46 protein-coding genes and 1 pseudogene (1 of these 47 running past the window's edge) are annotated in these 57,671 nt (G+C 42.5%); 26 read left to right on the top strand and 21 right to left on the bottom strand.

Annotated features, from left to right (window positions below):
- From MHM99_RS13900 to MHM99_RS13885, 4 genes are all read left to right on the top strand, one after another.
- A protein-coding gene (locus MHM99_RS13900; protein ID WP_239219848.1) for a right-handed parallel beta-helix repeat-containing protein crosses the window boundary here: on the top strand, positions 1-2,411 show its 3' portion. It extends 61 nt beyond the left edge of the window; only the last 2,411 of its 2,472 coding nucleotides appear in the window; its start codon lies off the left edge, out of view; its stop codon occupies positions 2,409-2,411.
- 210 nt (positions 2,412-2,621) lie between these two features.
- Complete coding sequence (locus MHM99_RS13895) at positions 2,622-3,323, top strand: hypothetical protein (RefSeq protein WP_239219846.1); 702 nt, start codon at positions 2,622-2,624, stop codon at positions 3,321-3,323.
- A gap of 164 nt (positions 3,324-3,487) precedes the next feature.
- A complete protein-coding gene (locus MHM99_RS13890; protein WP_239219844.1) occupies positions 3,488-4,207 on the top strand; it encodes a sulfotransferase family 2 domain-containing protein in 720 nt (239 codons plus the stop codon).
- Between the two features lie 111 nt (positions 4,208-4,318).
- Complete coding sequence (locus MHM99_RS13885; RefSeq protein WP_239219842.1) at positions 4,319-5,539, top strand: glycosyltransferase; 1,221 nt, start codon at positions 4,319-4,321, stop codon at positions 5,537-5,539.
- Positions 5,540-5,601: 62 nt separating this feature from the next.
- Here MHM99_RS13885 and MHM99_RS13880 read toward each other — a convergent pair whose 3' ends face one another.
- The 6 genes from MHM99_RS13880 to MHM99_RS13855 form a co-directional block, all read right to left on the bottom strand.
- Positions 5,602-7,062 (bottom strand): oligosaccharide flippase family protein, encoded by a 1,461-nt coding sequence (locus MHM99_RS13880; RefSeq protein WP_239219840.1) that lies wholly within the window; start codon positions 7,060-7,062, stop codon positions 5,602-5,604.
- Between the two features lie 61 nt (positions 7,063-7,123).
- Positions 7,124-8,026: a glycosyltransferase family A protein gene (locus tag MHM99_RS13875; RefSeq protein ID WP_239219838.1), complete on the bottom strand. Its 903-nt coding sequence runs from the start codon at positions 8,024-8,026 to the stop codon at positions 7,124-7,126.
- 36 nt (positions 8,027-8,062) lie between these two features.
- Positions 8,063-9,022, bottom strand: coding sequence for an acyltransferase (locus MHM99_RS13870; RefSeq protein WP_239219836.1), 960 nt, complete (start codon positions 9,020-9,022; stop codon positions 8,063-8,065).
- A gap of 9 nt (positions 9,023-9,031) precedes the next feature.
- On the bottom strand, positions 9,032-10,138 hold the full coding sequence (locus MHM99_RS13865; RefSeq protein ID WP_239219834.1) for a glycosyltransferase family 4 protein: 1,107 nt from the start codon (positions 10,136-10,138) through the stop codon (positions 9,032-9,034).
- A complete protein-coding gene (locus MHM99_RS13860) occupies positions 10,138-11,478 on the bottom strand; it encodes an O-antigen ligase family protein (RefSeq protein ID WP_239219832.1) in 1,341 nt (446 codons plus the stop codon). Before MHM99_RS13860 ends, MHM99_RS13865 begins: the two co-directional genes overlap by 1 nt.
- Before the next feature lie 2 nt (positions 11,479-11,480).
- Positions 11,481-12,620 (bottom strand): glycosyltransferase, encoded by a 1,140-nt coding sequence (locus MHM99_RS13855; protein ID WP_239219830.1) that lies wholly within the window; start codon positions 12,618-12,620, stop codon positions 11,481-11,483.
- Between the two features lie 354 nt (positions 12,621-12,974).
- Here MHM99_RS13855 and MHM99_RS13850 point away from each other — a divergent pair, with 354 nt between their 5' ends.
- The 5 genes from MHM99_RS13850 (at position 12,975) to MHM99_RS13830 (ending at position 18,187) form a co-directional block, all read left to right on the top strand.
- Positions 12,975-13,646: a transglutaminase-like cysteine peptidase gene (locus MHM99_RS13850; RefSeq protein WP_239219828.1), complete on the top strand. Its 672-nt coding sequence runs from the start codon at positions 12,975-12,977 to the stop codon at positions 13,644-13,646.
- Entirely contained in the window at positions 13,646-15,583 is a 1,938-nt protein-coding gene (locus MHM99_RS13845; protein WP_239219826.1) for an EAL domain-containing protein, read from the top strand. Before MHM99_RS13850 ends, MHM99_RS13845 begins: the two co-directional genes overlap by 1 nt.
- Positions 15,584-15,715: 132 nt before the next feature.
- Positions 15,716-16,285 carry a hypothetical protein gene (locus MHM99_RS13840; RefSeq protein WP_239219824.1) on the top strand — a complete coding sequence of 190 codons (570 nt, stop codon included), beginning with the start codon at positions 15,716-15,718 and terminating at the stop codon, positions 16,283-16,285.
- Positions 16,286-16,334: 49 nt separating this feature from the next.
- Positions 16,335-17,741: an O-antigen ligase family protein gene (locus tag MHM99_RS13835; protein WP_239219822.1), complete on the top strand. Its 1,407-nt coding sequence runs from the start codon at positions 16,335-16,337 to the stop codon at positions 17,739-17,741.
- Between the two features lie 35 nt (positions 17,742-17,776).
- Positions 17,777-18,187: a 3-phosphoshikimate 1-carboxyvinyltransferase gene (locus MHM99_RS13830; protein WP_239219820.1), complete on the top strand. Its 411-nt coding sequence runs from the start codon at positions 17,777-17,779 to the stop codon at positions 18,185-18,187.
- On the opposite strand, the gene MHM99_RS13825 is transcribed toward MHM99_RS13830, so the two are convergent.
- Genes MHM99_RS13825 through MHM99_RS13805 form a run of 5 tightly spaced genes read right to left on the bottom strand, consistent with a single transcriptional unit; the run spans position 18,188 to position 23,679 of the window.
- Positions 18,188-18,943 (bottom strand): VpsP family polysaccharide biosynthesis protein, encoded by a 756-nt coding sequence (locus tag MHM99_RS13825; RefSeq protein WP_239219818.1) that lies wholly within the window; start codon positions 18,941-18,943, stop codon positions 18,188-18,190.
- Positions 18,936-19,676 (bottom strand): CpsB/CapC family capsule biosynthesis tyrosine phosphatase, encoded by a 741-nt coding sequence (locus tag MHM99_RS13820; protein WP_239219816.1) that lies wholly within the window; start codon positions 19,674-19,676, stop codon positions 18,936-18,938. The genes MHM99_RS13825 and MHM99_RS13820 overlap by 8 nt, the downstream gene beginning before the upstream one ends.
- Positions 19,677-19,685: 9 nt before the next feature.
- Positions 19,686-21,902 carry a polysaccharide biosynthesis tyrosine autokinase gene (locus MHM99_RS13815; RefSeq protein WP_239219814.1) on the bottom strand — a complete coding sequence of 739 codons (2,217 nt, stop codon included), beginning with the start codon at positions 21,900-21,902 and terminating at the stop codon, positions 19,686-19,688.
- A 26-nt stretch (positions 21,903-21,928) separates the two neighbouring features.
- Positions 21,929-22,414, bottom strand: coding sequence for a polysaccharide biosynthesis/export family protein (locus tag MHM99_RS13810; protein WP_239219860.1), 486 nt, complete (start codon positions 22,412-22,414; stop codon positions 21,929-21,931).
- A gap of 59 nt (positions 22,415-22,473) precedes the next feature.
- Positions 22,474-23,679 (bottom strand): outer membrane beta-barrel protein, encoded by a 1,206-nt coding sequence (locus tag MHM99_RS13805; protein WP_239219812.1) that lies wholly within the window; start codon positions 23,677-23,679, stop codon positions 22,474-22,476.
- 678 nt (positions 23,680-24,357) lie between these two features.
- Here MHM99_RS13805 and MHM99_RS13800 point away from each other — a divergent pair.
- On the top strand, positions 24,358-25,812 hold the full coding sequence (locus MHM99_RS13800) for an undecaprenyl-phosphate glucose phosphotransferase (protein ID WP_239219810.1): 1,455 nt from the start codon (positions 24,358-24,360) through the stop codon (positions 25,810-25,812).
- 214 nt (positions 25,813-26,026) lie between these two features.
- On the opposite strand, the gene MHM99_RS13795 is transcribed toward MHM99_RS13800, so the two are convergent.
- The 5 genes from MHM99_RS13795 to thrS all read right to left on the bottom strand — a co-directional run bounded on the left by MHM99_RS13795 (position 26,027) and on the right by thrS (position 32,801).
- Positions 26,027-29,200, bottom strand: coding sequence for a hypothetical protein (locus MHM99_RS13795; protein ID WP_239219808.1), 3,174 nt, complete (start codon positions 29,198-29,200; stop codon positions 26,027-26,029).
- 341 nt (positions 29,201-29,541) lie between these two features.
- Entirely contained in the window at positions 29,542-29,898 is a 357-nt protein-coding gene (gene rplT / locus MHM99_RS13790; RefSeq protein WP_012518092.1) for a 50S ribosomal protein L20, read from the bottom strand.
- A gap of 18 nt (positions 29,899-29,916) precedes the next feature.
- Positions 29,917-30,114 carry a 50S ribosomal protein L35 gene (gene rpmI, locus MHM99_RS13785; RefSeq protein WP_012518091.1) on the bottom strand — a complete coding sequence of 66 codons (198 nt, stop codon included), beginning with the start codon at positions 30,112-30,114 and terminating at the stop codon, positions 29,917-29,919.
- Between the two features lie 118 nt (positions 30,115-30,232).
- Entirely contained in the window at positions 30,233-30,772 is a 540-nt protein-coding gene (gene infC / locus MHM99_RS13780; protein ID WP_171338159.1) for a translation initiation factor IF-3, read from the bottom strand.
- A 112-nt stretch (positions 30,773-30,884) separates the two neighbouring features.
- A complete protein-coding gene (gene thrS / locus MHM99_RS13775) occupies positions 30,885-32,801 on the bottom strand; it encodes a threonine--tRNA ligase (protein WP_239219806.1) in 1,917 nt (638 codons plus the stop codon).
- A gap of 436 nt (positions 32,802-33,237) precedes the next feature.
- On the opposite strand from thrS, the gene MHM99_RS13770 reads away from it, so the two are divergent.
- From MHM99_RS13770 to MHM99_RS13760, 3 genes are all read left to right on the top strand, one after another.
- Positions 33,238-34,122, top strand: a complete 885-nt coding sequence (locus MHM99_RS13770; protein WP_239219804.1) for a fructosamine kinase family protein — start codon at positions 33,238-33,240, stop codon at positions 34,120-34,122.
- Between the two features lie 133 nt (positions 34,123-34,255).
- Entirely contained in the window at positions 34,256-35,005 is a 750-nt protein-coding gene (locus MHM99_RS13765) for a pteridine reductase (protein ID WP_239219802.1), read from the top strand.
- Positions 35,002-36,195: a DUF3080 family protein gene (locus MHM99_RS13760; RefSeq protein WP_343213283.1), complete on the top strand. Its 1,194-nt coding sequence runs from the start codon at positions 35,002-35,004 to the stop codon at positions 36,193-36,195. Before MHM99_RS13765 ends, MHM99_RS13760 begins: the two co-directional genes overlap by 4 nt.
- A gap of 153 nt (positions 36,196-36,348) precedes the next feature.
- Here MHM99_RS13760 and MHM99_RS13755 read toward each other — a convergent pair whose 3' ends face one another.
- Together MHM99_RS13755 and MHM99_RS13750 are read right to left on the bottom strand one after the other, a co-directional pair.
- Positions 36,349-37,602 (bottom strand): mechanosensitive ion channel family protein, encoded by a 1,254-nt coding sequence (locus MHM99_RS13755; protein ID WP_239219798.1) that lies wholly within the window; start codon positions 37,600-37,602, stop codon positions 36,349-36,351.
- 47 nt (positions 37,603-37,649) lie between these two features.
- Entirely contained in the window at positions 37,650-38,276 is a 627-nt protein-coding gene (locus MHM99_RS13750) for a CPBP family intramembrane glutamic endopeptidase (RefSeq protein ID WP_014976215.1), read from the bottom strand.
- Between the two features lie 426 nt (positions 38,277-38,702).
- On the opposite strand from MHM99_RS13750, the gene MHM99_RS13745 reads away from it, so the two are divergent.
- The 12 genes and pseudogenes from MHM99_RS13745 to MHM99_RS13690 all read left to right on the top strand — a co-directional run bounded on the left by MHM99_RS13745 (position 38,703) and on the right by MHM99_RS13690 (position 53,385).
- Positions 38,703-39,536, top strand: coding sequence for a MurR/RpiR family transcriptional regulator (locus MHM99_RS13745; protein ID WP_039227167.1), 834 nt, complete (start codon positions 38,703-38,705; stop codon positions 39,534-39,536).
- A 200-nt stretch (positions 39,537-39,736) separates the two neighbouring features.
- Positions 39,737-40,300: a DUF924 family protein gene (locus MHM99_RS13740; RefSeq protein WP_039230097.1), complete on the top strand. Its 564-nt coding sequence runs from the start codon at positions 39,737-39,739 to the stop codon at positions 40,298-40,300.
- A gap of 181 nt (positions 40,301-40,481) precedes the next feature.
- Positions 40,482-41,756 carry an amidase gene (locus MHM99_RS13735; protein WP_239219796.1) on the top strand — a complete coding sequence of 425 codons (1,275 nt, stop codon included), beginning with the start codon at positions 40,482-40,484 and terminating at the stop codon, positions 41,754-41,756.
- Positions 41,757-41,916: 160 nt separating this feature from the next.
- The gene (locus tag MHM99_RS13730) at positions 41,917-43,494 is read left to right on the top strand and encodes a gamma-glutamyltransferase family protein (RefSeq protein ID WP_239219794.1); all 1,578 of its coding nucleotides are present in this window, start codon (positions 41,917-41,919) and stop codon (positions 43,492-43,494) included.
- Between the two features lie 72 nt (positions 43,495-43,566).
- Entirely contained in the window at positions 43,567-44,385 is an 819-nt protein-coding gene (locus MHM99_RS13725; RefSeq protein ID WP_014949089.1) for a sulfite exporter TauE/SafE family protein, read from the top strand.
- Positions 44,386-44,395: 10 nt separating this feature from the next.
- Positions 44,396-45,664, top strand: a complete 1,269-nt coding sequence (locus tag MHM99_RS13720; protein WP_239219792.1) for an alanine--glyoxylate aminotransferase family protein — start codon at positions 44,396-44,398, stop codon at positions 45,662-45,664.
- Positions 45,657-46,901: an allantoate amidohydrolase gene (locus tag MHM99_RS13715; RefSeq protein ID WP_239219791.1), complete on the top strand. Its 1,245-nt coding sequence runs from the start codon at positions 45,657-45,659 to the stop codon at positions 46,899-46,901. The genes MHM99_RS13720 and MHM99_RS13715 overlap by 8 nt, the downstream gene beginning before the upstream one ends.
- 36 nt (positions 46,902-46,937) lie before the next feature.
- Positions 46,938-47,303, top strand: a complete 366-nt coding sequence (locus MHM99_RS13710) for an AraC family ligand binding domain-containing protein (protein WP_014976207.1) — start codon at positions 46,938-46,940, stop codon at positions 47,301-47,303.
- A 216-nt stretch (positions 47,304-47,519) separates the two neighbouring features.
- Positions 47,520-47,903 (top strand): hypothetical protein, encoded by a 384-nt coding sequence (locus MHM99_RS13705; RefSeq protein ID WP_239219789.1) that lies wholly within the window; start codon positions 47,520-47,522, stop codon positions 47,901-47,903.
- On the top strand, positions 47,863-49,440 hold the full coding sequence (locus MHM99_RS13700) for a nucleobase:cation symporter-2 family protein (RefSeq protein ID WP_239219787.1): 1,578 nt from the start codon (positions 47,863-47,865) through the stop codon (positions 49,438-49,440). Before MHM99_RS13705 ends, MHM99_RS13700 begins: the two co-directional genes overlap by 41 nt.
- Positions 49,441-49,681: 241 nt before the next feature.
- Positions 49,682-52,117, top strand: a complete 2,436-nt coding sequence (locus MHM99_RS13695) for a TonB-dependent receptor (protein ID WP_239219785.1) — start codon at positions 49,682-49,684, stop codon at positions 52,115-52,117.
- Between the two features lie 131 nt (positions 52,118-52,248).
- A pseudogene (locus MHM99_RS13690) lies at positions 52,249-53,385 on the top strand (purine nucleoside permease).
- A gap of 14 nt (positions 53,386-53,399) precedes the next feature.
- On the opposite strand, the gene MHM99_RS13685 reads toward MHM99_RS13690, so the two are convergent.
- The 3 genes from MHM99_RS13685 to MHM99_RS13675 all read right to left on the bottom strand — a co-directional run bounded on the left by MHM99_RS13685 (position 53,400) and on the right by MHM99_RS13675 (position 56,975).
- Positions 53,400-55,403: an ATP-binding protein gene (locus tag MHM99_RS13685; RefSeq protein ID WP_239219783.1), complete on the bottom strand. Its 2,004-nt coding sequence runs from the start codon at positions 55,401-55,403 to the stop codon at positions 53,400-53,402.
- A 161-nt stretch (positions 55,404-55,564) separates the two neighbouring features.
- A complete protein-coding gene (locus MHM99_RS13680; protein WP_239219781.1) occupies positions 55,565-56,485 on the bottom strand; it encodes a diguanylate cyclase in 921 nt (306 codons plus the stop codon).
- A gap of 238 nt (positions 56,486-56,723) precedes the next feature.
- Positions 56,724-56,975 carry a hypothetical protein gene (locus tag MHM99_RS13675; protein ID WP_239219779.1) on the bottom strand — a complete coding sequence of 84 codons (252 nt, stop codon included), beginning with the start codon at positions 56,973-56,975 and terminating at the stop codon, positions 56,724-56,726.
- Positions 56,976-57,145: 170 nt separating this feature from the next.
- Between MHM99_RS13675 and MHM99_RS13670 the strand changes: the two genes are divergently transcribed.
- Positions 57,146-57,508 carry an Hpt domain-containing protein gene (locus MHM99_RS13670; RefSeq protein ID WP_239219777.1) on the top strand — a complete coding sequence of 121 codons (363 nt, stop codon included), beginning with the start codon at positions 57,146-57,148 and terminating at the stop codon, positions 57,506-57,508.
- Positions 57,509-57,671 lie beyond the last annotated feature (163 nt).

Raw genomic sequence — 57,671 nt, 5'->3', positions numbered from 1 at the left:
TTCTAATGCTTTCTTGTGCCACATTGAACAAGAATGATAAGGGTTATACAAAGGGCGGCCAACCCGGTTATATTTTGCATAACTATATTAATGCGAATATTAGCGACAGCAATACCGTATACTCATTACTAGCTGATTACAAAGGCCCGAAAAACCTATCAACCGTTGTTGAAAAGTACGAAGACGAGATAGCCCAGTTGTATAAGCAAAAAGTGTTATCACGTAAGCCATCACTTAGTGAAGATGCAAAGAAAACTCTGTTCGCCAATATAACCTCTTACCAAGCCTCCGCTCTATTTGCTTTGTATCCAATTGATACAGCAAAGTGGATGAAAACAATTTCAACGTACTCTGGCTTAAGTAAGAACGATATTTACGAATCGGCGATTACAGCAGGGTTAGATCCGTCAATAGTTTTTGCAGCTTCGGCTTCTGGGTTTGAAGATACTACTACCCCACTCATTAACTCGATAGGGTTAGTTATTTACGGCCAGGATGAAGAAAGTACTGCCGCCGTTAAATTTAGAGCCGAAGATGATAATTATTGGCGTGAAGGGCTAAATTTATCTTGGGAGCCCATTTACGGGTCGTTTGCTGGAAGTATAGTGTACCTACAAGCAGACACTACATACCATATTGAAGTGACGATTACGGATGCTTATGGCGATATCGTTGAACATTCCTTTCAAACCACCACAAAACCAAATACGCCCCCTATCGACCCAAATAAAATTTATTACCTTTCTGAAATTTACTCTGGCGGCCAATTGGATTTAGAAGCGCTAAATATAGAAGGTAGCGCAGATGGTTATGCAAAAATTATAGGCGACGGCCCCGTTATTGAAGCTGGCAGCGAAGTACTTGCGGCTGTGAATATTGGTAACAACTCGTACGTTATGCTTGAAAACCTGACCGTTAAGGGCGGGCAGCGTTACGGTATCTTTGCAAAAAAAGCACACCATATCTGGATTAAAGGATGCAATGTATCTGAATATGGTAGAGAAGCGGTTGATATAAGGGATGGTATTGCCTATTCAAGCACCACTAATAACTCACCTATTAATTACGACTCCGGTATTTACTTAGAACGAAGTGGCATTGCAGTAATAGAAGAATGTGAAGTACATAGCCCTAATTTGGGTGCAAATAGCTGGGCAGTTGGTCACCCTAAAGGTGCAAATGCGCTACAAGTTTGGGCATACCACGACAGCGACGCCTACCGAGGCGAATTTATTGTTAGAAACAATCGCTTTTACGGCGCACCAGACCATCGATTCAACGATGTAATTGAAGGCAGAAAAAATTTCGAAAGACGAGGTGGCTTCGTTAAAAATTCAGCAATTTACGGTAACTACTTAGCCTATGCGAATGACGACTTAATAGAGATAGATGGCGGCCAACAAAACGTGTTGGTTTACGACAACGAAATGGAGCAAGGCTATGCAGGCATTAGCATAGCGCCGAATACGTTAGGCCCTAGCTATATCTTTCACAACTACATTCACAATTTAGGTGATGAAACAGGTAAAGAGTGGACTGCAATAAAAGCTGGCGGTTTAATTTCTAAACCAGCTGGTAGGACTTTTGTATTCGAAAATGTGATTGATGTTGAGCGTAATGGCATTGCTGCATCCAGAGTTAATAACGACTCCACATTCTGGGTAACCACACAAAACAATATAATATTTACTGAAAAGACTGGTTATTCTGTTGGACACTGTATTTTCGATAAAGAGAAGTATTCAGGCAGTACAAGCACTAACGACCTTTGTTTTAACGAAAGAATAAGTGACGCAAGATATGAATTTAATTTAGATAACGTTGTTGAACACCCCTATTCTAATGATATCTCATACATTGAAACATTAAAAAGTTCGTCTGAACCTACTCTATATATACCCGAAGAATTTAAAATTCCTAACTTTTCTACGGAAGTAGCGTTACAAGCCGTTGTAGTTCAGCCACCAACAGTGTGGGAATTTAAAGCGAGCGAGATTGAGCATACCGGCTTTCCTAAACAGTATCGCTACGGAACTACTACCATTTCCGACGACAATACCGTTACCTTGACCGGCAACAACTGGCAGATGTTCCCTATTAGCTACACTTTAAACGAAGACTCTGTATTAGAATTGAAGCTTGAAGTAGAAGGTAACCCAGAGGTGGTTGGTATTGGCTTTGAAACAGATACTAAGTTAAATAGCTCTAGAGTGGTTAAATTTTATGGCAAACAGGCTTGGGGAATTAGAGGTGAAGACTCCTTCACACCCAAATCTAGCGCTATAACTTTTCCTATTGGACAATATGTGAAAGGTAAAGTGAACTATTTAATACTAGTGCTAGATAATGATGATATTGAGAGCTGGCGAAATAGAGATAAAGCAGTGTTTAGAAAATTAGTTATCAAATAATCGCGATTAATGTTTTGTAGGTAGCTTCATCGTAATATACCTTCGGATATACTCACGATGACAGCTGTGTCAACATTTTAAACACTTGATTACTTCTTTATAGCTCCATTGTTCTTAAGTCATTGTAATTAAAGCACTTTAATAAGATGGCACTACAATTGCTTTAAAAAGATAGACGTATGAAAATTTACTAATAATTTTGGAGTTATCGTGTTAAAAAAGTTAATTCAAGCAACTCTAGCAGTAGTTACACTTTCTTCTGCTCTATCTGCTAATGCAGAAATTATTTTATCATCTGACTTTACAGGTACATCGGGTGATCCTTCCAACATTTCTTGGACAGAGAACAGCGTTGAAGTGACAAACACACTTGACCCTCAAACAACTAGTTTTTCTTCTTTAGATCTGTTCGACAACTACGACAATTTGTTTGCCGTAGATTACAACACCCACAATGAAGGAACTTGGTTCGTTGATGTTTTACTTACTACAAGTTTCCTTGTAAGCAGCATCGACCTGGATGCTCTTACGTTAGATGCATCTATTTTCAACAACGGTGGTGTCTTTCAATCCTTCCAGCGTGACTTCAGCTTGTCTCTTGACATTTTTGAAGGCGCTAATTCATTGTTTTCGAGCACTGTAGATGTATTCGAAGGCGATAATAACAACTCTGGCTTCGTTGCAACAAAGCCAATTGAATTTGATTTAAGCAACGTTTCGCTACTTGGCGGAGATGACTATGTCTTACGTTTCACTGCCTTTGGTGATGGCGGTGGTAACAACGCTGGTTTCGACAACCTAGTGCTGACGGGTACGACAAACGGTTCATCTTTAGTAAGCGTTCCTGCTCCGGGCAGTATTTTTATCCTTATGACTTCTTTAGCTATTCTTCTTTTTCGTAAGAGAAACTAAGTTTAAGAGAAAGTTATGACACGGAAAGGCCCTTTTTAGAAAAGGGCCTTTTTTTTGCATTGCTAATACGGAACAATTCACTATCAATAAATTAAAATAGCATGCAGTGACTGTGCTAAGCGCATGTTAACTCCGCAATAAACACATAGAATATAGGTTTTGTTATGCCTTTATATTTAAACAACGAGCAAGCCGTAACCTTTTTACATATTCCAAAAACAGCAGGAACAACGATAGAATCGTGGTTGAACGAAACAGGGAAATATCAGCAAATACTTTTTTCTCAACAGAAACTTGAAGATATGCAAGTTACCCCTCAACATTTAGGCTACCGCACCCTAGCCGAACTAACAAAGACGCTGTATAGACCGTTCGAGTATAAATTTGCAGTAGTTCGAAACCCGTTCGATAGAATCGTTAGCGAATTCTTTTATAGAATAAAATTAGGTAGCATTCAGTTAGGTGAAGATGCTGAATCACTTTTTTCTCCATGGGTAGTTCATAACTTAAAAAAGTACAAAAACACTCCTTATGTATTAGATAATCACTTACGTCCCCAAACATATTTTGTAAATGATGATGTCGAAATATTTAAATTTGAGGACGGTATTCAAAACGTCCTCAATGCTGTAAGCAACCGTATAGGGATACAAGAGAATGTAAAAGTAAAGCCCAAGAAAGTAGGTGATAAAAAAAGTGTTCGTTGGTCACCTACTGCGATAAAAATGGTTTTGGAATTATACGATCAAGATTTTGACAAGTTCGATTATTCCAAATGTACATCTACTCTGGACATAGAATTATCAATGCTTAAACTCAAAAGATATGAAGCAATATATAATGCAAAACTTATCAAGAAAAAAGTAAAAAGGAAATTCAGATAACAAATCGATATATAGAGTTTTATTGCATATTTTATCGAAATAGTTTTACAGCTCTGTTCGGCAGAAACTCACTAATAACCGCTATGAAATCAAATATAAGGAAATTATCAATTGAAAACCGTTATATTCTTCGTTAAGAAGTTTCCTGTTCTGTCACAGACTTTCGTAATCGACCAAATTAACGGATTGATTGACCGTGGTGCCAATGTTCAGATAGTTTCATTTTACGAAGAAAAACAGAAAGTACCTCTTCAGTCATTAGAAAAGCATAATCTACTAGACCGGACTCGTTTCGTTACCCCTCTTAATGCACAAAAGGTTAAAAAGCCTTTAAAATTTCTTTTTCTTCGTTTCTTTTATACTGCTGTTCACATCAAATATAAAAAGCTTCAGCCCATAGTGGATTTCGCTAAATACGCAGTGAGCAAAGATAAAATAAACTTAGCCTATGAGGTCGCTATTACTGCATGGAAGAATAGTGATAATTGTTTTGAAGCTGACAGCATTATCGCTCATTTTGGAAATAATGGTGTTGTAGCTAGTAAGCTTATGTCCGCAGGGCTGTTGAAGGGCAAGTTAAATACGGTATTTCATGGTTATGAAATAAGTGAATATGATAATATTGCTTTTTGGAAAGAGGAATACGTTGAGCTGTCTAAAAATAGCCACCTGCTCCCTATTAGCAATTTTTGGAAAAAGAGGTTAGAAAGCTGGGGCGCGCCGAGCAAATCTATTTCAGTACTTCGCATGGGTGTTGATATTGACAAGTTTGCTTTCAGCGATAGACCTATTGGCAAACCCGTTAAAATAGTAAGCGTTGCTCGCGCTACCGAAAAGAAAGGCCTAGAGTACGCAATCCGGGCAATGGCTGAACTGAATGACGATTATCATCTTTCAATAATTGGTGGAGGCGCACTAGAAAAGCATCTAATAACTTTGAGCAAAGAACTAGGTGTGACTAATAGAGTTACATTTTACGGAGCAAAGCCGCCCAGTTTTGTAAAGAGCACACTTGATGAGTCAGATATCTTTCTTCTCCCTTCGGTCACAGATAGCGTAGGAGATATGGAAGGTGTACCTGTAGCGCTTATGGAGGCAATGGCTTCCGGTCTAATAGTTATTAGTACTTTTCATAGTGGCATTCCTGAACTAATCGACCACGAAAAGTCAGGCTTTCTTGTTCCAGAACGTGACTCTGTAGCCATATCCGCTGCTATTACAAAAGCTTCATCATCTGATAACCTTTCTAATCTAAGGCGTGAAGCCAGAAGCAAAGTTGAAAGCGAATTTAACTCTCAGACGCTAGCCCAACATTTGTTCGACTTGGTCTAGTTCAAGCAATTATTTTGAAAGAAGCTTAACTATAAAAATACGTTGAGCTTCTTATCCCCACATTATTTTTTCCCTTTCTTTTTCAAAAACATTGACTTTAGCTCTTGAACTTGTTGCTTTGTTTGCGGGTAAAACACCGCGAATGAAAGTGACATATAGCTTGCCCCCCCTAGTGCGACTAAAGCTACAAGTGTTAAAATGTCATTGTTTAAAAAGTCACTTATGTAAGGTTTTGCGAGTATTACAACTAGGAACATACCTAGAGCACTCAAAAATGATGGTAGGAGTGCTAAAATTAGTCGCTTTACGTCAAGATGAATATGCTTTTTTACTATTGCGAACCTAATTGGCATTGCTAAGAAGTTGCCGATTACGACACATACAAGCATTACTGAAACGCCAAACCAAATGGTACATGCAGCTACTACTACATTGCTAACAATGTTCACCAATGTGATGTTAAAAGCTGCCTTTGTTTGAGCTTTAGATATTAGCAAATTAGGCATAAAATTAGCTATGACTAAAGGAAATATACTAAAAGCAGATATAGTCATATACTTTGCACTCGGAGCAAACTTTTCACCGAACGCTATTGTAACGAAAGGATCTGCAATAGCTGCTAACCCCATAAAAACCGGTGTGACTATTACTGAAGTAACAGTTACAAGTCTTATGAAAAGTGCACCTACATCAGTGTCTTGACTAACGCGTGAAAAACTTGGAACTACCATTGAGTTAATAGAGCTCATGGTAACTTGGTTTATCACTACTTCCGCCTTGTGCGCTGCAGCAAGAAGTGCGAAGTTTACAGGCCCGAGTACTATACCTGTAAATAAGTTGCTAGCTTTTTTGTTCAAGAACCTTAGTACTACCATCCAAAATAAAGGTAGACAGAACGTTACAAGCTCTTTGAAGTTGTCTTTGTCAATATTAAAGGAAAGCTTAATCTTTGAGACGAATACAAGGAATAAGTACTGCAAACTTACATTAATTAGCTTCCCAACAATTAAGGCCCATATGCCATACCCTAACTCCGCTAGAACTATTATAGATACTGCAGAAATAAGTGTTGCACAAAATTTAGCAACTCCCATCTGCTTGTTTTTGAACTCTCTTAAAAGCTTACCTGTTACTACTACTTGTAGGCTTGTAATAAGTGTTATTGGTGCGAGGCTAATAATTACTAATGCCGCCAGCTCAGAATAATTATAGTAGGCAATAGGAGCGCCAATACCAACTAACACGCCCGAAGCCATTAACCCCATGAAAGCCACAAAGGTCATCGTGCTAGCTGCATACCTGTCTGTCCATTCCTTGCGTTGCACTAAATTTTGATTTACACCTGCATTAACAAGCGTGTTAGTGAACTCTACGAAAAGGAAGCAGAAGCCAGCTAAACCAAACTCCTCTAGGGTAAGGATACGCGCTAAATAAGCATATACGAAAAAATCAACTACGTTTATACCAGTCCTTGTCAAGGACATCCAAATACTACCTTGCGTAGCTTTCTTTTTAATCGACATTGAGAATATTGTTCCATTTCTTACCCCTACTTTTTGAAAAGAGGCGTAACTGATTTGCTAGTTATTGTCTATTCGATTGCTTACCAGATGCGAGCGCAATTAACTCGCTGATGCTAATGAAAAATATAGTTAATAGCATGTAAACGAGAGAAAGCTTTCTGCTTAAAGATAACTCTGAATCAAATATGACTTTTTTGGTTCTACCTAAGAACATTTTCAAAAGCCTGAAAATAAACTTCAAGCTTTCCTTAACTCCTGCAGAAGCTAATGTAGAATCCCAAGTCCCTCCTATTATTCTTCTTCTTTTTAATATGAGCTCTTCTTTATTCCGGGAAGGATGGCCGACTTTAGCTTCCGCATTGAACAAAACTTTTCCGCCGCTAGCCACGACTCTCTGGCTAATTTCTATATCCCCCCCCGATTTAAGGGAAGCATTAAACCTACCTACCGTTTCGAACAACCCTTTGTTACAAAAAAAGTTCGCTGTGATGCACTTTCCATTTTTAGCGTTTTCACCTTGCTTCATTGAGAATGTACTTTCAAAATCTATCGCGCTTTGCTCAGTCGTTTTGTTTTCTTCTTTAAAAAACTCGACTTCGCCAGCTAATATGGTATTTACTGGCTTCCCCTTTATCTCTGCAAGGTTAGACTCGATCCAACCTTCAGACACAATGCAATCTGAATCAGTGAAGGCAATATATTCTCCCTGAGCCAAGGTAAGCCCTTGATTTCTCGCTGCATAGGAACCCGTTATTGAGCACCTATCTACTGTCAAGTTTTTGTACTTGGGCTGCAACTTTTCTAGCGCTAATTCGTAAGTACCATCGGTAGAGCCGTTATCAATCAAGATGACTTCTAACTCAAATGTCTCAATTCGTTGTGCGAAAATTGAGTCAACGCAACTAATAATCCTTTTTTTATCATTGTAAACAGGGACAATGACACTTACCTTTACTCTTTCCAAAATAACGTCCTAAATGAACTTCTAATTCGAGCCTACTTACCTAGTACTTATGTATTTTTGGCCAAGCAGGCCTAAGCTAGTGTAAGGTGTTTTAACTGCAACTTGATAAACAAAGATAGGTCCCAAAATTCCGACTGTAAGCCCGATTAAAAAATTAACTTCTACGGGTAGTTCAACAATTTTAGTAACAATTATCCGACTCGCAGCTGTAAAGAAAACATGGAATATGTAGATGCTATAAGAATAAACGCCAATTTTTGCCAGCCAATGAATTTGTAGCCTTAAACCTAACAAGAAATAACAGCTGAACATCCCTATTACACAACCCAATAAGCTTCTTCCGTAAACACCGTCCGTTAAAAAGTAAATGGACGCCATCAATCCTATAAAACCAATTAGACTAGGTAATATAGGTAATGGCGATATGTTGAAACGCACTATGCTCATTCCAAACAAAAAGAACGGCGTTAAATATATAAACCCTTTAAACGCCAATAATTTCGTATAGGGCTGCCCGACGGCCAAAGCTAAAAACGCAGCAATAATTAGAACTGTAACCAGCCTGTTGTTTAATAGCCTATTTAGTTCAAGTGGGATTATAAAAATAAATACCCAAAACAATGCTTCTACAAACCAAAAATGTTGAACTGGATAAATATGTAAAAGCCACCAATTGTCTATTTTGTTATTGGTTCCAGGTACTATGGCCTGAATAATAGCGAATAAAGTACCTACAACTAGCATAGGTATAAGCAGCCTTCGCGCTTTACCTTTTAAAAATCTCGGCCAATTACCTGACAACGGCCTGTAGGCGTACACCATACCCGAAAGAAATGTAAATAAAGGCATTCTAACGGTTTCGAGCAGATCATTAATCTCCCGTAAAAAGCCACTTTCTATATGTAAGCCATTTGATGGATTGTTACCAATCACATGGTAAGCCACCAAAAAGATGCAGGCCAAACCGCGAAGCGTGTCTATTCTTATATCTCTCATTAACTCTGCTTACTTGTCGCTTTCATCTATAGATTGAATATACTTTTTTGTATAAAGCGCTATCTGGTCCCAATCGAACTGGGTTAAAAACTTTTCCCTGTCGATATATAAATCCAAAGCATCTAAATTGTTTAATTTATCTGTAAGCATCGCTTCGTCACCTACTTCAAAATAAGTATCTTTAGGCGCTTCTATATCTAAATTTGGGATGATGTTACTCAGCAATACATTAGTACCTGAACTTATTGCTTCTAGCGCTACAATAGGAAGGCCTTCGTGATAAGACGGCAATACGAAAACCTTTGCATGTTGATACAGTGCTTTTAGTTCACTGCCAGAACGCCGCCCGGCGAAAATGATATTTTCAGATTTCATTGCTTTTAGCGAGGTTGAATATTCGTCTTCGTGATCGGTATTACCTACTAAAACTAGTTTAAGCTGGGTGCTTGTATTTTTATAAGCATTTACTAGGTTATGAAATCCTTTTTCGGGTACTAAGCGCCCTACAGTTACAATGTACCCGTTACTAGTAAGGTTAAGTTCGGCAGGCAAGTCACTCGCGGGTGATTGACCAGTAAACGAAGGCAGCATACCGTTAGGAACATAATTTATTTTGTGTGCATGTTTTGGGTACTGTTTTTGTAGCCGCGCTGTTAGAGACTTGCCAACCACAAACATTTTCTGGGAAAAAACAACCCCCATTTTTTCCCCAAATTTTAGAATGTTTTTTGCAAAACTATTCCACTTTTGCCTGTCGTAATCTGCACCATGATGAGTAACTACCACCTTCATATCCAGCAATCGCGCAAGGGGGGTAAAAAGTGCTGGGCCTATAGCGTGAAGATGAATGACATCGGGCTTTAAAAATAAACGTGCATAAAATATTGCGATAAAAGTGTGAAGAAAAGTTTCTAAAAATTTGTTTCGCACGGCCCAAACTGAACGCACTTTAACGCCTTCATATTCGTAAGCTTTTTTATTCAAATACGGCGAACGTCCAATAACGGTTATATCGAGATCATCGCTTTTCATTCTGGGGTAAATATTCTGACAATGAGACTCAATCCCCCCCATTACATCTGGTATTCCACGCAAACCGATCACAACAATATTCATTAAATAGCATTTCCCTGTGTTGGATTTATTCCCATTACTTTTTCAATACTTGAAATAGGCGCTTTACGTTGCTTATTTGGTTTATTGGCGAAAACTAATGCACCCATTAAGCTAAAGAATATAAGGCCTTCTATGTTCCATAACGGCATAGTCGCCATGTTCATGGCCATAAAACCAAAAAACGATAGTAGCAGCAGTTTTTTAAGGCCAGAATCAGATAGAGTAAGGGTTTGAAACACAATAGAAACACATAATAGTAGGAATGATAGCAGCCCCAGCAAACCGTACTCATAAAGATAAGACACGAAAGTATTATGTGCATATTGCGCAAAAACACCGCGCCACGAATCAGGTCCAAATCCGAAAAGTTGGTTGAGGAGGTCAGCATTTACAAAGGCGTTGATGTAAAAGCTCCAAATATAAACCCTAGCAGACATTATGTCCTTTTCAGCCTCGTTGAAATATATAGGAGCTTTTAAAACCACATCGAGATTAGATATAAGAGTTCCGATATCAGCAAAACGCTCACGCATAGTTATAGAAAGCGCCATAAAAGCTAGAATGATAATCATGCTTACAATTGTCATAACTGACACTTTTTGAGAAGGGCGAATGCGCTGCTCTATCAAGTTGTAATAGAACACGGCTACTGTAGGCAAAACTGCTAACATTGCTGTTCTGTAATTCACTAAAATAAGTAAAAATACAGCCAGGCTAAACAGCGTACTTCTAAACTTTATACTTCCGCGTTCTGTTAAACCAATGACAAAAACAAAGCTTACAATAATCATTGAAAACGCAGCTTCGTGATTATACCCCCCTATATAACTAGCAGAACCATCGGCCTCAGTAGCTTTCACTTCGCCTAGCAGAAATGAAAACACTTGTAGCGTTACTGGCATAACAAAAGCAACTGTAAGCTTTTTAAATGTTTCAGCGTGCCCCTGCATTCGGATAGAGAGGAATAATGCGCCCGATAAAACTAAGAAGTAACACCATTTAACTAGAACGTTTATCATTCCAGGTATTTCAAAGTTAACTATGCCGCTTGCTGCGATCGCCGCGAAGAAAAGATAATATGGAAATAGTTTCCTTAACGTAAAAACGGCAGTGGGTATTAAAAGTAAGCCTAATCCAGCTACGCCAATACTTCCCAAAGCATTTATTGAAAAGCCTGCAACTAGTGATGAGTAAGTAATACTATGAAACGCAGACAAAAAGAATCGCAGCCATATAGCGCAAATAGCAAACGCTAAATATTTATTGCAATTCCCCGTTATGGTGCGATACACCATAATAAAGCTTATTAGGCCAACAACTACCTTTAACCCTTCGAACATGTTTATTTACAAACCTTTTCAATAATGGCTATTACTTTTTCTTGAAAGGCATTGTAAGAAAATTGCTTTGCACAGCTTTTGCTCTTTGCAGCGTAAGATGCCCGAACAGTTTCATCACTGAATGAGCTTAACGCGCTTGCAACACCTTCAGCGTTATTTAACTCACACAGAATACCGTTTTTTTCATTACTAGCGCCAGTTACTCTGTAAGGATATTGTTCGGCAATAATTTCCGCAGGGCCCGACTCACAGTTTGTTGCTATTACTGCTTTTTCTAAGCACATAGCTTCAACAATAGCGTTGGGAAAACCCTCAGCATTCGATGTACTTGCAAAGTATTCGGCATTACTTAAATAAGGGTATGGGTTTGCTTTAAAGCCAAGAAACTGAACCTTGCTATCAATTCCTAGTTCTTTAGCTTGCGCTTTAAGGTTGGCTTCTTCATCGCCTACGCCCAAAATCACCAAGTTTTCTGCTATGTTTGCTTTGGCGTAGGCGTTAATTAGTAAAGAAAAGTTTTTATTCTTAACTAAGCGCCCTACCCCAATAATGTAAGGTTTAGCCGGTAGGTCCGACACACTTTCTGATGCTTGGACCTGAAGCTGGTCTATATCGTACGGGTTGTACAACACCGATATCTTGTCTCTTGATACTGAATAGTTATCGATAAGGTCAGCTCTTACACCTTCAGATACAGCTACTACGCTGTCGGCTTTATTGTAAAGCAAACGAACTAACAAACGGCTTACACTATCCTTTAAGCCGCCAGATAGGTGGCTTGTTGTATTAACCCGCTCGCTTATTATAGCTTTAAACTTTAAGCGTTTGGCTAACGTAACGTTCAAGAAGTTACTTCGCGTTAAAAAGCTAAAGCAATATTCTGGGTTTAGTTCTGCTAGCACGAGCTTAAGCTGTTTATAACCTGAAACTAAACTGCCTTGGGAATTAAGCACTATTTTATTAACGTACTCGGGGCAAACTTGAGATTCAGGCAAGTTGTCTAGCAGAATTAGATGTACAGGAATTTTTTTAGCAACGAAATAAGATTGCATTATGGTTAACAGTTTAACCATTACTCGTTCAGCGCCACCGCCTTCAAGTGAATTAATGATAAACACCGCTGGACGCGCTGAGTACTCCATGAAAGTTCCTTTTCGTTGTAAATTTACTACAAAGCTTGGTTATGATACCAGAAGGTGTGCAAGTTCATAACCCACACCCTGTACTTATATGTTCAAAACTCTATTCGAAGATAGGTTAAACATAAAATGTGCCAAAAAGATCAATAGCAAACAAAAAAACTTTATGGCTTTTGAAATGCCTTTCAAGTTCTTAATAAGTTTGCCATCATTATGTTATTGGTAGGCAAGCTATGCTAACCCATAGTAGTGAAAGATTTTTTACACTTGCCTTAATCTATTGCATAAAGTACCTACGGTTTGCACCAAAAGAAACGTTCATGCTCACCTTTTCTTGCATTATTAACTGTGCGCGGCATGTTATCAGCTGCTCGCATGGTTGTGATTGTAGGGTGTACTTTGTTGGCAGTTACATCGCCCATTGCACAACAAAAAACCGTGTTCACACCGCAAGTTTATGCCCGTATTGGTTCAGTTTATGGCACTGAGGCTAGCGAAAACGTTGCTAAATGGCGACAATTGGTTAGCGAACTACAAAGTGAAGACCTAGACGAAAAGCTTTACGAAATAAATCGATTTTTTAACCGCTTTGATTTTGTAGACGACATTGTTCATTGGCAACAAAAAGATTACTGGGCAACGCCAATTGAATTTATTTCTACCGGTGCAGGCGACTGTGAAGACTATACCATAGCCAAATACTTCTCTTTGCTTGAGCTTGGTATTCCAGAACAACAGTTGCGACTAATGTATGTTACTGCGTTAGAATTGCGCCAACCTCACATGGTATTGGCGTATTATGAAACCCCAACCTCTATTCCACTTGTTTTGGATAATATAAACAGGCGTATTTTGCCTGCTAATAAACGAAGAGATTTGTCGCCTATTTATAGCTTTAACGGTAACGGACTGTGGGCTGCTAAAGCTATGGGCACTGGCCGCAAACTTAGGGGAAGCGGCCCAATGAAAATGTGGGACGACATGGTAGAGCGGCTAGACCGCGTTATGTACGGAGATAAACAAGAATAATGAGACTATCTACCCAATTAAGTTCAAGCTTACTCGTTTTTTTAATACTGGTTTTTGCTGGTTCTTTCATAATAAACGTTAAGCTAACAAGAGAATATGTAAACGAGCAGCTTGCTACCCACGCGCAAGATACCGCAACTTCATTAGGGCTTTCTGTTACGCCCTATTTGGGTGACGCTAACGGCCTGATTGTGGCCGAGACCATGGTAAATGCTATTTTCGACAGAGGGTTCTATCAGTATATTACCATTACTGACATGGAGGGGAATCTACTGATTGAAAGACGTAACCCAGATACTGTCGATACGGTTCCAACCTGGTTTACTGATATTGTAGAAGTTGCTCCCCCCGTTGAAAAAACAGAATTAAATGATGGTTGGACGATGGCGGGTGAACTAGCGGTTCAAAGTCACCCAGGCCTTGCAAATGAAACTTTATGGGAAAGCGTAAAGCAAAGTGCGTTTATGTTCTTTGCTGCTTTTGTTTTTGCCTATATTGCGCTGCTTTTTATTATTACTGCAATTACAAAACCGCTTCGTATTGTAGTAAACAAAATTGAAGATATTCAAAACCAAAAGTTTTCCCACATTAACTACAAACCGTTTACCAAAGAACTTTCTTTTATAACCCAGGCAGTAAACAGGCTTTCTACTTCTGTTGAGGTTATGTTTAAAGAACTAACACAAAAAGCCGAACAGTTCAGAATTCAAGCCTTTGAAGACAGCCTTACTGGTGTGCAAAACAGAAACGCTTTCACACGCCATATGAATGCGCTACTTAGTAAAACTGCCACCTCGGATGAAGGCTATGTAATTTTAATACGTCTTGCACAACTAAACGCTATTAACATGACGTTAGGCGCGCAAGATGGCGATAATTATGTAACTGCGGTAGCTAAAGAGCTAAGGAACTTTACTTCTAGCATTCAGGAAACGGCGTTTTTGTTTAGGGTATCTGGCGCTGATTTTGTATTGGTGACAGAGTCGATGACTAAGCAAGATTGCGAAGCCCACATAAACGTACTCTGTAGTACCCTAGCACCTTGCAACCCACTTAAAGATGGCAGTAAAGCAGTATGGATCGGCGCTGCGCAGTTTAACGATGAACAGTCTTTTTCTGAAATTATGGAAAATGCCGACAGCGCACTGATGGCTGCGACCAAACAACCTCACGGCTGGCAGTTCGCTTCTGAGCTTTCTCATATTCACAGTAACACGGCGTGGAAAGAACGTTTAAACCAAATTTTAGACCAGCAATACGCCGATATACTTATTCAGCCTGTAATGAACGTTGAAAAAAACACACCCGCTTACTGCGAGGCGTTTGCGCGATTTAAAGACAAAGATACTGGCAACCCTATCCCTATGTCACAACTAATTCCCGCATCTGAGCGTTTGAACTTAATTCCAGAGGTAGATAAGTTGGTGGTAAGCTTAGTGCTTAATAAACTGGCAAAAGATAAAAGGAATGTTGCAATTAATATTGCAAATGCATCTTTAGCCAGTGGGTCGTTTAGGCAATGGCTGTTAGGTTTGCTGAACCAAAATGAAGCGCTGTGCACTTATTTGATCTTTGAATTAGAAGATTCAGCGTTAATTCACCACAAGAACGATGCAGTATCATTTTGTAAAGCACTAGTTAGTTTAGGCTGCAAGATTACGGTTGAACATTTTGGAGACAATCTTGCATCATTAGCTGGGTTGAGGGCTATTCAGCCTCATTTTGTAAAAATTTCCGGCAAACTTACGAAAGATGTTCACTCAGACAAAGACAGTCAGCTATTTGTAAGTAGTATATTAAGCATTGCACGCGGGTTAAGCATTAGCATTATTGCTGAACTTGTCGAGAACGAAGCCGAGTCGATTGCACTATCGCAACTACATGTTTCGTATCAGCAGGGCTTTTACTTTGCCAAACCTTCGTTATGGCAGTTTTAATACACGCGAAGAATGAGCATAAGTGAATAGATGTACAACAAAAACGAGATCTTAGACGTTCACTTGTTGTACAATATGGCCATATGGTGTTAGCAAGAAGCTAACCCGACGTTTTTAATCTAAGGATAAGTTATGCGTAGCAACGTTTTTTTATCTGTGCTTTTGAGCGCTTTAATCGCTTTTTCGACAGTTTCTTTTGCACAAGAAGGTAGCGTACCAGGCCTACAAGTTAGAAACCTTTTGGTTACTGAAATTGAAGAAGGTGCCGCAGTTGAGCAAGCAGCCAGTGAAGTAAGCCAGACTGTACTTAATGAAGCACTATTTTTTGATGCATCGGCTATGGCTTATTTAGGTGAAAATCAAAATGCTTTCGAATCATTAGTGGGCCTTTTGAATGATAACGCCACGGGGTTTGAACTTGCGATAGCGGGTTTTACAGCGTTTCCTGAACAGGCTTCACAGATTGTTACCATTACTATTCTAATGTTTCCTGAAGACGCTAACGAAATTTACAACATAGCCCTTCAAATGCAGGTTATTAGCGAAGAAGACGCCTTATTAGCGGTTATTAATGCAGGCGTCGATCCTAGCACGTTAACGGCTACTGCCGCAGGTGCTGCAGGCACTACGTTTTCTCCGCTAGGTGTAGGTACTGGAGCTGCAGGCGCAGGCGGTGGCGACACAACCATTTCAGCTAACTAGGTTGCTTTAATTTATATTTAAATTCTACGTTAGTTAGTTGTAATTGCTTATGTTTAATTTTCAGAAAACCGAAAAGTTTCTTTTCGGTTTTCTTTTGTTTACCTTGTTCTGGCTGCCTTTGTCACTAGGAGCCAATCGCCCGTGGGCATGGGCGTTAATGCAAATGTCGTTATTCTTTATTGGCGGCGCTTTATTACTGATTAACAACTCTTTACTATCAAAGCTATACGCACAATACAAGGTGCTTGTTATTGTATGGATGGCATTCTTAGCTTGGCAGCTAGTTAATATCATTCCCCTTCCTTTTTCTTTAGTTGAAGCCCTTCGCCCTGAACGCGTTCACTTTATGATGGGCCAAAATACTCAGTACTTGGAAGATATAAGGTCGCAGTGGCTTTCGCTAAGTTTCGATGTTGGGCAAAGCAACGTTACGTTTTTTAAATCGCTTGCCTATTGCTTCTTGTTTTTCATTGCACTTACGCTTATCAACACAGGTAAACGCCTTAGGTACACTTTGATAGTAATTAGCGCTGCTGGTGTGTTTCAAGCTATATATGGTGCATTGGAAGTATTGTCTGGCTTAAAGTACAGCTTAATTTTTAAACTGCCTGTTTCTCATATTGCCACGGGAAGCTTTGTATATAAGAACCACTACGCTAATTTTCTTTTGCTATGTTTAAGCGCTGCCATTGGTTACATGATAGCGAGTTTACGTGTTCGAAGCGGTTCTAGCCCAAGAGAACGATTACGTAGAATAGTGCGCTTTTGGTTAAGCAATAAAGTGCTGTTTCGTATTGGCATTATTATTATGGTTATCGCGTTAGTTATGTCTCGCTCTAGAATGGGTAACAGCGCCTTTTTCATAGCTATGACTATTACCGCCACACTAGGCTTAATTTACTTTAAACCACGCCAAAAAAGCTATGTAGTACTGTTTATTAGTATGCTGGTAATCGACATTCTTATTGTTAGTAGCCTTTTTGGACTTAAGCAAGTGCAGCAACGTTTAGAGCAAACCAACTTAACCCAAGAAAGCAGGGATGAAGTTGTTACCGATGCCCTTCCCCTTCTTTTAAAATATGGAATTATCGGTACAGGCGGAGGTACCTTTTATACGGTATACCCGCAGGTTCAAAGTGAATCTATTCAGCATTTTTACGACCATGCTCATAACGAATATCTTCAATTTGCTCTTGAATTTGGCATGGTAGGCGCAGCCATTATAGCCGTGCTTGTATTGCTGTGCGCGAAAAGCGCCTTAAGCGCAATACGACACCGAAGACACCCCCTTCCGCGAGGAACCGCATTTGCAGGTGTTATGGCAATAATAGGAATGGCTTTACACAGTACTGTCGACTTCCCTCTACAAGCACCGGCAAATACCGTTATATTTATTATACTGTTAGCGCTAGGTGCGTTAAGCCGCGATATACCTATGGGAAGGCAAGATAGATAACCAGCATTGGTTTTTTATAACACAAGGGGATTTGTGTGGTATTAAAGATAAAGCGACCGATAAAAGAAGAGCCAAACGTTCAACATATGCTGGAACGTATGCCCAAAAATGTTGCCGATTCTTTTACTGACGATCAACTGTTTCATTTAAACACAGCCCTAGCCGGTCGGCGATGGGGTAGCCACAGAGTTGACGTAAGAGGCACTATAGGTTTACTGCGAAGCCGATACTATTTTGTTTTATTGGCAGGTAGAGATAAGCGCGACCTATCGCGTACCGAAAGCCGTATAGGCAAACTGGTGATGGCAGCGATGATTGCTTTATTCTTATGCGTATCTTTAGTAGTGGGTTTGGTGCTGCTGTATATTTTAAAAAGCTGGCTGGGTATAAACCTTTTTGAAGGATTTTCGTTAGGCTTATGGGATTGGCTAAAAGGAAAAGGCTAACTAATCATACGTTATACAGTTAGGAATGCGTTTTCGAACTGGGTAACTGGCGTCACGCAACCATCTACAAACGGTTCCACTCGCATTGTGCTTTTGTATTGCCTTTAAAACAAAATCTCTGCTAAGCGGGTTCTGAAGGCCTAAATTCAAATGCTGTTTCAATTGCTCTTTCATTTTTACATAGTGAATAGACCGTACACTAAACATTTCTAAACCGAACTCCACAATAAACTTATGCACTATGGCATCTTGCGGGCCGGCTTGCTTCGCGTTTTTTACATAATAGTAAAATTCATTATCCAACGCGTTTTGTAGCAGTTTTACAGAAGCCAAGCCGATCCAACTGCCGCTCCAGGTAGGCCGTAACAGCAGGCTTTTTTGATAGCTTATTGCCGCATTGTTTAAGTTGGCATTATTGGTATTTAAGTCTAAACCAGCATCGACCGATTCTTCACTTCTCTTTTCAACAATAGCTTTCCACTCGAATAGCTGTCCCTGTATTTGATAATACAGAGCGTTATCGGGGAAGTAATCGATAGCGCTGCCAATTTTACTTAGACCACTGTCAACTTGCTTTATTGAAGCTTTTTCAGGACTTAGTTGCCATCCTTCAATATCATTTTTCACGCTGTAATACGCGTTACCCGCAATGAAAAGCTGGAAGCTCCACAAAAAACAGAAACCGGCAAGTAGCACCATGATCCACTTCAGTATTAAGCTGTTATCTTTGAAGATGTTAAGTAACCGGCTAGTCATTGAATGGTTCATTTTTTTGATCGAACGACACTATCGCACCAGGCCGCGTTACAAAAACCTCTTGCGCAAATTCATCACTGAATGCCGACACAACGTCGTAAGCGGCACCCATATCGTTTGGCCGGCGTACAAGGTCGTGGGTGTCTGACGCCACTACATGGAATGCTTTGTTTCGCATCATCGACAGTACAAAATCTTCTACTTTGTCACCAAAACGACCTGTTAAGGCACCAGCGGTAACTTGGAATATACAGCCCTGGCGCTGCAGCCAACTAAATTTATGCTGCTCGGCTAGCAACTCGCGATTTCGCTCTGGGTGTGCAATGAGGGGCTGCACATTATTTTTTAAAAGCCATTTTATAAGCACTTCTAAGCCTTGTGGTATATGGCTATGTGGCATTTCAAGCAACAGAATATGCTTACCATTAAATGCACCTAAAAAAGGCAGTGCTTTTTGCTTATACCAAACAGGAATTAGCTCGTTAACGCGCACTTCTGCGGCATAAGAAAGAGAAAGAGGTATGGATGCACGGATAATTTCTTTTTTGAATTCTAGAAAAGAATGTTCAATAGACTTTAACGTATTGTCAAAGTAGCCTTTGTGGATATGTGGTGTGCAAACCATATGGCGAACACCGCCATCTACAGCTTGCTGCGCCATTTCCAAGGCAATGTCTAAAGACCTGGCACCATCGTCGATGCCAGGTAATATGTGGCTATGTAAGTCTATCAATAAATGCTGTTAGCTGCTTTTATGACTGGTATATCCGTATTGGTCATAAAAACCAGCGTACCTCTGTGCTGCCCCTGATTTGCGTAAGTCTACTTGATTTAGTACTACACCATCAAGGCGATGACCCACTTGAAGGAAACGAGACAAGCCATTGTTAATAAGCTTTTCACTGGTACTATCCGCACGTACTACGTAAATTACCGAGTCACAAGAGTTAGCAATCAACATAGAATCGCTTACCGCTTGAGTAGGTGCAGTATCAATGACAACGTACTTATACTGAGTTTTTAACAGCTCAATAAGCTCGTTGAAACCTTTATCAGACAAGAGCTCCTGCGGGTTAGAAGGTATAGTACCTGCTGATAAGATGTCGATATTAGACTCTTCATCCCTAACCAAACACTCATCTAAAGTATGAGACTTCAAGATAAGGTTGGCTACGCCCGGCTGATAGTTTGGAATGTTAAATTGCTTACCTACACTAGGGCGACGTAAGTCCGCATCAATAAGTATAGTTTTATCAAGCTGACCTAAGGCGAACGCCAAGTTTATAGAAACCGTCGTTTTACCTTCTTTAGGTACACTTGAGGTTACCATTATAGCTTGTTGCTCTTTGTCTAAATTCAATAAAGACAAGCTAGTACGCAGTGTACGAACAGACTCGGCAAACTGGTGTTTTTTGCCATCGAAGAATGAACGAACTGGTAAGTCGGTCTTTTTCTTATGTGGTAGCCAAGGAATAAGGCCCAGCATACGCTGCCCAAGCTTGCGCTCTACATCTTCCACTGAACGTATACCACTGTTAAGCGTTTCCATAGCAATAGCTAGAAATACACCGAAGCCCACACTGAATACGAAAGCCGCGCCAATCAACAATTTTTTATTTGGTTTTGAAGGCGCGTAATTTGGAAGCGCTTCATCCAATACTCTGGCGTTTGCAGATTCAAACCCACCTAGCTCGTCTGTTTCTTTTAAACGTGTGAAGAACGAGTTATAGAGCTGCTGATTAATATCGACTTCGCGCTGTAGGGCCTTGCGCTGATTATCCAGTGCAGATAGGTCGCGAAATTCTGCTTTTGCTCGTGAAACTTCTCTTTCTAACTGAGCAACACGATCTTCCGATACTTCGTATTGCGTAGTTATACTTCTAATAAGGTCACGAATTTGGCCGCTTAATGTTTCTCTTATTGATGAAAGCTCAGCGTTTGCTGCAATCATGCGCGGGTGTTTCGGGCCGTATACATTGCTAAGCTCACTTACGCGCGTCATCGCCTTAGCTTCGTCGCGGCGAACGTCTCTAATAGTCGGGTGGTTAAGCACTTCAGGCAGGCGTGCAATGTCGTTTAATGAAACATCATTACGCGTTTGCTTGTAAATAACCGCGTTTAATTTAAGCGCCGTTTGCGCATCTAATAACTGCTTACTTAGCTGCTCTAGTTCTTCAGACGCTAAACCTACTACACCATCAATGTTTACCACTTGGTTTTCTTCATAGAACTTCGCCAAATTACGTTCAGCAACATCTAGTTTCTGCTTCAAACCTTCTAAGCTTTCTGTAAGAAAAGACGTCGCTTTTGCCGTCATATCCAACTTAGCTTGAAGGTAGTTCTCGATGTACACGTCAGCAACAGCGTTAGCTAATTCAGCCGACAACCGCGGAGATTCAGTAGTAACGGTAATACGCATTACTTGCGTATTATCTACCATCTCTACTGACAATGCTCTCATCAATAAAGAAGTAGCTTTACGTTTCTTAGCAGCTAGTATTTGCTCTTCGGTTAGCTCTTTTGGATCTTCTTGAGGCAAAAAAGGTAATGCATCTAGAAGGCTGGCTTTAATCTGGTCGACAATACCTGGCTCTTCTTTGGCTGGCATAAACTCTTCATTATTCCATAATGACAAGCTTTCCACCGTACGCTCTGCAATTTGACGCGACTGCAATATTTCAAACTGAGTTTGCATGTAGTCTTTACGCTTGGTATCTAAGCCATAGACTTCTTCAATTGAAACCACGTTAGCTTTGTCAGCTTCTACCAAGATAGTGGTGGTAGAGGTAAACATGGGCGTCATGCGCATAACTAACAGCGCAACTAAAATTGTGAACGCAATTGCTAATGAAATAATACGAAATGCGTAACGCTTGATAATTCCTAAATAATGAGCAATGTCGATGGTTTCATTTTCAAACACACCGGCGTTTAACTCTTCCCTGCTATTTACTGCCATTTTTATTCCTGAACGCTACGTAAAATTTAGAAGAAACGCTGATTAATGGTGATAATGTCACCAGGCTGAATCATGTCGCTAACCGTTACTGTGAACTCGTTAGTCCTGCCATCTTTTTCGCGAATGATGGTAATTTTGTCGCGCGCTGCTCGTTCGGTATACCCGCCTGCTAACGCCGCCGCTTTGTTTACCGACAACCCTGGCTGATAAGCATAACCGCCAGGGCGCTTGACTTCGCCATCAATAAAAAACGGGCGATATTCCACGATAGCTACAGAAACAGATGGGTTAACAAGGTAGTCACCTAGTAAACCGTCGTATATAAGCTGTTCTACTTGTGCTGCGGTTAGGCCTACAAGCTTTATTTCACCAAGAAATGGATAGTTTATTGTGCCAACGTCAGGAAGGCGAACCTCCATAGACAGATCGTCTTGCCCGAAAACACTTATTTGTATTCTATCGCCAGAGCCCAGCTGATATTGGCTCATACTTAAATTACCCTCTTGGGCCATTACTTGTAACGCGCCAAAAAGTAAGAATATTAATGAAAATAAGCTAACCGCTTTTTGCTTCACAGTGTTACCTCTACTGTTACACCAATTTCGCTTTTGTCGTAGCCGATAGTATCTCTGTTACTATCTCTATCTGTGTACTGATAAAAGGTGCTGAATTTTAACCATCTACGTGCTTGATAATTTAGCGCGGCAGAATAGTTCATCAATTCGTCATCCCTGTTAACGATATCTACTTCATTGAATACATATTCATCGTTTTGCTGTGTAACGCTAAGAGATGTGCTGACTCTTTCTAACCAGTCGTGATTCCAACGCACACTATAGTTTTGACCTCGGATGAAGTCACCCTCACCGTTGGTTTCAAACGTATCTGCGCTGGTAGAAATTCTTACTGTCGAATAGCTTACAGGTTGCCAATCAATACCAACCTCCCAGTCGGTACCATAGAAAGTACCACGGGATTCGTTATCGAAGCCTTTTTCTTTATACCCTACTTTCGCAAAACCAGTAGTTGCAGCTGTACTCTCCCAAACTATACCTACAAGTATACGGGTTTCATCATTGTCACGAGTAACTAAGTCTAGCTGTTCGTCGTACTTTATAAATGTCTTTGTTACATCAACAACCATACTCGTTGCTGCACCGATTTGATAACCAAATTCTGCGCCGACCATGTTTTTTGCTCGGTCGCGTATTATATAGGCATCTTCAGTTCTGTCGTAATTTAAGGTCTGACGGCGTGCTTTAAGCGTAATCATGCCGTCTGTAGTTGCAGCACCGTAACTATACTCGGCAGATAGGTTGCTGCTCTTATATGTGTCTGGTGTGGTTATGTCTAAGCCAGAACCGATTGAAAAGCCTGTACCTCGATCTTCATGACCATCTTCATATTGTGCGAGTGCGCTTACGCGATGACGGCTGTTTAATTCAAAGTCACCCGAAGCTTCTACAAAATGATCGGTGTAATCGTCGTTGCCACTAGAGAAATAAACTCCTCTTTCTAGTCTGTAACCAACTTGAATCGGGTTTCCGTCAACCTCTGTGGCAGCAATTAATTCTGGTGAAAGTGTTGTTCGCCAGCTGTAAATTTTACTTTGATTGTCTCTGGCATTTGCTACGTTATCGACATAAGCCATCGTCGAAGTAAATGATGGAATTAAATCGAACTGCCCAGCTTGAATTCGACCGGCCTCTTGGGCATATAGTGTCGGAGTGGCGCAAATAACCGACATTGCTATGATGCTTTTGGTCCTTTTAAACATTTTATTTCCTTCCTTCGATGACCTATCTTTAATGACAAACTAATAACTGTAAGTTTTTTCCGGTACCTCACATTGCACGAGCCAATAACTCAGTTGAGAGAAAATTTGCATCTTTTACAATTTTTGGTGTTTTTTACCGAAATTCCTAAATAATAATGAGGTATAAGCAATAGGCGTGCCGATTTTTTAACCCCTTAAATTAATACATAAGAAGTTAGCTATTGATACCGACTTAAAATCCTGTTGCTTTTTATCATACCCGACAAAACAAAAGTATCTTCTAAAGTACATAGATATTGTTTCAGCTATATGTCGGCTCGCTGTTATGCCAAGTATGCTATCGTATTTATATAAGTAATGGAAAGTACACGAGTGACATTCTACTCTTTCTGCACCAAATTAGTACGAAATAAAGTCGTTTGCTGTAATAAAATTACAATAACAGTCCGATATTGTTACAATGGCAACCAACGAATTTAAAGTTACTACGGTTATTACATTTATAATACGTAGTTAAACGATTGGAAGAGTTGACGACACTATCAGGCATGAATCTTGCCTAGTTTTAGACAAATGTATTAGCTGTTTTCACTTTATACGTAATATTTGGATCAGGTTAATAGAATAACCAAAACATCCATTGCGACGGCCTTCACTTTTCACCTAGAGATTACCTAAATGGACAATAGAGTAGATTCTAACAAAGCAATTAAAGCGCATCCGGTAGAGCCTAATACCAACGGTGGTTTAGTTGTTAGAAACCAAAGCGGTTTTTCTACTATTTACAGGCTAATTGACCTTTCACTAGTCACCGTTCTCTATTATTCATCTGCTGCGTATTACGGTACGAAGATAGACACTACAAGCCTTATCCTTCTATTCATTAATGTAATTTGCTTTCAAGTTTCAGCAGAGGGCGTTGAGCTTTATAGGTCTTGGCGTGGTCATAGGACACCAGAAATGCTGCGAGCAGCGGCAATTACATGGATGCTGAGCATTTTAGGCACTTTGACTATGGGGTACTTTTTCGTTCAGGAAATTAAGACTCCACCTCCTGCAATTCTATTATGGTTCGCTTCGTCATTCGTAGTACTCATAATGTGGCGTTTTGTAATGCGTAAGTTTCTATTTCGCATTCGTAAAAGTGGTTTGAACTCACGTCGCTCTATTATAATTGGCGCTACCCAACTTGGTGCAAATGTCGCACTTCAGATACAACAAAACGAACATTTAGGTATCAAGTTCAACGGGCTTTATGATGATAGAGAAGCTGAAAGACTGCCACACGAAATGCAAGGCGCGGTACTTGGAAATATAGAAGCCGCGATAGAAATGGCAAAGCGCAATGAAGTTGATTACATCTACATAGCCCTTCCGATGAGTGCAGAAAACCGAATTCGCAGCATACTAGAGCAGTGTAGTGATACTACGGCAAACGTTTATGTTATTCCGAACTTCTTCATGTACAACCTACTAAACGCTCGCTGGCAGACGGTAGGCAACGTACAGGCGCTAAGCGTTTACGACACCCCATTCCAAGGCGCCAGTGATGTATTGAAGCGGTTTGAAGATGTTGTATTAAGCAGTCTGATTCTAATGTTGATATCCGTTCCCATGTTAGCAATTGCGGCCGCAGTTAAGCTTACGTCTAAAGGGCCCGTAATTTTTAAGCAAAAGCGTTACGGGTTAGATGGTAAACAAATTACGGTGTACAAGTTCCGGTCTATGACCACGCAAGATAATGGTGCGGTTGTGAAACAAGCCACCAAAAACGACGCGCGTTTAACTAAGATTGGCGGCTTCTTAAGAAGAACCTCCTTAGATGAACTTCCGCAGTTTATTAATGTTCTGCAAGGCCGTATGTCGATTGTCGGTCCTCGCCCTCACGCTGTGGCGCACAACGAAGAATACCGTAAGATCATTACTGGTTACATGTTACGTCATAAGGTTAAACCAGGAATTACAGGCTGGGCACAGGTAAATGGCCTGCGTGGTGAGACTGAGACAACTAACAAAATGGTACAGCGCGTTGAATATGATTTAGATTACATACACCGCTGGTCTATATGGTTTGATATCAAAATCGTGTTTATGACCGTTTTCAATGGTTTTATAAATAAGAACGCTTACTGATAATGTTCACTAAAGTTCGACAAAAGCGGCTATTTGCCGCTTTTTTATTTTGAAACATTTTATAAATAGGTAAACGATAGCGAACAATATTCAAAAGAGCACGGCGGGAGTATAACCATGCTTCAGAATAGTTATTCATTCTTAGAGGCATTTATGGTATTTAAAAAAAACCTGATTTTAACTTTGTGTCTGGCTGTAGAGGCGTGGTTAGCAACTATATAGCATTATCATACTCCCACTGATCTCTACATAGCTTATATTTAAAGAACTCTGCTTCTGTTTCCTTTAAAGCCGCTGACAAAGCGCTAATTTGGACTTCCATTTTCTCTTTAAACCCCAGAAGGTTCCCAGCAAATAAATCGCTGTAGGCATTTAGCGTCTGCTTAAAGTCATCCGAAGAACGCTGCTCGGTTGTCTGCGAATAAGCATATGACCAACTATTGAATTGACTTAAACATCTTGTCCTTATTCCCCCGTCCACATTGCTAGCGCCACTAAAACCGCTCGTCAGTTCAGAAAGAATATTTAACCTGCGCTCAGCTTCATCCATAAGTGAAACACTTACTCCGCCAGACTTTAAAAAATGTAGGTCTTTAATCATTAGAAGGGAAGATAAGCGATAACGAACCTGATAAGCGTTTTTGCATTTATTTTTACATGCAACAAAGTCAGAACGCGCTCTCTCTATTTGCATACTAAGCCGTTGCAAGTCTGCCGAATGACTGAAACCTGCGCGAACAGATGAGTTTAGGGCATTGCCTATAGATGAACCAATAGAGGCAGCAGCTAATTCCCCGACAGTAAAAAGTTGCATACCGAATTCATCTGAACTTACAGTTTTTTGCTCTAGACTTTGATTAGTAATTTCATCCGGCTTTTTTAGGGCAAGTTTTTTGAATTGCGCCATGGGGGTATATCCAGCACGTTCGAGCCAAATTACCTGTGAATTAAGGAGGGAGGCTCCCAAACCATATAAGGGAGAGATCTCCCTATCATCGGAATAACCAATAAGCCCTAGATTAGCGGCGACATTTTGTTTTGGATCGACTGAAAATACGGTATCCCAGAGCTCGTTCAGCTTATCAAGATTCAGTCGTAACGGTTGTGCAAAAGACGATTCCCATTCAGCATAAGCATTTAAGTCTGTAGTAGGGATACTTTCTAGCCTTGAGACAACTTTATCTATTACGCTTGTTAAATAGTATGCTGCATTTATCTGAATAAACTGTTTGACATCGTATTGAAAGCTGCGGTTTACGCCTTCTACATTAATACGTTGATATAACTCTGATGTTTTATCATTGAGGGTGGTTATTTGATTTTTAATTTCTTCATCAGTTAATTCTCTGTCCTGGATTTGTTTTGCAATTTCTTTTCGCGTTTGCGAGTCACAATTTTCAGTAAAACAATTCCTCACACTAGGCTTTTCGAAAGCCCTCTCTATACTTGTGTTTTTTAAGTAAAATTGGTCAAAAAATGCGAACTCTATGAATTCGCGGCTCATCTCAACTCCGTTTTTTCGGATAATTTCTTTGATTGTAGTATCTGCGCGCTGTAGAAACGAAACTCTCCAAGCTTGCCAAAATGCGTCATGATCAAAAGCCATTCGACAGAGTCTTTGCTGAGTTAAAGTGAAAGTCAGGTCTTTTTCCGAGCCTTCGCATAAAGCATATTTACTTACATACGTATTTTCGTGGAGCAATGAGTACCAACTCTTGTAATAGTCCGCTTGATGAAGGCTAAATTGCTCTTTTAATGCCCATAGGTTTAGAGCAAATGAAATACCTTCCAATGAAATAGGTATGGAACTAAGGACATCAACCCACCCCATCATTATTTTTTCATGAGTTGGGTACAGCAGATTATCAAGTACATCTTGTCTATTCAAATTCGCGATATCTTGACGGCGCATCTGTTCAGATTCTTTATATGCGTTTTTCATCATCCCCAAGAGTTGGAGGCTTATGGCATTGAGTTCCTGAACGTCCTTCGGCTCACTAAGTGGGAAAGTTACAGTTTTAGCAGGAGGTATAGCATCTCGTTTCGTAATATGTCGATGGCTGCTTGGAGTTTGGTTTTTTTTGAGCATTTTTACCTCCCATCCGTATTTAACTTCAAGGAGTCTGGGATCACTTTTATTCAATAAGACTCGCTTTCCATATACAGAATCGTTAAAAGAAATATAAGGATAGTCTGCGATATCTTCAGCTTGCGATTGAGCAATTTGCATAAACCTATCCATTCCCTCCAGCTTTGCGAGATACAATTTCAAAGACAAACCAAAGTTACTTACGTAATCAGGCCTTTTTCCAAATTCAGAAATTTTAATAAGATGGAGGAATTCGTCTGTCTGTAAGGATGTAGTCCACTCTTTTCGTTGCACCCGAGAAAATGAGATAGTGGTAAATTTTTTGTTTGTAGAATCTACTAACTGGTACTCTACCTCCGCTTCTCTATAAAAAATTGCATTATCATCGGTGTGAAGTTTGTAGACAAGGTGATTGACTAGGCGCTCCCCTAGCCTTTTTTCTTCAATGAATGCCGTGACATTTTCTGCTTTGACATCTACGCGAAGTACCAACTTTTGTATCTCTGTAGAAGAACTACCTTGCCGTTTTTCGACTTTCTTTATTTCATTGAAAACTTCAATGTATTCGAAATTAGCTTTTCGATTAATTATAGATTTTGTTCTTGGATCCCAATCCAAACCTGAAATGAAAATATTGGGGTTCTTAGAAAACTGCACATAAGGGTTGTCAACGCTAATTAATTTGGAAGAAATGACCTGTTGAGTAGGAGTAACTCGTTGTACAGGTAAGCTGTTTTTTTTAACACGTTCCTGAATATCTTTATTTAAATTTTGATAAGGTTTTTTACTTTCTGCTATCAATGTCGCTTCGTTATTGGATAACATATTCACAGATGGTAAGGTATACAACAAAGAAGCACCATCGAATCTGGAACTTTTGTTAGTTTGAAGTTTTTTGATAAGAACTAACATAGTATTTCGGTGCTTATTCTTCCTGTCGTCTATTATATTTTTTACATCATTTTTTATTCCCCAATAGATTGGTACCCCTTCTTCTCTATTTAAAGTAAGAAAGCGCAGCACTGCATAGGGTAAATATTCTGAACTTTTATGTTCCTTGATAAGCTCGTGAAGAATCACTCTTTCTTTTTTCGCTACCTTTTGTTTTTGTCTAAAACTACTGGTTGTTAGGCTTTCTTTTGACACTAACTCACTGAGAATATCTTGGCTGGCGAGCGCTTTCTCATAAAGTTTTTGAGCCTCTGTACTTTCATCAGATAAAGCAACGTTGCAGAATAAACTCAGAACGATGAAGTGAAGAAGCATTTTATAAAGGGGAAGTGATTTAATTTGGTGCATATAGAATTTTCAATATCCGTATTATATAGGTTCAAGTAAGCCTAGCTATGCATTCACTGTTTTAAGAACGATTCTTATAGCCAACAAAAATTAAATTGCACTTAAGCCTAACCCAAATTGATCATAATTTAACCATAAATATAGATGAATTAGCTTATTGAAATATAATTTTTAGCAAAATCAGCTAAATACGAACAAAAAGCTTTCGATGAAAAAGTTAGATTTAAGCTTGAAACCATTGGTATGAAGAATGGGTTTTAGAAGATATGTTAGAAAAACGAAAAAAGGCGAGCATCCTGCTCGCCTTTTTCCGAAAGAACTTAAACTTAATTAGTTAATAATTAAGCTAATGCGCCTTTAGCCGCTTCGACTAGTGCGCTGAAAGCTGCTTTGTCATGTACTGCGATGTCGGCAAGGATCTTACGATCGATTTCAACAGACGCTTTCTTCAAACCGTTAATGAAACGGCTGTATGACATACCATTTTGACGAGCAGCAGCGTTAATACGTGCAATCCATAGTTGACGGAATTGACGCTTGCGCTGACGACGGTCACGGTAAGCATATTGACCAGCTTTAGTTACAGCTTGTACCGCTACGCGATATACACGTGAACGTGCGCCGTAATAACCTTTTGCCTGCTTGAGGACTTTTTTGTGACGAGCACGTGCGATAGTGCCGCGTTTTACTCTAGCCATTAATCAGTCTCCTAAGTCTTATACGTAAGGCAACATGCGCTGAACCAATTTGGTATCAGAGTCATGAACCAGTTTTTTGCCACGAAGGTGACGTTTACGCTTAGAGCTCTTCTTAGTCAAAATGTGACGTAAGTGAGACTGTTTGCTTTTAAAGCGGCCAGAACCCGTTTTCTTGAAACGCTTGGCGGCACCGCTTACAGTTTTCATTTTAGGCATTGCTAAAACTCCGCATTGTTTAATATCGGCATTTTTCGTGTTGCAGTCACTTCATACCGGTTAATGTTTAGCAGCAAGGTGTTTAAGGGTGCAGATTCCTTAAAACTTTAGACCGTTACTACTTCTTATTTGGGGCTAGCACCATGATCATCTGACGGCCTTCCACACGGCGTGGGAAAGACTCGCATGTAGCGATATCTTCTAAATCGGTTTTAACGCGGTTTAGTAGATCGATACCGATGTCTTGGTGCGCCATTTCACGACCGCGGAAGCGGATCGTAACTTTGGCTTTATCACCACCTTCAAGAAAGCGACGCAGGTTGCGCAGTTTGACCTGGTAATCGCCTTCATCAGTGCCAGGGCGAAATTTAATCTCCTTGACCTGAATTTGCTTCTGTTTTTTCTTCTGCTCTTTTTGAGCTTTACTTTTTTCGAAGAGGAATTTGCCATAGTCCATAACTTTACAGACTGGCGGCTCGGCATTTGGACTGATTTCTACTAGATCTAGGCTCGCTTCTTCAGCGGCACGCGTAGCATCTGCTAGCGAAACCACACCAACCTGTTCACCGTCTTTGCCAATTAATCTTACTTCTCTGGCTTTAATCTCATCGTTAATGCGGGCTTTGTCGCCCTGAGCCTTGTTGTTAGCGCCTTTAATGTGCTATTCCTCCAAACATTTAATTCTTTTGTCTGCTTCTGGGATGGTCGATTGACCTAAAGTAAAACCAAAAGCAGACACCTTACTTGTGCATTATACACAAATTGCTCAACTATTTAATTGTCTTTTCTACGACTTCTTGTTGAGCCATGGCAATAAAGTCTTCCAGGCTCATTTTGCCTAGGTCGTCGCCGCGACGAGAGCGCACTGCTACTTCGCCCGCTTCCATTTCTTTATCGCCCACAACTAGCATATATGGAATACGCTTTAATGTGTGCTCGCGGATTTTAAAGCCGATCTTCTCATTTCGCAAGTCAGACTTTGCTCTAAACCCTAAATCTTGCAGTTTTTTTACACAATTTGATGCGTAATCAGCTTGTTTGTCAGTAATGTTCATTACTACAACCTGCTGAGGCGCTAACCAAAGAGGGAAGAAACCTGCAAATTCTTCGGTCAAAATCCCAATGAAGCGTTCTAGTGAACCTAAAATAGCGCGGTGAATCATAACCGGCACTTTGCGTTCGCCATCTTCTGCTACATAAGTAGAGCCCAAGCGACCTGGCATTGAGAAATCTAGCTGTACGGTTCCGCACTGCCATGCACGGTCTAAGCAATCGTGCAGTGTAAACTCAATTTTCGGCCCGTAAAACGCACCTTCTCCAGGCTGATAATCGAACTCGATGTCATTGGCTTTAAGTGCATCTGCAAGCGCAGCTTCTGATTTGTCCCAAATCTCGTCAGCACCTACGCGCTTTTCTGGGCGAGTAGACAGCTTAACTTTGATATTTTCGAAACCAAATGCAGCGTATGTCTCGTACACCATCTTAATACAGCCACTCACCTCTTCTAAGATCTGTTCTTCAGTACAGAAAATGTGAGCATCGTCTTGCGTAAAGCCACGAACACGCATTAGACCGTGTAGTGCGCCCGATGGTTCGTTACGGTGACAGCAGCCAAATTCAGCCATACGAAGAGGCAGGTCGCGGTACGACTTCAAACCTTGGTTGAAAATTTGTACGTGACCTGGGCAGTTCATCGGCTTAACAGCATATTCACGCTTTTCAGATTCTGTGGTGAACATGTTTTCAGCGTACTTGTCCCAGTGACCCGATTTTTCCCAAAGCGTACGGTCCATCATTAACGGGCCTTTAACTTCGTCGTAGCCGTATTCGCGCAGCTTCTTACGCACAAAGCTTTCTAGTTCGGTATAAATTGACCAACCATCGTTGTGCCAGAACACCATACCTGGGGCTTCTTCTTGCCAATGGAATAGGTTAAGTGCTTTACCAATTTTACGGTGGTCGCGCTTTTCCGCTTCTTCTAGGCGCTGTAGGTAAGACTTAAGCTGCTTTTTGTCAGCCCATGCAGTACCGTAAATACGCTGAAGCATTTTGTTGTCGCTGTCGCCACGCCAGTAAGCGCCTGCCACTTTCATTAGTTTGAAGTGGTGACAGAACTTCATGTTTGGCACGTGAGGACCACGACACATGTCTGTGTATTCTTCGTGGTGATAAAGTGCTGGGCGGTCGTCCTTGCTGATGTTCTCATCAAGAATTTCCATTTTGTAGCTTTCACCGCGTGCTTCAAATGCATCGCGTGCTTCTTGCCAGCTCACTTTATTTTTAACCACGTTGTAATTGGTTTTAGCCAGTTCAAGCATACGCTTTTCTAGTTTGGCCAAATCTTCCTGGGTTAGGCTTTCTTCCATATCAACATCGTAATAAAAACCGTTGTCGATAACTGGGCCGATAGCCATTTTGGTGTTAGGCCAAAGCTGTTTAATAGCGTGACCTAACAAGTGCGCGCAACTGTGACGAAGAACTTCTAACCCTTCATCGTCTTTTGCAGTAATAATTTGAAGTTGTGCGTCCGCGTCAATCATATCAACGGCGTCAACTAGCTCACCGTTTACTTTCCCTGCAATGGTTGCTTTGGCTAAACCAGGGCCAATGTCGTTTGCAACGTCTAGTACAGAAACAGCGTTATCGAAAGCGCGTTGGCTTCCATCAGGAAGGGTAATTACAGGCATTTTAATTCCTTTACAGTGGTGACGCCTACTCTGCGCCACATGCATATTTTTGAAAATTTAATCGTGCTTTATAGCACTCGAAACTTGCTTTATTTGAAGCAGCATAAAAATACAGCGCATTGGTACTGCAAAACTGAATACGCGTCGAACTTACTGAGTTTTCTCAGTATTAAAGCAAGTTCTGGATTATAACCAGTGTAGGGGCAACTTCAATATCGAAAAGCCTTTATTGGCTAATTTGTGAAGGTTTGATTTCGTTTAGGAAGATTTTGAGTAGGAATTTATGCATTTCACCATTTTTATCCCATACTTTAGTGTAAGGCGATAAAGGTTGCTGGACTAGCTCTTCGCTGGTGTTCTAGTGTGCCATAGGAAAGAGTCACTCAACACTCCAATCGCCTTGAAAAAAAGCATTAAAACAAGCAGAGCGTGCAATATGTGGCATTTTATCAGCGAGCATATTTCAGATGAAACCCAGCAGTTTTTTAGCTGCCATAAAGCCGAACGAGTAAGTGGCGGAGATACACACGAAAGTTACATCATAAAAGATATGACCCATCGCTACTTTGTTAAAACCCGCAAATATGATGATACTCAGCAATTATCTCATGAAGCCGAAGGACTAGCGGCCATCGCTAACACGCAAACCATTGCTACGCCGCGGGTCATTTGCCATGGGATCACTTCTAACGAAACGCCCAATATGGAATATCTGGTGCTCGCTCATATCCGATTTATAGAGCCTGCCGTAAGTGATTACAGCATTCTGGGCCAGCAACTTGCTGCGTTCCATTCTGTTAACGCCTACACCAGCTATGGGTGGCCGCATGACAATTACATTGGTGCCAGTGTACAAACCAATGGAAGAATGGCGTCTTGGGCTGACTTTTTTGCAGAAAAGCGGATTGGTAGCATGCTAGAACGCTTGGCATCAATTGGTACATGGAAAAGCGGAGATGGCAATATAGACGATATTGTTACTCGAGTCAGACATCTCTTGAGCTTACATCAACCCCACCCTTCACTACTTCATGGCGATTTATGGACGGGTAACGCGGGATTTAACAAGAAAGGGCCAGTCTTATTCGACCCAGCGGTGTACGTTGGGGACGCCGAAACCGACCTTGCCATGGCCGAATTGTTTGGTGGCTTTCCCCAATCATTCTTTGAGGGTTACCATCAACACACCCCAATTGAAAAAAATTACCGATTAAGAAAACCAATTTACCAGCTTTACCATATTTTAAATCACGGGTTATTATTCGGCGCGCACTACATAGCGCAAGCCAAACAAATATTAGACGACATTTACAAGCACTAATGCGACATGCAAACTAGCTCGTATTTCTTGTCCATCAATCGTTTAATCTTCGTATCGTTGCCCCCCTCTTAACAATAAAAATGCAGGCGATAGATAGGCAGCATACGATTTAAAATAGAGAGCAGCTTTAATTATGACAAACTCAGGCCCTGTTGCATTTATTACCGGGGCAGCAAAGCGAATTGGCGCCGCCATGGCGTGTCAGCTTCATAGCGAAGGCTATCGCGTTATTATTCATTATGGAAATTCCAAAGACGATGCACTCGCACTGGCTGAAAAACTTAACAATCAGCGAGCGGATTCAGCTATCTGTCTTCAGGCCAACCTTTGTAATTCAGACGAGGTAAGCACACTGGGGCAGCGAGCATTAGGCATTTGGGGTCAGATAGACGTTTTAGTAAATAATGCTTCTAGTTTTTACCCCACACCGGTGGGCGAAATTTCAGAAGAAGACTGGGTCTCTCTGATAGGCAGTAACGTGAAGGGGCCGCTGTTTCTATCGCAAGCATTGGCACCAGCATTAGCGCTAAGTAATGGCTGCATTATTAATATGGTCGATATGCATGTCGACCGCCCTCTCCCCAAGCATATTGTTTATTTGATTGCTAAATCAGGCCTTGCCTCACTGACCAAGTCACTAGCAATAGACTTAGCACCCCTTGTTCGCGTAAATGGTATCGCGCCAGGGGCTATTTTGTGGCCAGAAAGAGAAATGGGTGATGATGAAAAAGAAACATTATTGTCGAGTATTCCGTTAGGGGAATTAGGTACACCTGCAGACATTGCCAAGACATTGTCGTTCTTGGTATCAGCCCCCTATATCACAGGGCAAATCATTTACGTCGATGGTGGCCGTAGCCTTCACACCGGTGCCTCCGCGTGAGGAAATTTCAACTAAAAGCCTTGCAACCAAACGTTTCTCATTTAAGAAGCGCTTGCCGCACTGTCATTATCAGCGTGGGCTTATTTTCTTTAATGGGTTGTTTTGGCGGTAGTACTGTGAAGCAAAGCATTGATGATTACGCCGCACGGCTTTCTCGCGTGCTCGATGTGCCCCTACCCGACTCGTTTAACAATAAGATTACTACACCACTTCCCAAACTTGCCGACTCCGTAACGCTTAAGCACACCATTGAAGGCGTGAGTATAAACCTGCGTGAGTTTTATGCGCTGCAAGATTGTGAGTTAGGCACAGTGGTTGCCGAACGCAATACGTCGCTAGGAAAAAGTCAGCTGCCATCACAGCGGCTTGTTTATGAGAGCAAACTGCTTACCGTGCTTAAACGCTGCGAGGCGGCGCTTACTGAAGAAGGCGAAACTAGCCAGAGTAACGCGGCACTGGCAGCAACCATCGCATCGTGGCGTGAACAAAAAACGCTAGACTACAGTAAAACTTGGGCAAACCTAGTCCAAGGAAGCCAAGAATTACGTTTGGCGCTTAATACACCTGAACGTCTGTTTTCAGTTGAAAACAATAAAGACGCGCTTTCTAGCGTAAATGCGCTCTATTACATCAACAGTTTGAATAACAAAGCGTTGCTCTTGGGTGATATGTATGCAGACGAGGATTCCTCCGATTCGACAGCAAGCGATACAAAAGCGGTGGTTACGAAAGGAAATAGCAATGAAAACCTTATTGACAGCAGCGAGCTTGAACAACAGTTACAAATTATACGTTCAGCCCGGTTACCCGCTACGCTTTGGCACACACAACAAACCTTAACGCAAAACCTCTCACTGCTTACGAAAATGCTTTCTACCGAGCTTGATGCTGTAAGCTGCCCAGAAGGCCGCGCTAGCGACAAAGCAAAAATATTGCGTAATGTATTCTACCTTTTCTTTATTGAGGAAATACAACCTGTAGGAAGCTTGGTAAATCAATACCACTACAAACTAGCGCCATTATGGGAAGAGTGGCTTGCGCAGCCGTCGCTGCACGAGGAATTCAAACGCTACATCAGGCAACAGTCACAAGACGGATTCAACCAATACAGCAGCGTAATGAAAGCGCATGTCAACTTATGGCAAGGATTCCTTGGTAGATGTAATCTATCGCCCGTCGCGCCTATTTAATAGCGCGACGAGCAAATCCACCAGCCCAGCTTTTGCTGAACATCTCCTCACCTCTGGCTAGCTTTGCCGAAGCACGCTCAATTTGCACGGTTCCCTTCTAGATTTGAAAAGAGGGCAAATTACACATTCCAATAATCCTTCACATAACAAATGCTAAAGAATATTTTCTCCTGCTTCCGGGTCTCTCGACTTACGGGCCTGCTCTCGAATCTCATGGGCTTCGGAAGACACATCATCATTGACTTTCGATTCCTGTGGACGCGTTGTTCCAGCCCCTTTAGCGCTTGACCTCTCGTTTCGATTTTCTGTGGCCTCTCCACTATTTTGTTCACTATCAAAACTTTTTACGTTCTTTTGTTCAGTCGTACTTTCACTTAACTCATTTGCTACGTTTTCTGAAGAGTTAGCGCTTGAAGCGTCTTTCTCGGAAGCGTGGTAAATATCCATACCCTCAGGGAAAATGCGCTCTCTCGCGTCATCAGGCATACTGATATTCGCCTCTAAGAAGGCTTGGGTGATTTTACGCATCAGCACCGACGCCATTTTTAGTACACTCGTTTTCTCTACATCCACCCAAAAATAAACCTTGATGTTGTAGGTCGAGGGGCCTAATTCGTCGATAAGAATTTGCGGTTCAGGGTCGATTAACACGTTGTCTTGTGCTGACGTAATTTCTTGTGCAATTTGCTGCGCCTGTTGTATATCAGCATCGTAGCCAACGCCAATAACAAACTGCCCTCGCATTAGCGGGTTGGCCGTAAGGTTTTTGATTACCCCTTTGTAAATAGTCGCGTTAGGTATTTGAATATGGTTGCCGTCAAAATCCACCAGTGTAGTCGCACGTGCCGTAACTTTCTGAATGATGCCGGTAAAATCGTTGATTTGTACGATATCCCCTATTCTAAAAGGGCGTTGAATAGTAAGCAGTAGACTAGAAATAAAGTTTTCTGCGATGTCGCGAAAGGCGAAACCAAGAATAAGCCCCACCACACCTGTACCACTCACCACCGCGATTGCAAAACCAGTGAGCCCAGCTAAGAACAAAAATAGATAAATACCGAGTAAAATTAAGACTAAACTGACACTTCTTTGAATGACTGAGCGCAGCAGTGGAGATGTGGTCGTACGGGTTAACGGTTTAACTAAAACCTTGGCAATATGTGGCGCTAAAAGGATAAACGCCGCCATGATAACTAAACCTAGCGCCAACCCCGGTAAACGATAAACAAAGTTCTCCCAAAGCTGAGAGAGTAGCGACTGTGCACTTGATAAACTGCTTATTGCGCCACCTTCGTCACTTTGTTGAAGCAAAGTTTGTATAAAAGGTTCGCTGTCGGTTTGCGAGAAAGAAAGCCCCGTTCGCTTATTCAAAATAGAGGGCTGTAATATTTGTTGCGCACTGAACATCACCTCACTCCTTGGCGTTCATGTGTTTCGGTTTTTAATATAAATAACTACGACGCGATAACTAAATAAGATCCCAGCCCGATGGTAAATAAAAAACTGCCCCATATAGCGTGTTCTATAACCACCACGGGCGTCGAGTTAGTTTGCATATACCTATAACCGAAAATGCCACCGCCAATCCAAGAAATGACTACAGCAATCCAGTTACCGTACACTAAGTGGGCTAAACCAAATAAAAAAGTACTTAAGGCCCACCTTGCATATTTCGAAGGCAGTATTCGCTTGTAACGGTGAAAAAAGTACGTTCGAAAAATGATCTCTTGCGGGATGACCGACACTAACGGATAAATCAATAATGTAGCTACCCACATCCATGGCTGGTTCATAGGCCAATGTAGGAACAATTCCGGTTTAAAAAAGTAAACTACCAGCGCCAGTAAGCTCGCCCAAGGCAAAAATAACCTTAGCGTACTTTTTAAATGCGTGCGATAGTCTTCCCAATGCCACAATTTAATGCGTTTAAATTGCTTATCTGCTAACAAGATAGCTAAACAACAAAGTCCCATAACACCTAAAATAGGCATGAGATAATTTGCAAAATGCTTTATCCAGTAGAGAACGGCAAAGGGAATCACCACAAAGAGCAAGATCAATTCAGACCACAGCTTTGCCACAACTCACCTCTTTCTCTCGATCATGCTAGGTTCGCTGATCGATTCCCCAAACGTTTTTACTAACTAGAATCGATGCTAAACCAACAAGATAATTACCAACCGATGACACTTTTGTGAATTTTTACGGTTTATGTCTATGAAAGTGTAGTGCCAATTTGCAAAGCATGAGTGATTAATTAAGTGCTACTTTAGCCCTATGCTTCACTACGCATTCGTAACTCTCTATATAGATAAGGTTTTTTAAGAGCAGTGGAAACTTGTAAGCGTTTTTTAGTAATGAGCAACAACGCTTATTATAGTGATCTACTTCAATAATCGGCTTCGAAAAACCTATTTTAAAGTACGTGAACGCGTTGAACTCAGGTAGTGTTTGTATATCGCACAAAAGTCGTGAAATAATTGCATAAGATGTATAAGGCGATACCAATGACAAAAAATAGCCCTAGCGACGTTTTACAGCAAATTGAAAACCACTATGCCTCTTTGTCCCCTTCGGGCAAGGCTATTGCGCATTATATTCAGCAGAATCCTATCGCAGTATTAAGTCAATCTACGTCTTTAATTGCAGAAAAAACGGGGACGTCAAAGGCCACAGTCAGTCGCTTCTTTCGCCAGCTGGGTTTTGACTCGCATCAGCAAGCTAAAGAGGCGCTTGTTCAGCTACGTGAGCAAGGCGTGCCTGTTGTAAGCCCTTCAAGTGGCGTACTTCAGCATGAGAATGATAGTAAGAATTTGGCCAATACATTTGAAAGCACTTCCTCAGAGGCGTTGACAGATATTGCTAAATTGCTGGCATCAGCAGGCCAGGTCACCTTGATTGGTTTTAGAAACGCCTACCCCATTGCACTTCATTTTAGGCAGCAGCTCAAACAAATTCGTGCGTCGGTCCGTGTGCTTCCCCAGCCCGGTCAAACACTTAGTGAAGATATTATCGACCTAACCGAAAATGATCTTGTCGTACTTTTTGGTTTTCGTCGTAGAACCCGACAATTCAAGTTTGTTTTAAATAGCATTAAACACTGTAAAACCGTATTAATTACCGATCCAACGGGCCAAGGATATCGTCACGATGTCGACCACCTGCTGGTTACCCACATTGGCAGTGACTCGCCTTTTGATAGTTACGCGGCTCCAATGAGCCTGGTTGCATCACTGTGTAACCTTACCTACGAAGTATTAGGAAGCCAGGCCGCAGACCGCGTCGACGCTATTACTGACATCTACATTCAAATGGATGAACTAGAAAGTCCAAAGCGTTAACACTTCCCACAGAACACTTTTTAAGCAATACTATAAAGAGAGCGGATAGCAGAGAATTGTTATTTTGCAAGCGTAAAGGGAACTAAAGCGCTTAAAAATGGGTATAAGTATTAATTCACAACGCTTATTTTGGGTTTTAATGCATAAAAACGTACCTGTTAATTTAATTTCACTGCTAAAAGCGTGTGGTTGGAGTTGATATGGATAAAACGCAAGTAGTCATGGAAGAAGCTAACGGTGTGCTAGACTTTTGGTTTGGAGAACTCTCCCCAGAGCAATGGTTTAAGGAAGATGCAGCACTAGATAAAACGATCACTTCGCGATTTTCAAAATTGCGCGCAGCAGCCATAAAGGGCGAGTTGTGGCCTTGGCGAGCGACGGCTACCGGTCGTCTTGCCGAAATAATTCTTCTCGATCAATTCTCGCGAAATATTCATCGCAATGACAAAGATGCATTCAGTGCAGACAGCATTGCTTTGGTTCTTGCGCAAGAAGCGGTAAGTGTTGAAGCCGATAAGGTACTTACACCGCAGCAGCGCGCGTTTCTGTATATGCCGTTTATGCATAGTGAATCACTCGCAATCCACGACGTCGCATTGGAACTATTTTCACAAGAAGGCCTTGAAAGAGAATTCACCTTTGAAAAGCGCCATCAACAGATTATTGAAATGTTTGGCCGCTACCCCCACCGCAACCGAATTTTAGGGCGCGAGTCGACACCAGAAGAAGTTGCATACCTGAAGCAAAACCCCCAAGGTTTCTAGCAACTTATCTAGTTTTTTATCAATTTACTCAGCGCTTTACCAATTATGTAACTCACAGAAAATAATGTACGTACTAAAATGTCCAATGAAGTAACGTTCGTTTCTCTTGACTTTTTAATGAAACAGTTGTTTCATTAATCTAAAGACGAATAAAGAAACAATAACGAATAAGTAACGCGCTGTGAGCTCTCCTTTTGTACTGAAGCCCTGTGATGCCAAGTTCACACAGGCAATTAAAAACCTAGAAATCGCATTCAGTCTTGACGGTAGTGTTAAAGATGACGCATTTTCGGCGTCAGGAAAAGCGCTGAATCAGGCAAAAAGTCAAAGTAAATTACCGCTTAGCGGACTAGGTCTGGCAGTAAAAGATTTGTTTCACATTGAAGGATTACCAACCGCAGCAGGAAATCCTGATTGGTTAGCCACACACGCGATTCCGAAAAACACAAATCGTTGCGTAGCAAAGATGCTTCAAGCGGGTGCCGCGTTCAAAGGCAAAACCATCACTGATGAACTTGCCTACAGTTTACACGGACAGAATAAGCACTACGAAACACTGGTAAACCCAGTGGCACCAGCTCATATACCTGGTGGTTCTTCGTCAGGTTCAGCGGTGGCCGTTAGCGCGCACCTTGCCGACATAGGGCTTGGCACCGATACAGGCGGCTCTATTCGCGTACCGTCTAGCTATCAAGGGTTATGGGGGCTTCGCACCACCCACGGCGTTGTGGCCTGCGACAACATGGTGGCACTTGCCCCGTCGTTTGATACCGTGGGCTGGATGACACGCGACCTAAACACGCTGACTAAGGTTGCCAATGTCTGCATAGATAGCGCAACACAAAGTGAAATATCAGGTTCGCCTCGATTTGGCATAGCAGCGCATTTATTTGAGCAGGCCGCTCACAAATCGCTGTGCAAAACATGGCTTGCAGCGCTGGCAGATAACAACGACTGTATTGTATTGTCAGAGACACAGCTAGATTTAAAAACCTTACAAACTGCCGCTACCTTTCGTACCTTACAGGGCAATGAAATATGGCAGCAACATGGCGAATGGATTGAATACACTCAACCCGATATCGCCAAAGATATAATGTTGCGCTTGAATTGGTGTAAAACCATAACAACGCAAGAAGTAGAGCAAGCTAAAGCGCAACAATCTGTGGTAATCAATCATTTAAACACGCTGTTTGAAGAAATAGATGTATTGATTATTCCCACGACACCCGGTGTAGCACCTCGATGTGATGCCGATGAAACAACGCTGGCAAATGATAGAAACGCTCTGCTCGCACTCACGGCGATAGCTGGGCTTGCGGGATTACCCCAACTTCATTTGCCGTTGTTTACCCTACACAACGCCCCATGCGGATTATCGCTAGTGGGCAAAAAAGGCAACGATCTTGCACTTCTCGCGTTAGCAAAAAAAGCTAACCACTCGCTAAACGTGTAAAGCGCACCTGTTTTTTTAAGTTGCACTTAAAAAAAGCATTAGCGCCCTATCGCATTCAAGTTGAAATTAGAAAGCGGAAGTAAGACCTAAGCGCCCGTCATTTTGCCTGATTTGGGCTTAACCTGACTGCGCGGTTGCCAAGTTTTTGAAGGAATTAAAAATGAGTGAAAAACCAAATATAGCGTTTACTGCCCCTCACTTTGCGGCATCGCAAGTGGGTTTAAACATATTAGAAAAAGGCGGCACCGCTATTGAAGCTATGGTAGCTGCTGCAGCATCTATCGCGGTTGAATACCCGCACATGAATGGCATGGGGGGTGATGGATTTTGGCTAATCAGTGAACCTGGCAAAAAGCCGATTGGCATTGATGCATCTGGCGTAGCAGCAAAGGGCGCGACACCTTCTTTCTACGAGGGTAGCGATGCCATACCGAGTCGAGGCGGAAAGTCTGCATTAACCATGGCAGGTGCTGTTGCTGGTTGGCAAGCCGCGCTTGAAATAAGTCACAAATGGCAAAGCGGTTTACCGTTAAGCACATTGTTCGATACGGCGATTAGTCAAGCTAACTGGGGGATTGAAGTTACCCAGAGCTTGGTGGATGCCAGCAACAAAACCTTTGACGAGCTAAGTGCGGATGAAAATTTCGCTCAGTTTTTGATTAAGGGGAAAGCCCTTAAAAAAGGTAAAATTTTAAAGCTAACAAAGCTCTCTGAAACTTTGAAGCATTTAGCAGAAAAAGGGTTAGATGATTTTTACCACGGTGAGTTAGCTTCGCAGCTGGCAGAAGACTTAGAAGCCGCCGGCTCCCCTATTCGCCTTGAAGATTTTAACAATTACAAAGCGACAATTGTTGAGCCATTGTCAGTGTCCACCAGCAAAGGCAAGCTTTATAACTTGCCGGCGCCCACACAAGGTGTGGCGTCGCTCATTATTTTAGCCTTGTACGACAAAGTCCAGCATTTAGGCAGCACCGATGCTGACATGGTGCATTTAATTATTGAATGCACGAAACAAGCCTTCATTGCACGTAACGCGAACGTAACCGACCCATCTCGTACGCCTGTTAGTCTTCAAAGCCTGTTAGGTGATGATGTGCTTGATGAAATGGTGAAGAACATTTCTTTAGATAAAGCACTTCCTTGGCCCCATGAAGCCAAGCACGGCGATACTATTTGGATGGGTTGCTGCGACTCTGAAGGTCGAATGGTGAGCTATATACAGTCGCTATATTGGGAGTTCGGCTCGGGCGTAGTGAGCCCGCAAACAGGCATTGTGTGGAACAACCGTGGCACTTCGTTTTCACTCGATCCAAACAGTAACCAATATTTGGCGCCAGGCTTAAAACCATTTCACACACTTAACCCCGCTTTCGCTGAGCTTGTTGACGGTCGACGCATGAGCTACGGCACCATGGGTGGTGAAGGTCAGCCTCAAACCCAAGCGGCGCTGTTTGCTCGTCATGTGTACCACGGTCAACCTATCGCCAAGGCTATTTCCCTAGGCCGTTGGTTACTTGGTAGAACCTGGGGCGATCAAAGTCACAACTTAAAAGCAGAGCGTGACTTAGTTGAGTATGTGGGGGAAAGCTTACTGGCACGGGGCCACGATATGGTGACGGTAGATCCTTGCAACGAACTCATGGGTCATGCTGGTGCAATCATTCGCGACACAGAAGGTACGGTTAGCGGCGCAAGCGACCCAAGAAGTGACGGCAAAGCCTACTTTGGACATCGCTAGTTTATTCGCAGTGGCTAAGACGCAGCACTGACAAATAGTTGAACCAACAAACGTTAAAGAGAAAGAAATCACATGCAGTTTTTAATGGATAACCTAACGGTTATATTATCGCTTGCGGGAACAGGCGTTTTCGCAGGCATATTAGCAGGTATGCTTGGCGTAGGTGGCGGTATTGTCATCGTGCCGGTACTGTTTTTCTTGTTCCAAGCCCTTGGTGTGTCCCCTGAGAGCGCAATGGTAATAGCCACGGCAACGTCTCTGGCAACCATCGTCCCTACTTCAGTAAGCTCTATTCGTGCTCATCACAGTAAGGGCAATGTAGACTTTGCGCTGCTAAAAGCGTGGGCAGTGTTCATTTTAATTGGCGTGCTTGCCGGAAGCTATGCGGTGACGGCGGTTAACCCGACGTTCCTTACCTTACTGTTTGGCATTATTGCAACCTTGTCTGCCATTAATATGCTTATTGGCAAGAAAGACGCGCTATTTAAAGGGCTACCGGGCCGCGCGGGTCAGTCGATTATGGCAACCTGCATTGGCCTATTTAGTTCTATGGTAGGCATTGGTGGCGGTACGTTAACCGTGCCGACTCTCACATTTTGTAACTACCCAGCACACAAAGCGGTGGGTACCGCTGCTGCAGTCGGTTTAATTATTTCGCTTCCAGCGGCACTCACGCTGCTATTTGTTGGTACCACTCCTGTTGATGCGCCCTTCGCTACGTACGGCTATGTAAACTTGCTGGGGTTTGTCTGCATTGTTCCGCTCACCGTGTTATTTGCGCCTGTCGGAGCAAGCATAGCCAACAAGCTAGACGCTGGCTTACTTAAGAAAATCTTCGCCGTTGTTCTCATCATCACTGGCTTGCGCATGCTAGCGCAAGTGCTTATCTAGGAGTGCCCACATGTCTAAAGAAGCTTCTAACAGAACGTTTGCTCCACTATCCCCGCCGCCTCGCTTGCTAATGGGCCCGGGCCCAATTAACTGCTACCCCCGTGTGTTAAGCGCCATGTCTACCCAGTTAGTAGGTCAATATGACCCTGTAATGACTGGCTACATGAACGAGGTGATGCAACTTTACCGCGATGTTTTCAATACGAAAAACCAGCAAACTTTTTTGGTTGACGGTACGTCGCGCGCTGGAATTGAAGCTGTATTGGTTTCGGCAATAGAGCCAGGCGATAAAGTCCTCGTGCCTATCTTCGGGCGTTTTGGGCATTTGCTTGCTGAAATTGCAGAGCGCGCCGACGCTGAAGTTCACACCATTGAAGTGCCGTGGGGCGAAGTGTTTTCACCTGAACAAATTGAAAAGGCGATAAAAGACGTAAAACCAAAACTGCTTGCCATTGTTCAAGGGGATACGTCCACCACCATGCTGCAACCGCTTGCAGAAATTGGCGCGATTTGTGAAGCAAACGATGTGTTGTTTTACTGCGATGCAACAGCGTCAATAGGTGGGAACCCGCTAGACGTTGATGCTTGGAAATTAGATGCGGTGTCAGTTGGCCTGCAAAAGTGCTTAGGAGGCCCATCAGGCAGTGCTCCTATTACACTAAGCGACAAGTTTGTTAAAACCGTGCGTACCCGTCACCACGTTGAAGCCGGCATTCGCGATGCTCACCATGAAGCTGCGCGTGGCCCTAAAATTCGTTCTAACTACTTCGACTTGCCCATGATCATGGATTATTGGGGCGAGGAGCGACTAAATCACCACACCGAAGCGGCCAGTATGCTCTATTGCGCCCGTGAATGCGCGCGCCTGCATTTAGAAGAAGGCCAGGAGAGCGTGATTGCTCGTCACAAAGTAGCGGGCGACGCGATGCTAGCCGGTATTCAGGCCATGGGACTTGAGCCCTTCGGCGACCTGAAACACAAAATGTACAACGTTGTAGGTGTTCATATTCCCGAGGGTGTTCATGGCGAAGAGGTACGCGAAACCTTACTTCTGCGTTTTAACATTGAAATAGGCACTAGTTTTGGTCCGCTAAAAGGAAAAATTTGGCGCATTGGCACTATGGGCTATAACGCCAGAGAAGATGCCGTGTTACATACCCTCCAGTCCCTTGAAACTGTTCTTCGTATGCAAGGGTTTGCGCTACCTGCTGGTAAAGGTGTAGATGCTGCGCTTAGCGTTTATGCTAAGGCTAAAGCGGCGGGAGTCACCAATGGGTGAATTCGCAGAATTTGCTGAATTGGCTACGCAAGTCATGGCAAGGTGCGAAACATTAGGCACCTTAAGCCAGGATCCAGCCTGTTTAGACAGGCGCTATTTGACCGAACAACACAAGCTTGCAAATCAACTCACCTCAGGGTGGATGATTGAAGCCGGAATGACCACCTGGCAAGACGCTGTTGGCAATATATGGGGGCGCTATACATCAAGCGTGCCCAACGCACCGCGATTAATTCTAGGTAGCCACCTCGACACTGTGCCCAACGGCGGAAAGTACGACGGAATGCTAGGCGTGGTCGCCGCTATTTCGCTGGTCGCTATGTTTGATGGCACGCAAACCAAGTTCCCTTTTCATATAGATATTGTGGGTTTTTGTGATGAAGAAGGCACGCGATTTGGCACCACCCTTTTAGGAAGCCGCGCGCTCACCGGTAAATGGCAAGAGCAATGGCGTCATTTAAAAGATGAAAATGGCGTGAACTTAGAGCAAGCCATGGCGAACTTCGGCCTTAATTTCGACGCAGTAAACAGTGCCGCTATTTCCCGTACCGACATTTTGGGCTACATAGAGCTTCACATTGAACAAGGCCCTGTTTTAGAGCAAGAAAATCTGCCAGTTGGCGTTGTCAGTGCTATTGCAGGTGCAAAACGTTTTATTTTTTCAGTAGAAGGCATGGCGGGTCACGCTGGCACTGTGCCGATGTCTATGCGACGAGATGCGCTGTGCGCAAGTGCAGAGATGCTATTGGCTGTAGAGAGCATAAGCTTGCAGCGTCCGGGCGTTGTAGCCACGGTAGGTAAAATTGAAAATGCGCCAAACGGCGTTAACGTCATTTCTGGTCGCACACGTTTTTCTCTCGATATCAGAAGCGAAGATGATGAATTGCGAGATTCTGTATTGGCAGAAATATTGCAAAAGTTTGATGCCATTGCGCATGCAAGACAAATAACGCTAACACGGGAGCAAACCCACAGCGCACCTGCGGTGCATTGCGATAGCCAGCTAAAAGAAGCGCTAGTTCGAGGCGTAGAAGAAAGCGGAATTAAGCCAAGAGTCCTTGCCTCGGGAGCAGGTCATGACGCTATGGCTATTGCTGATATTTGCCCTGTGGCCATGTTGTTCACACGTTGTAAGGGCGGAATAAGTCACCACCCTGCAGAATCTATTACCATTGATGACGTGGCCGCAAGTTTGTCAGTACTTTATAAAACCATTAGCAAGCTCAAGCATACGTAGTGGTCAAATCAGTAAAGTTTCAATGAAGGGTTAATAATGAAAATAACAAGGATTTATAACGATGAAGCAGGCAAAAGTCACTTTGGCGAAGTGGAGATTGCGCTAAAAGACGGCGGTCCTATCGGCATGCTTTCAGAAAAATTTGGAGCCGATAAGATCATTTTTCGCGAAACGCCTGCAGATTATGATTTTAAGTGGCATCCAGCGCCGGCGCGACAACTCCTTTTCATTATTAAAGGGCGTGCTGAATTTACGGTGTCTAACGGTGAACGCCACGTGTTTGGAGCAGGTGACGTACTATTGCTAGAAGACACGGAAGGCGAAGGCCATTGTTCCCGCGCAATGTACAATGAAGTGCGCCACTCAATTTTTGTGACGTTAGATGAAGGCGTAGTCCTATAAAACGACCGTTCGCACTGCTCTGAAAAAATGCGCTAATTTAGCGCATTTTTTTGTTTAGGCACCAAAATGGGGCTTACGAATTGCCTAATTATTTGCTCCTACCCCAAACCCACATAAAAAACACTTTAAAACAACAACTTAAAAACACATTACTAAGCAGACCAACTGGTCAATATCTTGCAACTACAGAGCAACTATTGCTAAGAAAAATTGCTCATGTCATTTGTTGTACGAACCCTGTTCATTCTGTCTTTATCCTTTGTTGGTCTTTATTCCGCCGCAAGCCCCTTTCCTACTGAAGAAGACGCAAACAGTTGGTTTAAGCAATATACACAGTCATTGACCGACTCACAGACCTATCAACTACTTAAACAGTTTCCAAAAGGCGGTGACTTGCACCATCACTTATCAGGTTCGGCGTACGGCAAATGGTGGTATGAGCTAGCAACTAATCAAGCGCTAAACGGCGGCTATCAGTACTTCACTAAGATAAATCATAGCGAGTGGGACTCGGCGCCGTCTCCGTCTTCGCCAATTAAGGAAATAACAAGGAATAACCATGTCTTCAAATCACAGCGAACTACTTTACGATTTACATGATAGTCCGGCATTTCTTCCTTCACTTACCGCGGCATTTCAGCATTTACTTGCAAGCTTTGTCGGTGTCATTACCCCGACTCTTATTGTTACATCAACACTGGGCCTTACTGAATACACGCCTTATCTTATCAGTATGGCCTTGTTTGTAAGCGGCTTAGGCACGGCAATTCAAACAAAGCGTATAGGCCCAGTAGGCAGTGGATTGGTAGCCATCCAAGGTACCAGTTTTGCGTTTATTAGCGCATTGATACTGGCAGGAAATCAGGTCAAGGCGGATGGAGGAACATCCGAAGATGTCTTGTCTTTGTTGTTTGGATTAACTATGGCGGGTGCCATGGTCGAAGTGGTGTTTAGTCTATTTGTACATAAGCTCAAACGTATCATTACACCATTAACTACAGGAATTGTAATAACTGCTATTGGGCTAAGCTTGATAAACGTAGGCATGACTGATCTTGCGGGAGGCTTTCACGCCGCTGACTTCGCCAGCACAGAAAACTTAGCCGTCGGCCTAGGCGTGTTGCTCATCATTGTTTTCTTGAACGCCTCAACAAATCATTGGCTGCGTTTAAGCGCCATCTTTATTGGTATGGCGATTGGCGCAACCTATGTCGGCATTACAAAAGGATTAGATTTCAGCGGCCTTGCTTCGCTTTCTGTCGTAGCGATCCCCACCCCTTTTGCCTTTGGCATTGCATTTGATATCACTCTCTTTTTACCTATCGCGCTCATCTATTTGTTTAGTGCAATAGAAACGGCCGGCGACTTAACCGCAAATAGCCTTTTCTGTAAGCAGCCTGTGAGCGGTCCTATTTATCTTGCAAGAGTGAAAGGCGGGATTTTGGGCGACGGCGTTAATTCGTTACTTGCTGGCATGTTCAACACCTTTCCAAATACTACATTTGGCCAGAATAACGGGGTTATCCAATTAACCGGCATCGCCAGCCGTAAGGTCGGCTTTTTTGTTGCAGCGCTATTCGTTGTTATTGGATTCTTCCCCATTGTAGGTGTTGTGCTGCAGGCTATTCCCAAGCCAGTTCTTGGCGGTGCTACTCTGGTTATGTTTGCCATGGTGGCCGTGGGTGGCTTAAAGCTATTAGCCAGCTACGCACTTGATAGGCGCAGTAGTTTGGTGACAGCGTGTGCGCTAGGTATGGCGATTGGTGTAATGATGGTACCAGAAGCCCTTTCTGAATTGCCTTCATGGCTTGAAAATATCTTACTTTCCCCAGTAACCTCGGCCGGCCTTACCGCCGTCATCCTTGATTTAACCTTACCTGGAAAAAAGCCCCTTGCTTCCCCACACGCTAGTGCACAAAAAATTGAAAGCAGCACTGGCGTTGCTCAGGACACCCCTGCTTACGAGCTTATTCACAACCCAAAGCCAGAAGGTAACCGTAGGGCGCCGAAAGCACTCAATGAAAAAGCCGTTGTAAACCATGAGGTTGTTAAGCACTCAGCTCACTCGACACACATTTTAAGTATAGACGGACAACCGGGCGTAACCTCTGCTCTTTTTAGTGCAAAAGCTCGCTAAAAATCACCTTATAAGTGCATGCATTTATGCGATTGAGTTTATTTACATAAAAATAACAATATAAGAACAACATTATATATTTTTATCCTTATAATTCAGCAACTTAAAAGAAGGTTAAAAGTTGACCAACTGGACAAGTAGTTGGCACTCATCCTGCTAACTCTCTTGCCAATAACAAAACGCATATAAAAATGCGTGAAAAGAGCCCTAAAAAGGGGCAACTAAAAATAACGAGGAAACCATGAAAAACACTACATTCAATTTATCTCCTCTAGCAAAAGCTTTTGCAATGACTACCGCGGTCGCGCTATCGTCGCAAGCTTTTGCTCAAGAAGAAACAGAGGTTAAAGAAAAAGATGTTGAAAAAATTCAGGTAACAGGATCCCTTGGGAGCCTTCCTGGCCAAGACGTTGAGTCAGTTTTTGGCTTTGGCAAATCTATTCTCGAAACGCCTCGCTCAGCGTCCACGATTTCTCAAGAGCAAATGGAGCGCTTCAACGTTTCAGACATTGATGAACTCGTCGCGTTCGCACCAGGTACATTCACACAGTCGTTCTTCGGTGTTGCAGGCTCTCTGGATGTGCGGGGCACGCCCGGGGAAACTTACTTCCGCGGTGTTAAGCGCTTAGACAACCCAGGTAACTATCCTACGCCTATTGGCGCGTCCAGCCGAATCGACATCGTTCGTGGTCCGGCATCACCTATTTACGGCCCATCAAAAATTGGTGGTTATCTGAACTTTAATCCCAAGTCTGCCCGTGCGTCATCGGGGCAGTATTTAGATGCACCAACAGGCGCGTTGTCTTACACAACGGGGTCGTGGAACAAGAGCATTTTAACCGCAGAAGTTGGCGGACCGACTAGTGTTGCCGGTAAAGAAATGGGCTATTACATATACGGTGAGCTAGAAAACTCTGACAGTTACTACGACAATACCCAGACTGATCAAACCGTACTTCAAGCATCATTTAATATCGATATTACCGATAACCTTCGTTTCGAATTTGGTGGTATGTACCACGACTACGATGGTAACCAAGTGGCCGGCTGGAACCGATTAACTCAGGAGTTAGTTGACGACGGAACCTATATTACAGGTACGGCTCAACCATTAGATACGGACGGCGACGGTCAAATCAGTCACGAAGAATATGCTGAAGTCGCCGACTTGATTTCACCGTTTATTTTCACGCCAGCTGTCCCATTAGATTCGGTTACAGGCGACTTTTTCGATCCTCTAATGGCATTACAAAACCCAGGTACTACGACCTTAAGTGGTAGCCAAACTTTGGTAGCACCTGATGACCAACTTGGTAACGAAGCCATAACGCTCTACTTCGACACCATTTACTTCACGGATAATTGGGAAATTCGCAACCAGCTTTTCTATGATGCATACGACAACATAAACGAAAATGCTTATGGCTTCTCACAATTCCATGACAGCTGGGTTATAGAAGACAAACTAATTTTTGCGACAGAATATGAGAACGACGGACTATTAGCGCAATTTCAATTTTCTCCATCTGTGCGCTATACCGACTTTGAGCACGGCGATGACTTCACTTACGAGTTCTTTAATCGTCGCGACCTAACCATGCCGTCTTCAGCGCTCGATCGCCGCCTTTTGTCTACCCGCTCGGGTAAAAACTACGACAACTATGACGTAGGTAATTACTTAGACTTAGGCATTGCTGCAATGACCGATTTAACTTGGGACTGGGGTTTAAACTTAGTACTAGGTTTACGATACGACACTATTGATATTGAAAGCACATCGCGCACGGATTTACTTCTGGGTGCTACTGGAGATGAAACACCAGTTTATGCTGAAGAAACCGTAGATGGATGGTCTTGGAACGCTAGTATTTCATATGAATTTGAATTTGGCCTTATTCCTTATATCACTGCAGCAGAGCAAGCTACCCTTGTTGCAGGCCAGGGCGCCGAGATTGGTGTTGGCCAACTCAATCAACCTAGTGGTGGTGGTGCATTCGACACGTCTGAGCTGATGGAATACGGTATTAAAGGTTCTCTCGTTGACGATACACTCTATTTTGCCCTTTCATTCTTTGAGCAAGAGCGTACCGACTTCAATACTCAGAATACGGTTACCAACAACACAACCAATAACGAAGGCACCGAATTTGAACTTCGTTGGGTAGTCAATGAGAACCTTGTTGTTTCTGCTGGCTATACAAATATAGAAGTTATTAACTTAACTGCACTTGCCAATGGAAACCAATTTGGATTCTTAGGTGCTGACGATTTAGTTGCTCTTGATGATCCTTCGTTAATTTTTGGCGGGAACGTAGTAGGTCTTAACCTTGTTGGTGAAGGAGAAACAAACTCTGACGGTCGAAAGGCCGGTATTCCTGAAAATATTTACACGCTGACAGCAACCTATGACTTCCAAAATGGTTATGCTGCCAACGTGAGTATTGTGGATGTGGATGAGGTCGCGTCTGGCTACTCAGCTGCAGTGACACTTCCAGCCTACACGTTAGTCAATGCTGGCTTGTCATATCAGGCAGAAGATTGGTCGTTGAACTTAACCGTTAAAAACTTAACTGACGAGCGTTATTTCCGCTCTAACTTCCCTGATCTATTTGGTAGTCAAATTGTACTACCTGAACTACCGCGTCACTGGAATGCTAAATTTACTTACTCATTCTAAGTTCGCATACTCTTTGAGCGTGGTCGTGCCTCATGTGTAGATTGAACGTTCGACACACGCTCTCAGGCCTGTAAGTTTTTTCGATAAGAAGCCCAGTTTGATAATGCTGGGCTCTTTTTTAGGAGTACTAAATGCATCTTTCTTTTTATCCACTGCTTAAACAAAAACGGTCTGCCTTTTTCAACGCTTTGCTTATTTTGGCTATGTTTTTGGGTTTCTGTAGCAGTAGTTATTCTGCCAATGTTAAAGCCAATGACGCTAAGCCGCCAATGAAAGTGAAGGTTGTTGTAGTGAGTATGTTCGAAATTGGCAACGACGAAGGCGACGCGCCTGGTGAATTTCAATTGTGGAAGGCTCGCCAGAAACTCACAACCCAATACCCTTTGCCTCATGGCTTTCACGATATTTACGCCAATCCTGATACAGGTGTAATCGGTATGGTTACGGGAATGGGCATTGCGCGCGCTTCAGCAGCAATAATGGCACTAGGTCTTGATCCTCGCTTTGATTTATCCCAAGCCTATTGGTTGGTCGCTGGGATCGCGGGAGTCGACCCAGCGGATAACACCATTGGAAGTGCAATTTGGACCGATTATGTAGTCGATGGCGACCTAGCACATCAAATTGACGCTAGAGAAATTCCGTCTCAGTGGAGTACGGGTTATTTCCCCCTCTTCACTCATGCGCCCTTTGAAAACGCTGACGCTGTAGACGTAAACAACAGCCCAAATGGCGAGGTGTACGCGCTGAACTTACCGTTAGCAAAGTGGGCCTATTCGTTGACAAAAGACACCAAGCTTTTAAACAACGAAGCGATGGATGCACTGAGAGCAAAGTACACCAACTCAGCTAGTGCTAAAGCACTTCCAAATGTGTCGATGGGTGCGCATTTATCTGCTTCTACCTTTTGGCATGGCGAAAAACTAAATGCGTGGGCAAACGATTGAGTAGCATACTGGACGCAGGGCAAAGGAAATTTTGTTACCTCGGGCATGGAAGACTCAGCAACACTTCAAAGCTTGAGCTACTTGGACAATGCAGGGGTAGTCAACAAAGACCGCTTACTTATTCTTAGAACAGCGAGCAATTTTACCATGCAGCCACCATCGTTGAGCGCTGCGGAGAACTTAAAGTTAGAGAGTTCTGGCGATGGATATGCAGCAATGGGAGCCGCTATAGAAGCCGCCTATAATGTCGGCTCGCAGGTTACAGACTATATTGTAACGCATTGGGAAACCGTAAAAGATACGCCCCCTTCAGCGGAATAAACACACATTAACCTCTACGCTGTCACTGATTTAGCCTTTAGTGCATGGCGCACCTGAAGGGTAACGTCATTTTGTACCACGGGCTTGGCAAGAAAATCGGCCATGCCCGCATTGCTACAATCAGTTTTATCTTCAGGTGTAGTATTTGCCGTTACAGCCACAATGCGGCCGTACTTGGGCAATAAGTTTTCTTGAACAATAATCTTAGTCGCACTTACGCCATCGAGCACTGGCATAGCGCAATCCATAAATATAATGTCGTATTTTTTAGCTCGGGCCATTTGAACGGCCACTTCGCCATTTTCGGCTTCATCTGGAAGATAATTAAACTTCTCTAGCATGGATGCGAGCACGAAACGGTTTATATCGTTGTCATCAACAACCAAAACGTTAAGAGGAATGCTAAGCAGGTCTGAAGAGAGGACAACGTCACTCTGCTTTTCTTTATTTAAAACTGCCATTTCTACAGGTATAGCAATATCGAAACAGGAGCCTTTCCCTGCGCTTGACCGCACTTCAAGCTCGCCATCCATTTTGCCAACAAGTTGATTGACGATAGACAACCCTAAACCGTTTCCATTTAACTCTTCAGAGGCACTGGCGGTATCGTTTTGAAATGGTCTAAAAATACGTGACAATATTTCATCACTCATGCCCACCCCAGTGTCTTCAATTGACGCAAGTAAGATAGGCACATCGCCTTGATGCTTTAACGTAACTTGCACCGAAATATACCCTTTCGGCGTAAATTTAACCGCGTTCGATAGTAAATTTGTAATGACTTGACTGATTCGGGCGGCATCTCCGTGAACATAAGTGTTTTCGTCAAAAGACAGCACTGCGTAAAGCCTTACGCCTTTCTCTACGCATTTTGTTTTAAATACATCCAGGATATCTTCAATTAACGAACGTGCACAAAAGTCGCTATATTTTAGTGAGAATTCGCCGTTAATGATGGAGGTGTAATCCAAAACATCGTTTATAAGAGACAATAAACGGTCTGCGCTATGAAGCGCCACATCCGCTTTGCGCATTCGTACATTTTCTTTATTTTCGAACTTAATCGCCTGCAACATGCCGGTTATGCCATTGAGCGGCGTCTTTAACTCGTGGCTTATACGAGATAACAATATGCCACGTTCTTTAGACGCAGCTTCGGCTTCTCTTCTTCTCTCTTCCAATTCGAGTCTAAGTTGCACCGACTTGTTAACGTTTTGGCAAGTTCCAAACAAACGAACACACTTTCCGTGCTTCATCTCAGCCATGCCGTGGGTTTCTATCCAAACCGAATTACCTTTGGCGGAGACAAGTTCAAGCGTTGCACTCCACGGTTCACCCGTAGCCACCGCGTGGGAGACAATGCGGTTAATCTCATCCCTATCAAACCCCTCTTTATAGAAGTTGATAGCTGTTTCTAATGTGGGTTCAAAGTCCTCTGAGACTTCGTGAATACGCCGAGTTTGTGAAGACCAGCTAAGTGCATTAGTGGTCAAATCAACTTCCCATGTGCCTATGTTCGCTACACTTTGTAACTTTTCGTACAACGTGTTTTGATTGGTCTCTGCTTTTTCGAGATGAAACTTATCCAACATCACGCTCAGGCAATCGTCTAACAGCGACAGCTTGTCGAGGTTTACCGACTGTTCCGGGCACGCATTAATAAAGACTAAGCAGACTTGGCTTCCATCTAGGGTATGAACACGGCCTCGGATGTATTTTTCGGCATTAAAATAAGTAGAAAACCATTGTTTAAATGCAGTAGAACACTTAGCGCTGTTTACCGGGAAACAGTTGTCTACAGGCACACAGGTAGAGAAAGAAGGGACCGACTTAAAGTTGGGTGCATACGCCGACGAAGCTTTAACCAATATATTAACTGTCTCTTCGTCCAGCTGTAAAAGTAAACCTTGAAACACGCCAAACGAATCGCAGCCTCGCTGTACCAAACTGGTTAGCGATGCCTTTAACTGGTGTTCCAGTTTAACATTCAAACTCGATTGTTCGTCAAAATAAACCATGGTTCGCTACCCAGGCGTAAAGACCACAAAATTCTTGCCGCCTTGCTCAATTCATGCACAGCGGCCCCCCGCATTTATAATGATAGCTTGGAATTTGAATACGAGATATTAAACAATAGGCTAGAAATTCTATTTTTATGACGGGATATTGGACGGTGGCCTCAGCCTTTGGCTTGGTTTCGCCCTAGTTCTTTTGCTTCAAACAGTGAAACGTCAGCGTCTTCTATAAGCGCCGCTACATCGTCTTCAACCACATCCGTAGCTTTCCAAACTGCAAAGCCTGCACTTATTGATACGCGGTTTTCTATCCCTTTACCATGTGGAATTCTTGCATCGGCAACAGCCTCAACAAGCTGATGTGCAACTAACTTTGTGCCCTGATGGTCGATATAGGGGAGAACGACTAAAAACTCTTCGCCGCCAAAGCGAATAACGGCATCTTTCGGCCGTTTTACCGTATCCGATATGATTTGTGCCACTTTTTGAAGGCAAATATCGCCTTCAAGATGCCCGTACGTATCGTTGAAAAGCTTAAAGTAATCGATATCGATCATTATTGCTCCAACTGTACCTTTGTCTCTCGCAACTTGCTTAATGAGTAACGGAATTTCCTTGGTTAAATACATTCGATTGTACAAGCCCGTTAGCTGATCGTGAAATGTCATCATTTCAAGGAATTCGGTGCGAAGCTTATTTTGCAGATGTGTTTTGATGCGATGCGTTAACGTGGAAGCGTTAACCGGTTTCATGACAAAGTCTGACGCCCCTACTTCCCAGCACGCATTTTCACTCTCAATATCCATTGTAGATGTAACGAAAATCACAGGGATATGATTCGTTTCAGGCGAGGCCTTCAAGGCTGTGCAAACATCTAAACCATCAATATCTGGCATGTTCATGTCAAGCAGGACTAAGTCAGGAAGGTTTGCCTCGCAGTAAGATATGGCTTCTTCTCCCGACTCGACTGTAGCACAGGTAAACACCGACTCTAGAATGGATTCAAGCAGCATACGACTCATCGGCTCATCGTCCACAATAAGTACGTTACACTCTGCGTAGGGTTTTATTTCTTTTTGATTCATCGGGTACATTTATTGTTACTACATCAAGGTGACCATTCTCGCTTGCGTTGTTTCTGCTTTTACAATATCAAAGTAATAACAACGTTTTACGCAAGTCTAACACCTTACATCCAAATTTGTATCGAAAAGTCAGCTAGTTTGCTTCTAAGTAAGTATGGTTTGAACGACAAGGTTATAAAGAAGAGACTATCGATTAGCACTCTACTCAGCGTCCAGTGAACCTTACGCAACTTGGCAATCATCGATGAACTTTGTGAAAAAATCCGCCATCGCCATGGGACGACACATAAAATAACCCTGCCCTAAGTGACACCCAAGAGCTTTGAGCGCAGCTAAGTTGATGGGCCTTATAGACTATATTAATGGGCTCTCTATCCGCCTTTAAAAACGCCATAGCAATACTGTCTGCACTGTAACCCGAACCAATTTCAGTAAGTAAGCAGGCAAACTCATCGCCACCCACGCGGGCCAGCGTAGCGCTATAAGACATAGCACCGGGTTAACAAAAGTTTCATCGCCTGAGATACGTAAAGAAATATTAGTCTTTCGTCTAGGTTTTGCCGGTTTATGAACCGTTGTTTGCTAAGCGGCTGAACTTGCTGTTTTTTGTTTAGAACATTTATTGTACACTGGTATAACGCTTCAATTACGGTGGCACATATGGACACATCTAACTCAAACGATACGCCCACTCGAGAACAATTATGGAACCGCGATGCCGCAATAAGCAGGCTGGGTGGAAATGAGGGGTTATTGAACCGTATTGTTGAAATGTTCCTCGCGCAAATAGAACAAAAACAACAAGCACTTCAAAGTGCTGCGACCGCATTAGATGTTGAAGCCGTTAGATTCAACAGTCATGCTATGAAAGGTGTGTCGGGCGATGTAGGTGCCGATGCCATTCGGGAAAAGGCATCGTCTATTGAAAACAAAGCCAAGCAAGACGATTTAAGCGAAATCGTTCAAGACATCACGGAATTAGACAATTTGATTAAGCAAACTATTGCAGTCATGAAATCGTAAAATCACATTAGCTCCTCGCATTAATCGCCAGAAGCTAACGCGACTATCTTCCACTCCTCGCCTTGCTAGGGCCTGTATATGGTCTCCCCCATTATTGCAAGAGTAAACATGCTGTTTTGACTAAAATGGTTTGCGTCCGTATATCCGGCTTCTCGTTGAAGTA

This window comes from Alteromonas sp. MmMcT2-2, from assembly GCF_022348305.1.
Classification (GTDB): Bacteria; Pseudomonadota; Gammaproteobacteria; order Enterobacterales; family Alteromonadaceae; genus Alteromonas; species Alteromonas macleodii.
Note: the sequence above shows the minus strand (reverse complement) of the source record. Positions and strands in the feature narration are given on the sequence as shown.

Bases quoted from the DNA above. Each gene is read 5' to 3' on its own strand.
- MHM99_RS13680 (WP_239219781.1), bottom strand. From the start codon at position 56,485: ATGAATCAAAAAGAAATAAAACCCTACGCAGAGTGTAACGTACTTATT.
- MHM99_RS13705 (WP_239219789.1), top strand. From the start codon at position 47,520: ATGTCATTTGTTGTACGAACCCTGTTCATTCTGTCTTTATCCTTTGTT.
- MHM99_RS13810 (WP_239219860.1), bottom strand. From the start codon at position 22,414: ATGGCCCAAGAGGGTAATTTAAGTATGAGCCAATATCAGCTGGGCTCT.
- MHM99_RS13840 (WP_239219824.1), top strand. From the start codon at position 15,716: ATGCGTAGCAACGTTTTTTTATCTGTGCTTTTGAGCGCTTTAATCGCT.
- MHM99_RS13670 (WP_239219777.1), top strand. From the start codon at position 57,146: ATGGACACATCTAACTCAAACGATACGCCCACTCGAGAACAATTATGG.
- MHM99_RS13675 (WP_239219779.1), bottom strand. From the start codon at position 56,975: ATGTCTTATAGCGCTACGCTGGCCCGCGTGGGTGGCGATGAGTTTGCC.
- MHM99_RS13850 (WP_239219828.1), top strand. From the start codon at position 12,975: ATGTTATCAGCTGCTCGCATGGTTGTGATTGTAGGGTGTACTTTGTTG.
- MHM99_RS13710 (WP_014976207.1), top strand. From the start codon at position 46,938: ATGAAAATAACAAGGATTTATAACGATGAAGCAGGCAAAAGTCACTTT.
- rpmI (WP_012518091.1), bottom strand. From the start codon at position 30,114: ATGCCTAAAATGAAAACTGTAAGCGGTGCCGCCAAGCGTTTCAAGAAA.
- MHM99_RS13890 (WP_239219844.1), top strand. From the start codon at position 3,488: ATGCCTTTATATTTAAACAACGAGCAAGCCGTAACCTTTTTACATATT.
- MHM99_RS13795 (WP_239219808.1), bottom strand. From the start codon at position 29,200: ATGCACCAAATTAAATCACTTCCCCTTTATAAAATGCTTCTTCACTTC.
- MHM99_RS13770 (WP_239219804.1), top strand. From the start codon at position 33,238: ATGTGGCATTTTATCAGCGAGCATATTTCAGATGAAACCCAGCAGTTT.
- MHM99_RS13765 (WP_239219802.1), top strand. From the start codon at position 34,256: ATGACAAACTCAGGCCCTGTTGCATTTATTACCGGGGCAGCAAAGCGA.
- MHM99_RS13880 (WP_239219840.1), bottom strand. From the start codon at position 7,062: ATGTCGATTAAAAAGAAAGCTACGCAAGGTAGTATTTGGATGTCCTTG.
- MHM99_RS13860 (WP_239219832.1), bottom strand. From the start codon at position 11,478: ATGTTCGAAGGGTTAAAGGTAGTTGTTGGCCTAATAAGCTTTATTATG.
- MHM99_RS13865 (WP_239219834.1), bottom strand. From the start codon at position 10,138: ATGAATATTGTTGTGATCGGTTTGCGTGGAATACCAGATGTAATGGGG.
- MHM99_RS13685 (WP_239219783.1), bottom strand. From the start codon at position 55,403: ATGGTTTATTTTGACGAACAATCGAGTTTGAATGTTAAACTGGAACAC.
- MHM99_RS13755 (WP_239219798.1), bottom strand. From the start codon at position 37,602: ATGTTCAGTGCGCAACAAATATTACAGCCCTCTATTTTGAATAAGCGA.
- MHM99_RS13745 (WP_039227167.1), top strand. From the start codon at position 38,703: ATGACAAAAAATAGCCCTAGCGACGTTTTACAGCAAATTGAAAACCAC.
- MHM99_RS13720 (WP_239219792.1), top strand. From the start codon at position 44,396: ATGTCTAAAGAAGCTTCTAACAGAACGTTTGCTCCACTATCCCCGCCG.
- MHM99_RS13695 (WP_239219785.1), top strand. From the start codon at position 49,682: ATGAAAAACACTACATTCAATTTATCTCCTCTAGCAAAAGCTTTTGCA.
- MHM99_RS13700 (WP_239219787.1), top strand. From the start codon at position 47,863: ATGTCTTCAAATCACAGCGAACTACTTTACGATTTACATGATAGTCCG.
- MHM99_RS13835 (WP_239219822.1), top strand. From the start codon at position 16,335: ATGTTTAATTTTCAGAAAACCGAAAAGTTTCTTTTCGGTTTTCTTTTG.
- thrS (WP_239219806.1), bottom strand. From the start codon at position 32,801: ATGCCTGTAATTACCCTTCCTGATGGAAGCCAACGCGCTTTCGATAAC.
- MHM99_RS13800 (WP_239219810.1), top strand. From the start codon at position 24,358: ATGGACAATAGAGTAGATTCTAACAAAGCAATTAAAGCGCATCCGGTA.
- MHM99_RS13730 (WP_239219794.1), top strand. From the start codon at position 41,917: ATGAGTGAAAAACCAAATATAGCGTTTACTGCCCCTCACTTTGCGGCA.
- MHM99_RS13715 (WP_239219791.1), top strand. From the start codon at position 45,657: ATGGGTGAATTCGCAGAATTTGCTGAATTGGCTACGCAAGTCATGGCA.
- MHM99_RS13825 (WP_239219818.1), bottom strand. From the start codon at position 18,943: ATGACTAGCCGGTTACTTAACATCTTCAAAGATAACAGCTTAATACTG.
- MHM99_RS13870 (WP_239219836.1), bottom strand. From the start codon at position 9,022: ATGAGAGATATAAGAATAGACACGCTTCGCGGTTTGGCCTGCATCTTT.
- MHM99_RS13845 (WP_239219826.1), top strand. From the start codon at position 13,646: ATGAGACTATCTACCCAATTAAGTTCAAGCTTACTCGTTTTTTTAATA.
- MHM99_RS13855 (WP_239219830.1), bottom strand. From the start codon at position 12,620: ATGGAGTACTCAGCGCGTCCAGCGGTGTTTATCATTAATTCACTTGAA.
- rplT (WP_012518092.1), bottom strand. From the start codon at position 29,898: ATGGCTAGAGTAAAACGCGGCACTATCGCACGTGCTCGTCACAAAAAA.
- MHM99_RS13805 (WP_239219812.1), bottom strand. From the start codon at position 23,679: ATGTTTAAAAGGACCAAAAGCATCATAGCAATGTCGGTTATTTGCGCC.
- MHM99_RS13740 (WP_039230097.1), top strand. From the start codon at position 39,737: ATGGATAAAACGCAAGTAGTCATGGAAGAAGCTAACGGTGTGCTAGAC.
- MHM99_RS13815 (WP_239219814.1), bottom strand. From the start codon at position 21,902: ATGGCAGTAAATAGCAGGGAAGAGTTAAACGCCGGTGTGTTTGAAAAT.
- MHM99_RS13725 (WP_014949089.1), top strand. From the start codon at position 43,567: ATGCAGTTTTTAATGGATAACCTAACGGTTATATTATCGCTTGCGGGA.